Annotated in this window: 37 protein-coding genes, 1 tRNA gene and 2 pseudogenes (2 of these 40 cut by a window edge); 20 read left to right on the forward strand and 20 right to left on the reverse strand. The window is 43.6% G+C overall.

Features of this window, described 5'->3' with window-relative positions:
- Positions 1–34 carry the beginning of a hypothetical protein gene (locus EXN75_RS04695; RefSeq protein WP_134842950.1) on the reverse strand. It extends 794 nt beyond the left edge of the window, so 34 of the gene's 828 nt are visible here — the first part of the coding sequence; it begins with the start codon at positions 32–34; its stop codon lies beyond the left edge, outside the window.
- Between the two features lie 225 nt (positions 35–259).
- On the opposite strand from EXN75_RS04695, the pseudogene EXN75_RS04700 reads away from it, so the two are divergent.
- A pseudogene (locus EXN75_RS04700) lies at positions 260–757 on the forward strand (IS1380 family transposase); the annotation flags it as partial.
- A gap of 53 nt (positions 758–810) precedes the next feature.
- Here the strand turns inward: EXN75_RS04700 and EXN75_RS04705 are convergent.
- The 9 genes from EXN75_RS04705 to EXN75_RS04745 form a co-directional block, all read right to left on the reverse strand.
- A complete protein-coding gene (locus EXN75_RS04705) occupies positions 811–2,244 on the reverse strand; it encodes a tetratricopeptide repeat protein (RefSeq protein ID WP_134842951.1) in 1,434 nt (477 codons plus the stop codon).
- 99 nt (positions 2,245–2,343) lie between these two features.
- A complete protein-coding gene (locus EXN75_RS04710; protein ID WP_022110625.1) occupies positions 2,344–3,306 on the reverse strand; it encodes a PstS family phosphate ABC transporter substrate-binding protein in 963 nt (320 codons plus the stop codon).
- Between the two features lie 22 nt (positions 3,307–3,328).
- Entirely contained in the window at positions 3,329–4,177 is an 849-nt protein-coding gene (locus tag EXN75_RS04715) for an energy transducer TonB (RefSeq protein ID WP_134842952.1), read from the reverse strand.
- 31 nt (positions 4,178–4,208) lie between these two features.
- Positions 4,209–4,853 carry an ExbD/TolR family protein gene (locus EXN75_RS04720; RefSeq protein ID WP_118116620.1) on the reverse strand — a complete coding sequence of 215 codons (645 nt, stop codon included), beginning with the start codon at positions 4,851–4,853 and terminating at the stop codon, positions 4,209–4,211.
- The gene (locus EXN75_RS04725; protein ID WP_118116618.1) at positions 4,854–5,498 is read right to left on the reverse strand and encodes an ExbD/TolR family protein; all 645 of its coding nucleotides are present in this window, start codon (positions 5,496–5,498) and stop codon (positions 4,854–4,856) included.
- 30 nt (positions 5,499–5,528) lie between these two features.
- Positions 5,529–6,365 carry a MotA/TolQ/ExbB proton channel family protein gene (locus EXN75_RS04730; protein ID WP_118116616.1) on the reverse strand — a complete coding sequence of 279 codons (837 nt, stop codon included), beginning with the start codon at positions 6,363–6,365 and terminating at the stop codon, positions 5,529–5,531.
- A 298-nt stretch (positions 6,366–6,663) separates the two neighbouring features.
- Positions 6,664–7,857: a pyridoxal phosphate-dependent aminotransferase gene (locus EXN75_RS04735; RefSeq protein ID WP_022110636.1), complete on the reverse strand. Its 1,194-nt coding sequence runs from the start codon at positions 7,855–7,857 to the stop codon at positions 6,664–6,666.
- A 125-nt stretch (positions 7,858–7,982) separates the two neighbouring features.
- Positions 7,983–9,191, reverse strand: coding sequence for a bifunctional 3,4-dihydroxy-2-butanone-4-phosphate synthase/GTP cyclohydrolase II (locus EXN75_RS04740; protein WP_118116614.1), 1,209 nt, complete (start codon positions 9,189–9,191; stop codon positions 7,983–7,985).
- A gap of 9 nt (positions 9,192–9,200) precedes the next feature.
- The gene (locus EXN75_RS04745; protein ID WP_134842953.1) at positions 9,201–11,129 is read right to left on the reverse strand and encodes an LptF/LptG family permease; all 1,929 of its coding nucleotides are present in this window, start codon (positions 11,127–11,129) and stop codon (positions 9,201–9,203) included.
- Positions 11,130–11,378: 249 nt separating this feature from the next.
- On the opposite strand from EXN75_RS04745, the gene EXN75_RS04750 reads away from it, so the two are divergent.
- Together EXN75_RS04750 and EXN75_RS04755 are read left to right on the forward strand one after the other, a co-directional pair.
- Positions 11,379–11,452, forward strand: a tRNA-Met gene (locus tag EXN75_RS04750).
- 424 nt (positions 11,453–11,876) lie between these two features.
- Entirely contained in the window at positions 11,877–14,681 is a 2,805-nt protein-coding gene (locus EXN75_RS04755) for a hybrid sensor histidine kinase/response regulator transcription factor (protein WP_246031290.1), read from the forward strand.
- 5 nt (positions 14,682–14,686) lie between these two features.
- Here the strand turns inward: EXN75_RS04755 and dinB are convergent, their stop codons facing one another.
- Positions 14,687–15,805: a DNA polymerase IV gene (gene dinB, locus EXN75_RS04760; protein WP_118117156.1), complete on the reverse strand. Its 1,119-nt coding sequence runs from the start codon at positions 15,803–15,805 to the stop codon at positions 14,687–14,689.
- A gap of 265 nt (positions 15,806–16,070) precedes the next feature.
- On the opposite strand from dinB, the gene EXN75_RS04765 reads away from it, so the two are divergent.
- The 9 genes from EXN75_RS04765 (at position 16,071) to EXN75_RS04805 (ending at position 33,607) form a co-directional block, all read left to right on the forward strand.
- Complete coding sequence (locus EXN75_RS04765; protein WP_134842955.1) at positions 16,071–18,371, forward strand: TonB-dependent receptor; 2,301 nt, start codon at positions 16,071–16,073, stop codon at positions 18,369–18,371.
- A 127-nt stretch (positions 18,372–18,498) separates the two neighbouring features.
- Positions 18,499–20,397, forward strand: a complete 1,899-nt coding sequence (locus tag EXN75_RS04770; protein WP_134842956.1) for a GH32 C-terminal domain-containing protein — start codon at positions 18,499–18,501, stop codon at positions 20,395–20,397.
- Positions 20,398–20,626: 229 nt separating this feature from the next.
- The gene (locus EXN75_RS04775) at positions 20,627–22,054 is read left to right on the forward strand and encodes an AraC family transcriptional regulator (protein ID WP_167639448.1); all 1,428 of its coding nucleotides are present in this window, start codon (positions 20,627–20,629) and stop codon (positions 22,052–22,054) included.
- Positions 22,055–22,232: 178 nt separating this feature from the next.
- The gene (locus tag EXN75_RS04780) at positions 22,233–25,346 is read left to right on the forward strand and encodes a SusC/RagA family TonB-linked outer membrane protein (protein ID WP_134842958.1); all 3,114 of its coding nucleotides are present in this window, start codon (positions 22,233–22,235) and stop codon (positions 25,344–25,346) included.
- A gap of 30 nt (positions 25,347–25,376) precedes the next feature.
- Positions 25,377–27,113 (forward strand): RagB/SusD family nutrient uptake outer membrane protein, encoded by a 1,737-nt coding sequence (locus EXN75_RS04785; protein WP_134842959.1) that lies wholly within the window; start codon positions 25,377–25,379, stop codon positions 27,111–27,113.
- A gap of 174 nt (positions 27,114–27,287) precedes the next feature.
- On the forward strand, positions 27,288–29,006 hold the full coding sequence (locus EXN75_RS04790) for a DUF4980 domain-containing protein (RefSeq protein ID WP_134842960.1): 1,719 nt from the start codon (positions 27,288–27,290) through the stop codon (positions 29,004–29,006).
- A gap of 162 nt (positions 29,007–29,168) precedes the next feature.
- Complete coding sequence (locus tag EXN75_RS04795; protein ID WP_118117163.1) at positions 29,169–30,323, forward strand: MFS transporter; 1,155 nt, start codon at positions 29,169–29,171, stop codon at positions 30,321–30,323.
- 259 nt (positions 30,324–30,582) lie between these two features.
- Positions 30,583–31,473, forward strand: coding sequence for a carbohydrate kinase family protein (locus EXN75_RS04800; RefSeq protein ID WP_134842961.1), 891 nt, complete (start codon positions 30,583–30,585; stop codon positions 31,471–31,473).
- Positions 31,474–31,642: 169 nt separating this feature from the next.
- Positions 31,643–33,607 carry an HD-GYP domain-containing protein gene (locus EXN75_RS04805; RefSeq protein ID WP_134842962.1) on the forward strand — a complete coding sequence of 655 codons (1,965 nt, stop codon included), beginning with the start codon at positions 31,643–31,645 and terminating at the stop codon, positions 33,605–33,607.
- Between the two features lie 256 nt (positions 33,608–33,863).
- Here the strand turns inward: EXN75_RS04805 and EXN75_RS04810 are convergent, their stop codons facing one another.
- From EXN75_RS04810 to EXN75_RS04825, 4 genes are all read right to left on the reverse strand, one after another.
- Positions 33,864–35,522: a fumarate hydratase gene (locus EXN75_RS04810; RefSeq protein WP_134842963.1), complete on the reverse strand. Its 1,659-nt coding sequence runs from the start codon at positions 35,520–35,522 to the stop codon at positions 33,864–33,866.
- 117 nt (positions 35,523–35,639) lie between these two features.
- Positions 35,640–37,496, reverse strand: coding sequence for a DUF4954 family protein (locus tag EXN75_RS04815; RefSeq protein WP_134842964.1), 1,857 nt, complete (start codon positions 37,494–37,496; stop codon positions 35,640–35,642).
- A 51-nt stretch (positions 37,497–37,547) separates the two neighbouring features.
- Positions 37,548–38,795 (reverse strand): GTPase HflX, encoded by a 1,248-nt coding sequence (hflX, locus tag EXN75_RS04820; RefSeq protein ID WP_022110044.1) that lies wholly within the window; start codon positions 38,793–38,795, stop codon positions 37,548–37,550.
- Positions 38,796–39,231: 436 nt separating this feature from the next.
- Entirely contained in the window at positions 39,232–39,525 is a 294-nt protein-coding gene (locus tag EXN75_RS04825; RefSeq protein WP_134842965.1) for a hypothetical protein, read from the reverse strand.
- 418 nt (positions 39,526–39,943) lie between these two features.
- Between EXN75_RS04825 and EXN75_RS04830 the strand changes: the two genes are divergently transcribed.
- Positions 39,944–41,938 carry a glycoside hydrolase family 97 protein gene (locus tag EXN75_RS04830; protein ID WP_134842966.1) on the forward strand — a complete coding sequence of 665 codons (1,995 nt, stop codon included), beginning with the start codon at positions 39,944–39,946 and terminating at the stop codon, positions 41,936–41,938.
- Between the two features lie 139 nt (positions 41,939–42,077).
- Here EXN75_RS04830 and clpB read toward each other — a convergent pair whose 3' ends face one another.
- Entirely contained in the window at positions 42,078–44,594 is a 2,517-nt protein-coding gene (gene clpB, locus EXN75_RS04835; RefSeq protein ID WP_118117169.1) for an ATP-dependent chaperone ClpB, read from the reverse strand.
- 769 nt (positions 44,595–45,363) lie between these two features.
- Here clpB and EXN75_RS04840 point away from each other — a divergent pair.
- From EXN75_RS04840 to rodA, 6 genes are all read left to right on the forward strand, one after another.
- Positions 45,364–45,957, forward strand: a complete 594-nt coding sequence (locus EXN75_RS04840) for a phosphoribosylaminoimidazolecarboxamide formyltransferase/IMP cyclohydrolase (RefSeq protein ID WP_022110047.1) — start codon at positions 45,364–45,366, stop codon at positions 45,955–45,957.
- Between the two features lie 93 nt (positions 45,958–46,050).
- Complete coding sequence (locus tag EXN75_RS04845; protein ID WP_006847875.1) at positions 46,051–47,073, forward strand: rod shape-determining protein; 1,023 nt, start codon at positions 46,051–46,053, stop codon at positions 47,071–47,073.
- A gap of 249 nt (positions 47,074–47,322) precedes the next feature.
- The gene (mreC, locus tag EXN75_RS04850; RefSeq protein WP_118117171.1) at positions 47,323–48,180 is read left to right on the forward strand and encodes a rod shape-determining protein MreC; all 858 of its coding nucleotides are present in this window, start codon (positions 47,323–47,325) and stop codon (positions 48,178–48,180) included.
- Between the two features lie 79 nt (positions 48,181–48,259).
- The gene (gene mreD, locus EXN75_RS04855) at positions 48,260–48,757 is read left to right on the forward strand and encodes a rod shape-determining protein MreD (protein WP_022110049.1); all 498 of its coding nucleotides are present in this window, start codon (positions 48,260–48,262) and stop codon (positions 48,755–48,757) included.
- Between the two features lie 72 nt (positions 48,758–48,829).
- Positions 48,830–50,680 (forward strand): penicillin-binding protein 2, encoded by a 1,851-nt coding sequence (gene mrdA, locus EXN75_RS04860; RefSeq protein WP_022110050.1) that lies wholly within the window; start codon positions 48,830–48,832, stop codon positions 50,678–50,680.
- Positions 50,661–52,133 (forward strand): rod shape-determining protein RodA, encoded by a 1,473-nt coding sequence (rodA, locus tag EXN75_RS04865; protein WP_022110051.1) that lies wholly within the window; start codon positions 50,661–50,663, stop codon positions 52,131–52,133. Before mrdA ends, rodA begins: the two co-directional genes overlap by 20 nt.
- A gap of 190 nt (positions 52,134–52,323) precedes the next feature.
- Here rodA and EXN75_RS04870 read toward each other — a convergent pair whose 3' ends face one another.
- The 4 genes from EXN75_RS04870 to EXN75_RS04885 form a co-directional block, all read right to left on the reverse strand.
- Positions 52,324–52,815 (reverse strand): gliding motility lipoprotein GldH, encoded by a 492-nt coding sequence (locus EXN75_RS04870; protein WP_022110052.1) that lies wholly within the window; start codon positions 52,813–52,815, stop codon positions 52,324–52,326.
- Between the two features lie 52 nt (positions 52,816–52,867).
- Positions 52,868–54,346 (reverse strand): PSP1 domain-containing protein, encoded by a 1,479-nt coding sequence (gene ricT, locus EXN75_RS04875; protein ID WP_167639449.1) that lies wholly within the window; start codon positions 54,344–54,346, stop codon positions 52,868–52,870.
- A gap of 143 nt (positions 54,347–54,489) precedes the next feature.
- The gene (locus EXN75_RS04880; RefSeq protein ID WP_118117174.1) at positions 54,490–55,647 is read right to left on the reverse strand and encodes a DNA polymerase III subunit; all 1,158 of its coding nucleotides are present in this window, start codon (positions 55,645–55,647) and stop codon (positions 54,490–54,492) included.
- Positions 55,648–55,812: 165 nt separating this feature from the next.
- Positions 55,813–56,769, reverse strand: a complete 957-nt coding sequence (locus EXN75_RS04885; protein WP_134842968.1) for a methylenetetrahydrofolate reductase — start codon at positions 56,767–56,769, stop codon at positions 55,813–55,815.
- A 266-nt stretch (positions 56,770–57,035) separates the two neighbouring features.
- Here EXN75_RS04885 and xylE point away from each other — a divergent pair.
- Positions 57,036–57,671, forward strand: a pseudogene (xylE, locus tag EXN75_RS04890) (D-xylose transporter XylE); its annotated part runs 864 nt beyond the window's last position; the annotation flags it as partial.

Raw genomic sequence — 57,671 nt, forward strand, 5'->3', positions numbered from 1 at the left:
TAGCCAGCAATATTAAACCAATAACCTTCCTCATAATACATTCTATTTGTATACATTATCTTGTGGTACAAAAGAATTGTACCACAAGAATATACCTTATTTCAAATTTTTATTCAAATATTCCCTTAATTCCGCAACACTATTATAAATTAAACTTTTTAAGTTCTTGAGCAACAAAAAGTTGCCCAGGATTTTGCCATGTCGAAGAATTCACTTATCTTAGTGTTGCAAAAATAAACAAGCAAAACTCTGATATGGCATGGCAAAGATACAAATTAAATCTGAGAAACTCACTCCTTTCGGAGGAATATTTTCAATCATGGAACAATTTGACTCCACATTGTCTTCTGTAATCGACTCATCCCTCGGTCTAAGGTATAGATCGTTCGGTTATCAGTACAGTGAAATTATCCGTTCTCTCATGAGTATCTACTTCTGTGGTGGATCATGTATTGAGGATGTCACTACTCATTTGATGAACTATCTCACACTTCATCCGACTCTTCGCACTTGTAGCTCTGACACTATCCTCAGAGCGATAAAGGAGCTGACGCAAGAAAACATCTCACACACATCAGATACGGGTAAGAACTACAATTTCAATACGGTTGACACTCTCAATACTTTACTGCTCAATTGTATGTTTGCATCTGGCCAACTGAAAGAGGGCGAGATGTATGATGTTGATTTCGACCATCAGTTCATAGAGACTGAGAAGTATGATGCAAGGCCTACTTGCGTATTTGAGGGATATAAAAAAAGGATGAACTGCATCTCAGTTCATCCTTTTTTATATGTATTGTTTTATTTTTATTCAGCAGCTTTCAGACCCTTCTCCATGGCATCCTTAGCATACTTGTTGTCTGGTTCCAATTTTAAGAGTTTCTCCCAATATGGCTTAGCGAGATTAAAGTCCTGCTTGTCATAGTTGTAGATGAAGCCCATGTATTGATAAGCCTGCTTCAAGTAGCCGATTTCGTCTGCATCACACTGCTTAGCCTCAAGTTCTGTAATTACTTCCTGGTAAGCAGGAATCGCTTTGTCGTCCATCTCGTTCTGGAAAGCAGTATTACCCTCCTGTAACTTAGCAAATGCCTTCAGTGTAGGATACTTCTCTGCCAACTTAGCATACACGTCGATAGCCTTGTTGATATTCTCAACCTTCTTAGCAGCATCCTTGTTTTCTGCAGCCTTCTTAGCCTTGTTGATATAAATCTCAGCAAGCTTCATGAAGTCTGTTGGAGCAGCATCAGGATTCTTATCCATGTATTGCTGGTTGTATTCCAAAGCCTTGTCCTCATCACCCATTTCCTTGTATGCCTCAGAGATATACAATAATGGTTTTGGATCTTCAGCCTTCATCTCCAATGCCTTCTGGTACTGAGCGATAGCTTCGTTGTATTTCTTGTTACCAGCCAACGCCAAACCATAGTAGCTGATGATGCTTGAATTCTTCTTGATAGAGTCTGTATTCATAACGATGTTTGAGTGCTCAAGAGCTACATCATACTTTCTCAAATCAACAGCAGCGCGCATAGCCAAAACCTGCATAGCAGCATCCTTAGGGAATTTCTGAATACCAGCCTGGCAGAGGTTCAAACTTTCCTCTTTCTTATCGAGGACATATGCTGTGAATGCATACTCATAGTAGAGGTACTCTTCCAATGTAGATGGCTTTGCCTTAGAGAAATAGTCGTATGCCTTCTCGTAGTTACCTGCGCTGAAGAAATTGTGACCAGCTTCTGCCTCAATAGGGTAGTCTGGGTTGATTTCTCTCAGTTTGTTCAAAGCTTCTGCACTGGCAGCTGGGTCAATCTTACGATATACGTTAGAATAGCTAATGTATCCCTGAGGATTCTTAGGATCCATTGTCATACACTGGTTGTACCAGGTAGCAGCTTCACCACCGTTATCCTGCATAGCGTAGATATCACCCTTCAAGATATATGCATCACCATAGTTCTTGAATTTTGCAATGACTGCGTCAGCAACCAAGTTAGCCTTATCATAGTCCTTGTGCATAGCAAGGATATTACCCAATGCGATCAATGCCTTAGGATCTTTCTTGAACTCTTTCTGATACTCTTTAATCTCCTTTTCAAATTCTTTAGTAGCAGAGTTACCAGACTTCAATGTTGTCTCGATAGGCTTCAGCATGTCCTTGTAATTAACCTCCTGAGCCATTGCTGGAGCTGATAATCCCATTATCAGTGCTCCTGCTATTAAATATTTAATTGCTTTCATAATTCTAAACTTTAATTCTGTCCTTATTTTATGTAGTTGACGTTTACCTGTCGCTTTCGTTTATTCAATCTTATTTATTTTAACGCCTCTACACGATTTTTAGTTTTTTATGTTTACTTTCTTATAGGTGATATCTCCTCTATAAGGCAGTAATCCTGTTTTGAATACTATGAGTTGTCCACGAGGGTTGGTTATATAATTGGCGAAGCTCCATGGCAAAGCCTTATGAGGATCGACAACTATAGCATATAGTGTTCTAACGAATGGATATCTTCCATCGAGCAAGTATGCCTGATAAGGTTGCCAACTGTTGCTTGGTGTGGCTTTATCCTTTACAGAAACTCGCATTACATGAATATTCTTTTTGAATGTGGTATTTGTAGAATCTCTTCTGTCGTTTAACCAGTTAGATCCAATAACACCGATAGCATTTGGATTTTTATCAACAAAATCAATGACCTGCTTACTGGTTTGAGCAGCCATGATTTTAGCACCAAATTTTTCTCCATGGAGAACAGAGTCAACAACATAGTTGGTAGTAGCAGAACGAGTATTATCGAAAACTACTTCTATGTCTCCTCTCTTAGAACCAGGGACTACGTCACTCCATTTATTAGCCTTACCTGTCAATATGCGCTTAATATCATTTACGGTAATACAAGTATCATTATTGTTCTTGTTTACAATAAATGCCAAACCATCATAACCGATAGGGAAGACGGAAGGAATAACATTACTTTTAGATTTGAGATAAGCGATTTCACTATCTTTCAGCGCTCTTGTAGTGAACAAGAGAGTGGTTTTGAAATCCTTTATCATTTGGAGTCCTGTAACCTCATCAGAATAGAGGGGTTTAAGGTGAGCCTTAGGATATTCAAACTCAAACTGGCTTCTTTCTTCTTCGATGATAGGACTTAAACTTTCGTCAGCTACAAACTGGATTGTACCTGAAGTTGGTGTATCTGTTCTGCCATCTTTGGCTTTCTTCTGGCCACAAGAGCCGAAGAAAGCCAAAGACAACATAATAGTTAATCCTATAAAAATATAAGATGTTTTTTTCATATTCAAATTTACTGCAAATATATTACTGCAATCTAAATACAACAGGTACGGTATATTTTACACGTACAGCAGAACCGTTCTGCTTACCTGGTTTCCATCTAGGCATTGCCCTAACAACTCGCTGAGCCTCACGGTCGAGTGAAGGGTCAACAGAACGCATAACCTTCACATCTGTGATAGAACCGTCTCTTTCAACGACGAAACCAACGATAACACGACCCTGTACGCCGTTTTCCTGAGCTACAACTGGGTATTTGATGTTGCTGCTGAGGAAGGACATCAAGGCACCCTGACCACCAGGGAATGAAGGCATCTCCTCTACAACGTCGAAGACCTTGTTGGAAACTTCAGGCTTTGGTGCTGGTGGTGGAGGTGGTGCAGCGACTGCGATATCACTTCTCACAGCCTCGACGGTACGGTCTTTCACACCTTCCTCGTCCTTTGTACCGACAGCTACCTTAGCGTCGAGTTGATCCATCTGCTTAACCTGGTTTTCCTCTTTTACGAGTTCATCCTTCTTGATGACAGGTGCAGTAAACTTCTGAGTTTCACGAGCCACAGGAATCTCTTTTTTCATTTCAACCTTAGGCTGTACTTTCTCAGGCTTCTTCTTTTCCTTTTCAGCCTGCTTCTGGAGTTTAGCCAACTCCATAGCTTCCATATAAGCTTGCTGTTCTTCAGCTTGTTTCTGTTCGATAACTTTCCAAGCCAAGAATCCGCCTACGAGAGCTGCAGCAATGACCAAGATCAGAAGAGACTTGATGTTTCGACCGGAAGTACCCTTACGGAGCTGGTATGCACCATACTCCTTGTTCTTTCCGGCGAAAACCATATCGACCCATTTAGGATCGTAAAGATCAATTTTTGCCATTTCTTTCTTGTTTTAATTGTTAGTATTCATCTTACATCTTCACGCCTTTTGACTTGAGAAGTTTCTCATCGTCTGGGCTAATTTTGTCGATGACATACGTACCAATGTTCAAAATCTGCATTTCATCGAGTGCGTCAACCATATTCTTATATGATGCGTTATCAGTAGGCTTGATGACGATAGTAAGAGTCTCAATCTTGCGACCATCCAACTCACCACTCTTAATCTTGCTCAACTTCTTCTGATATACGCTATCTGGCATGGCTGGGTTCTTCTGACGCTCAGCGTTCAAAGATCTAACAGCAATCATAATCTGTTCAACTGGACGTAACCCCTCTCCGGTAGTGTGCTCGCGCAAGACCTTACGGATACCATTGCTACCCCATGTAGTCTCCTTGATCCAGTTAGGATCATTGTACTTAGGGATACCAGCACCATAATAAATCTTGTTGTCTGCAGTTACGTAAAGAGTTACGGTACCAGATTCCTTTGCTTCATTCTTCTTGTCCTCTGGTTGGTTGTCATCATTACTTGGCATAGTCAGCTCCATTGTCTGAGGTTTGCTCAATGATGTACACAGCATGAAGAACGTGATAAGAAGCATGAGCATATCCACCATTGGCGTAAAGTCAACGCGGACATTCATTTTCTTTTGTTTGCTTTCTTTCTTACTCATTTATTCGTCCCCCTGTTGTTTTAACTGTGTAATCATATAGTAATGACTCTCGTCCATATCCTGGAGTTCGTTCATCACTCTCTTAACTGTCTTGTATGGTGTAGAAGCATCTGCCTTGAGGGCAATCTTGATTTCTTCGTTTACTGTACGAGCTGCTTGTACCCACTGCTGGAACTCACTCATACCACCATTGATACTGTCGAGAGGAATACCTTTCTTCTGGAGATACTCAGGACGCTTAGAAGCGTTCAATGAGAGGTATGTCTTCAAGTCGCCCATTGGAACACCGAATGTACCCTCACTCTTGAATGTCTCTTGCATCTTTGGAGTCAATTCAACACCGAAGTTGCTTGTCATTGAGCTCAAAGTACTTCCCAGTTGATCAGTATTGTCAATACTCATAAATACTTGGCCTTCGCCGGTAGGTCTACCAGCAGCGTCCTTTTCAGGACTTACCAAGATGGTCAGAACGCCGTTCTCAGGCACCTTAATCTCAGACACAGATCCTGGAGTATTTACCTTGACAGGCTCATTCTTTACGAAAGTAGAGGTGAGCATGAAGAAGGTAAGCAACAGGGTCATAACGTCTGACATAGGCGTCATGTCGATCCAGACGTCACTCTTCTTAATTTTTACTTTACCCATAGCGATAAAATTTTAAAGGGTTAGCAAAAATTAAGCCTCGTCTGCGTGGTTAGCTTCGTATGTCTGAGCAATTGAGTAACCTACCTCGTCGAGTGCGTATGTCAACTTATCTACCTTGTTGGTGAATGTGTTGTAAGATACAACGGCACACCATGAAGTCAAGATACCGAATGCGGTGTTGATCAAAGCCTCAGAAATACCTACAGAAAGTGCTGCTGAGTCAGCGCCACCACCTTCACCCATGGCCTGGAATGACTTGATCATACCGGTTACAGTACCGAGAAGACCGGTCAAAGTACCAAGTGTTACGATTGTAGCGATAATAGGCAAGTTCATTGTCAAAGTAGGCATCTCCAACTGTGTTGCCTCCTCGTGAGCCTGCTGAATCTTAGCTACCTTCTGTGCCTTCTTCAAAGAAGCATTAGCGCCAGACTCCATTGACTTGTAAGCGTTCAAAGAAGCCATAACAACGTTTGCTACAGTACCGCGCTGCTTGTTGCAGAGCTGCTCAGCCTTAGCGAAGTCATTTGCGTTCAAAGCTGTCTTGATGTTTGCAACGAACTTAGGAAGTGCACCTGTACCAGTAGCGGTCTTAAGAGCCAACCAACGCTCGATTGTCATTGCCAATACAGTGAGCAACAAAGTGTGGATAACAGGTACGATAACACCACCTTTGTAGATTGTACCCCAAATGTCTGCTGGGTGATCCTGTACACCTGGATCCTGGAAGTGCATGTCGTTTCCGAACCATGTGAAGAACAATGTGAATGCGATGATAGCACATACCACGATGATCCAGAATGCGCCTCTTACTCCCTGAAAGCCCTCAGACTTTTTAGCTGGGGCTGCTTGTTTTGTAGTTGCCATAATTTTACTTTTTAAATTATTAGTTAATAAATTTATTTATTGTTTCTTTTTTATATGCTTTCTGTTACCTTTTGGTGTTGTTGACACTTTCAGGTTATCGTTCTTGGTCAATCTTTTGGCAAAGATAATAATTTAATACGAACTACGAACCTAATTAAGAAGTTTTAACGAGATATTTCTTATATTTGGTCAAAATATCTCGTTAATTTTTACTTTTTCCGTCTTTTATCCTTTTCTCGTCAAATTTTTACCCTTAAAGCATTCCGATATAAAAAGCCTCTTTTGGGGAGGCTCTTTTTTACTTGAGTTTGCTCAGGGCTTCTTTGATTCTGCGGATTGCTTCCTTGATGTTCTCGTCGCTTGTTGCGTAGCTCATTCTGAAGCAATCTGGATCACCGAAGGCATCACCACCTACAGTTGCTACATGTGCTTCCTCCAAGAGGTACATGGCGAAGTCTGTAGAATTGTTGATGGTCTTGTCTCCATTGCTCTTACCAAAGTAAGAGTTACATTTTGGGAAGAGATAGAAGGCTCCTTGAGGAATGTTGACTTCCAAGCCAGGAACTTCCTTGGCGAGTTTGACAATCAGGTCTCTGCGGCGCTCGAATGCCTGGCGCATTTCTTCTACTGCACTCTGGTCGAGTGTGTAGGCTGCTTCTGCTGCTTTCTGGCTAACGGAGCATGTGCCGCTTGTATATTGTCCCTGCAATTTGTTGCAGCCCTTGATAATCCACTCAGGACCTGCCAGGAAACCGATTCTCCATCCTGTCATAGCGTATGCTTTTGATACACCGTTTGCGATGATGACCTGCTCCTTGAGACCTGGTTCCTGGGCAATGCTGTGATGCTTGCCGATGTAGTTGATGTGCTCGTAGATTTCATCTGCAAGTACGAATACATCTGGATGCTTTCTGAGGACATCAGCTAATGCTGCTAACTCTTCCTTAGAATAGACGCTACCTGTTGGGTTGCTTGGTGAGCAGAGGATGAGCATCTTGGTCTTAGGAGTGATTGCTGCCTCCAATTGCTCTGGAGTCATCTTGAAGTCCTGGTCGAAACCTGCGTTGACTATGACTGGTACACCACCAGCCAACTTTGCCATCTGTGGGTAACTTACCCAATATGGTGCAGGGATAATCACTTCATCGCCTGGGTTGACAAGTGCGAGGATTACGTTGCAGATACCCTGCTTGCCACCTGTGCCTACGATTACTTCATTGACGGTATAGTCGAGTCCGTTCTCATTTTTGAGTTTGGCAACAATCGCTTTTCGCAAATCAGGATAGCCAGGAACTGGTGAATATCTGGAGAAGTTATCATCAATAGCTTTCTTTGCTGCCTCTTTGATATTCTCCGGAGTGTTGAAGTCTGGTTCTCCTACGCTCATGTTGATTACATCAATTCCTTGAGCTTTCATTTCACTACTCTTCTGTGACATCGCCAGCGTTGCTGAAGGTGCCAATCTGTTTAGACGATCAGATAATTGTGCCATAATTCAATTTATATTAATGTTTTGCCTGCAAAATTAATCATTTTATTTCTTTTAGAGAAGAAAAAGTGTCATTAATTCTATTCTTGCAATGAAATAATAACATCTTTTTTCTTTTTTCTCTCTTTTTAAAGGTGCAAGGTATGACCCATCCTGTCTCTTTTGGTCTTGAGATAGCGCTCGTTGTATTTGTTTGGTACTACTTCGATAGGTACATTTTCTACTATTTCCAGACCATAAGCTTCCAGGCCAACTCGCTTGACAGGGTTGTTGGTGAGCAAACGCATCTTGTGAACTCCCAACTGGCGTAGCATCTGTGCTCCGCATCCATAGTCGCGCTCATCTGGCTTGAAACCGAGATGTGTGTTGGCATCCACGGTGTCATAGCCTTCTTCCTGCAACTTGTATGCGGCTATCTTATTCATCAGGCCGATGCCTCTGCCTTCCTGTTGCATGTATATGACTACACCTTTTCCTTCTTTTTCTATCATCTCCATTGCTCTGTGCAACTGCTGTCCGCAGTCGCAGCGCATGCTTCCCAAGATGTCGCCTGTAGCACATGAAGAATGAACACGTACCAGGATAGGTTCCTCTTCTTTCCATTCGCCCTTGATGAGAGCCATGTGCTCCAGTCCGTTGCTCGCCTGACGGAAAGGAATCAGTCGGAAATGACCATATTCTGTAGGCATGTCAACTTCTTCACCCACTTCGATGAGTGATTCCTTCTTCAGTCGGTAGGTAATCATGTCTTTGATAGAGATGACCTTCAAACCCCATTCCTTGGCAAACTCAAGGAGTTCTGGAAGGCGAGCCATCGTTCCGTCCTCGTTCATGATTTCCATGAGAGCACCTGCAGGGTAGAGGCCTGCCATTCTACAAAGGTCGATAGCTGCCTCGGTATGACCACTGCGGCGGAGTACGCCATTGTCTTGTGCATAGAGGGGGTTGATGTGGCCCGGACGTCCGAATGTCTGAGCGGTGGAGTTTGGATCTGCCAATGCCTTGATGGTCTCAGCTCTGTCGTGTGCAGAAACACCTGTGGTGCATCCTTCCAGTTTGTCAATAGTTACAGTAAAAGGAGTGCCCAACATAGAGGTATTATCAGATACCTGGTGAGGAAGGTCCAATTCATCACATCTGCTGATGGTGATAGGAGCGCAAAGTACGCCTCTTGCGTGTTTGAGCATGAAGTTTACTTTCTCTGCATCTATCTTCTCTGCTGCAATAATGAGATCGCCTTCGTTTTCGCGGTCTTCATCATCTACAACAATTACGAATTTTCCTTCTTTGAAGTCTTTTACAGCATCTTCAATGTTGTTTAATCTTAAATCTGCCATTTTGATACTTTATTTTATAGTTACATTTTGATTATTACGTGTTTGTATATCTTTTATTCTGCCGAGGATATCGGTGTTTGTCTGAGAGATGATACGCAGGTCTCTGTACAGACGCATTCTGAATCTCCACATTCGCAGGTATAATACGATGCCGAATGGTACGATGATTGCCGCAGCGATATTCAGCCATTTTCTTTCGAATGGTCGTGTATGTGCCTTGGTGGCCAGAATCGGATATTTGTTCAAATCGTGCAGAATGAACTTGTTCTTTGTATTTGTCAGGTCTTCTATCACGTTTTCCAATTCCTCGTTGATGCGTTCTATCTCGTGGTCTGGCTGATATCTGAAGAATACATTGATGAAATTAGGCAGTCTTTTGAGGTGCTGCACCTTATTATATATATATACATCTTCTGTAATCTTTGCCAGTTTCTCTGCATCTGTCGTGTAATCTGGGTTGTTGATGATGACTTCTTTGCCGAAAATGTGGCGTTTCAGTCGGATGCCTAACAGTTTTGCAAAGAATTCCTTATAAGCATCGATATTGAACACGGCAGAATCGTTGGTGGCTTTCCAGGTGACGAAGATGGCCAATGGTATCATGACCGCTGATGCCAATCCCTTACCAAACCAGATGGCCCACATTCCGCTTCTTGCCATTCGGTATCCGGAATTATCCAAGATGAAGTAGATGATGAATATCAGCACGGATATCACAACCGGGAAACCGAGTCCTCCTTTTCGGATGATGGCACCGAGTGGTGCGCCGATGAAGAAGAATATCAGACATGATAGGGCAAGCATGAACTTGTTGATGGCCTCGATTTTGTGTAATCTGATAATCTGGTCTGCATCACCAGTCATCATGCTCTTGAAGTCCAGATCGCTCGATGCTTGTCGAATATCCGACAGTGCGCTGTTGATAACTCTGATCTTCTGGCTTTGCGGGAGTCTGTTGAATAAGGTATCTATCTCATATCCCTTTGCATCTGCCTTCTTGATGGCATTGGCAGAGTCTGCTTTGCTGACAGATGGGATTCGGTAATATCTGACAGATGCATCGGCCAGATAGCTTCTTCCTACAGAGTCATATCTGGCATTCAGCGAATCGATGGTATGATAGATCTGTTCCAGACTCTTGCCCTTGGCGTTATTGGATAGCGATGCTGCGTCTGTCATATTGAAGTCTGCATCGAAATCCAGAACAATTCTTTTGCTGATAAACGACTCTCTTCGGTATGGAACGGAAGCACTGTTTGCCATTTCGCTGCTTTGCATGTTCTCAAACCATTCGCCGCTCCAGAGAGTAAGCAGGAGGTGCTTCTTCTCGGCAGTACTCTGGAGCATGGCAGAGTCGGCAAGAATGATGGCAGCATCTTCATAGCTGTCTGTCATTCGGTAGATCATTACTCCATAGAGTTTACCTGTTTTGATATCTTTCTTCTGCACATACAGGTTGCAGTTTGGAATACCATCATAGAAAATACCTTCCGGGATTTCCAGTTCTGGACTCTTCTGCTTCATGGAGATAAGAAGCTGGGTGAGTTTCATATTGGAACTTGGACCAATATTATTTTGGAAGTAGAAGGAACCAAACATGATGATGATGGTGATGACAATCAGAGATCGGAAGGATTGCATCAGGGAAATACCCGCAGCCTTGATGGCTGTGAGCTCTGAACTTTCACCGAGATTACCAAACGTGATCAGTGAGGAGAGAAGAATGGCGAGCGGTAATGCTTGGGGAACAAGCATTAATCCCATATACCAGAAGAATTGAGCCATCACTTCCATGGTCAGTCCTTTTCCGATGAGTTCGTCAATGTATCTCCACAAGAATTGCATCATCAGCACAAACTGGCAGATGAAGAATGTTCCTATGAAGAGCAAGCCAAACTGTTTGGCGATAAATATGTCTAATTTCTTAATTCGAAGCATTTTATTTATGTCTATTGAACAAGTCGGTATATTCCGTTTATTCATTTTCAGTCTGCAAAGGTAACACAAAAAAATAGAATATCCTTCATTTTTGCAGATTTTATATATTTATTAAGGTGTAAAATAGGCTGCAAATAGGGGAAAAATAAAAAAATGCACTTTTTTCGAAAAAAAATGCAGAAAAATTTGTTCAATTCAAAATAATGTATTACCTTTGCACCCGCAATCGAGAAAACGTTTTGCTGTGATGGCGGGATAGCTCAGCTGGTTAGAGCGTCGGATTCATAATCCGGAGGTCGTGGGTTCGGGTCCCACCCCCGCTACAAAAGGAACACTAACTGAAAAGTTAGTGTTTTTTTATGCTCAAAACTTTCCCTGTTTTATCCACAAGGTTTTATAAAGTTATCCACATCTTTATTCTTATTGTTGATAACTTGTGTATATTCTTGAATATCAGTTACTTCTATTGATACTTTCATGTGTTAATATCTTTTGTGGACTAATGATACATCCTCCTAATAGTAAGATTTATTAAAAAATGAGTATTCTTGTTTGAAGTTTCGAAAAATATTCGTATTTTTGTCACGTTTTTGTGTTCCTGCTTTTATAAAATGCCTTTTGAGGGCAAGCGGGGCAATATCATTATTTTAATTTTCGATGTATATGAAGTGTTTAAATTCCAGACTTTCTCATCTTATAATATTCGTGTTATTCGGAATTGTTGGGTCTTTACTCACAGTAGGTTGTGTGAAGCATCCAAAGAAATTTGTGATCGGAGTATCCCAATGCTCTGAGGATATTTGGCGCGATAAACTCAATGATGAGTTGAAGATGGGAGAATACCTCAATGATTCTATTATTGTGAAACTTGCTTCTTCGAATGATGATAATGTGTTGCAGAACAAGCAGGTCAACCAGTTTGTAGATGAAGGTGTAGATTTGCTGATTATTTCTCCTAATCAGATGAGTGCCATTTCCAAGGCTGTTGAGCGTGCCTATGACAAGGGAATCCCTGTGATTTTGTATGACCGTATGTCCAATACTGATAAATATACTGCTTTCATAGGTTGTGACAATTATAAGATAGGTAGCTCTATGGGCAAATATATAGCTCAGCAATTGCAGGGTAAGGGACGTGTTGTTGAGATTCGCGGACTTGAAGGGTCTTCCCCTGCTTTGGAGCGTCATCGTGGTTTTATGGATGCGCTTAAATCCTATCCGGATATTCAAGTAGTAGCTTCTGCTGGTGGAGATTGGAAGGAGGAAAGCGGTATTCGTGCAATGAAGAAAATACTGAAAAAGACGCAGGATTTTGATTTCGTCTTTGCTCATAACGACCGCTTGGCCTGGGGTGCATACGTGGCTGCTAAGCAGATGGGCGTAAACCGCAATTATAAATATACCGGTGTGGATGGTATGGCAACCGAGGGTGGGGGGCTGGAACTCGTGCGTGATGGAGTGTTTGATGCATCCTATCTTTATCCTACTAAAGGCGATGAGGTTATTGCCTTAGCAATGAAGATATTAAAGCATCAACCTTACAAACGCGATAATTTCTTGAGTACTTCCATCATCACCAAGGCTAATGCAGAGCTTACTTTGATGGAAGCAAGGGATGCTGAGCGACAGGCACGGAATCTGAAAACTTTGCACAAACAAGTCGATCAGTATCTTGCTGATTATAATTCTCAGCAAGTCATGCTGATAGGATTATGTCTGTTCCTTTTTATCTGTATTGCTGGTGCAGCGCTGATATTCAGAGGTTATGTTGTTAAAGTAAAGTTGAACGAAAAACTGGCAAATACGAACGATGAACTGAAAAGGGTTAATGGCGAATTGGGACAGAAAAATGATGAGCTAAAGCGCTTGAATGATGAAGTTATGGAATTAACTAATTCTCGCTTGGTATTCTTTACCAACATCAGTCATGAACTTCGTACGCCGCTTACTTTGATAGCAGATCCGGTAGAGATGCTTTTGGAGGATAATAGTATCAAGGGGAAAGCAAGAGATTTGCTGAAGATGGTACAGCGTAATGCCTTGGCACTTCAGCAGTTAGTAGGAAGTATTCTTGATTTCCGCAAGATTCAGAATGGAAAGATGGATTTGGAACTTTATCGTTTTGACCTTGTAAAGGCGTTGACGCTTTGGACAAGTGATTTCCTGCTGGCAGCTGAACGTAAGCATATCATGCTTCATCTGGATGTAGAAGAATTTAAGAGACAGGGAAAGATAGTGGCTGATAAAGAGAAAATTGCTCGTGTAGTATTCAATCTCTTAAGCAATGCCTTGAAATATACTCCTGCTGGAGGCGATATTTTTGTATCTTTAAAAATGGTTGATCCCCATCAGGTTCAAGGTTTATCTGCCGAGACCATCAATTCTTATAAGGATTTTTTCCGTATCGATGTGCGTGATACGGGCATGGGAATTTCTCATGAAGAAGCTGAAAAGGTGTTTGAACGTTTCTTCCAGGCCAAAGGTGCTGCCAGTGGAACGGGTATCGGATTGGCCCTTGTCAAGTCGTTTGTGGAGTTACATCATGGCAAGGCTTGGGTGGAGAGCAAAACGGATCAGGGTAGCAATTTTATAGTAGTTATTCCTTGTAAACAGATAGGTGATGCACAGGTTATCCACAATGATGAGGAAATTGTGGATAACTCTGAAAGTGCTTCATTATCAGTAGGTAAAATGACGATTAATGAGTCTGATCTGCAGTATATCGACGATGGAAATAAACAAAATGGAAAACTCCAGAAGTTATTGGATGAGCAAGGAAATAAACCTTCTTTATTGGTGATTGATGATAATAATGACATTCGTCAATATATTCGCACGCTTTTGCAGGATAAGTTTTATATCTTTGAGGCTTCCGATGGTAAGGAAGGGTTGGAAATCGCCCGGAAGGAAGTTCCTGATTTGGTAATCTGTGATGTCATGATGCCTGTGATGAATGGTTTGGAATTTACAAGGCAGTTGAAAACCCAGACCATCACTTCTCATATTCCTGTCATTGTGCTCACTGCTAAAAATTTGGATGAGCATCGTGCCCAAAGTTATGAGTATGGTGCTGATTCTTACATTACCAAACCATTCCATGGCAAGGTTCTTTTGTCCCGTATAGAAAACCTTCTCAAGCAGCGAAGATTGCTGAAGAGTCATTTTGAGAATATTTTCAATCAGACTTCTCAAACAGCAGAACAGGAAGTAGCTATGAACCAGTTGGAAGATAGAGACAAGCAGTTCCTCAATCAACTTCATGCTATTATCCAGAAGAATCTTTCAGACAGTGAGTTTGGCGTAGAGGATATTGGCAAAGAAATTGGCTTGAGTCGTGTGCAGCTCTATCGTAAGGTGAAAGCAATGACGGGTTCTTCTGTAGTAGATTTGCTTCGCAAGGCTCGTCTTGCCAAGGCTAAACGACTACTTGAAAGCCGTAGTATGAGTGTTTCAGAGGTTGCCTATGAAGTCGGTTTTTCTGCACCTTCTTACTTTACGAAGTGCTTTAAGGAAGAATATGGTATGTTGCCAGGAGAAGTAGGGAATAACTAAAGTCTTTATTCCCAATCTTCAAACTCCAGTTCCAGTTCCCGGTATTCTGGTCCTTGGCTACTGTTTTCCCTGTCCTCTTTCTTTGCTTCTTCTGAAGTAGCATTGCTTACAGACAAGCCGAGAAGGCGGATAGGGCGGCTGGCGGAGTAATCTACTTGTTGGAGCAATCGCTTGGCAAGTGGGAGTATTTCTTCTTTTTCCTTCAGGATTTTCTCTTGTGAAATGCTGCGGGTAATCTGGGTGAAGTCGGAAAACTTCACCTTTAAAGTTAATGTCCTACCCTCAAACCCACTCTTGGAAATCCGCTCCTGGAGTTCAAGTACTGAATGATAGAGTTCTATGATGACTGCCGTTTTTTTATAGATATCTTCCAGAAAAGTCTGTTCGCATCCCACAGACTTCCTCACTCTGCTTGTGATAACAGGTCTGTTGTCTATCCCACGGGCAAAGTCATAGAAGATATGACCGGCTTTTCCGAACACTTCAACCAGATGTTCCTCGGATACTTTCCGTAGGTCAGCTCCGTTGAAGATACCCATGAAGTGCATCTTTTGCAAGGTTTTCTTGCCCACGCCCCAGAAATCCTCTACGGGTAGCTGGGCGATGAAATCGAGCGCTTTGTCTGGATGGATGGTGCAGATACCATCAGGTTTACGGTAATCAGAAGCCACTTTGGCGAGAAACTTGCAGTAGCTGATGCCAGCCGAGGCGGTGAGTCCGGTTGCTTCCTTGATACGGGTTTTGATTTCTTTGGCGATATCCACCGCCAGTTCTATCCCTTTCTTATTCTGTGTTACATCAAGAAAGGCTTCATCTATGGAGATGGGTTCGATGAGATTGGTATATTCCTGGAATATCTGATGTATCTGATGGGATATTTTAGCGTAATAATCATGCCGGCAGGGCACGATGATGAGATTAGGGCAGCGCTGCTTGGCTTGAGCGATGGATTGCGCCGAGTGAACGCCATACTTCCTTGCCTCATAGCTGGCTGTAGAAACCACACCACGTGGACCGTCGAAGCCAACCGCTACCGGTTTGCCCCGAAGTTCCGGATTGTCTCTTTGCTCTACAGCCGCAAAGAAAGCATCCATGTCAATATGTATGATCTTGCGTTCTTCCATCGTCTTGTTGTAATCCGACTTATCTCTATCTGATGCAAAGATACTGTTTTATTCTTTTTTGAAACAAATCTTTTAGAAAATTTTGCTTATTAGATGCTTCAGGTGCTTCTTTTGCTGATAAAAAACGTTCATTGGCTATTAATTTTGTTGCAATGAACGGAAAGTTATATCAGATGAAAGGATATTTTAAGTATGTGTTTAGACCTTTATATAATTTTGCATCAGAAATCAAAACAATAACGCTAACAATTAAAACATTAAGGTTATGAATACCTATTCTATGAGAAAGTCAGCAGCCATGGTGCTTGCGCTTTCATTACTTCATGTCTCTTCAGTTTTAGCACAAGACGACAATACCAACTCTAAGGAGGAAGGTAATCGTAATGTGATGTTGAATGCAGCCAGTGCGAATGGTCCTCGTGAGATTCAGATTGGTCTTCCTTCAGCCGATGTCAATGTTCTCGAGAATGGCTTGCCTGTTACTTATGCAACCAATCCTCATTCTGTCAACACGATTTGGCGTGGTGATGCAAGTTTGAGCCATCAGGGTTTGCTCAAGATTGCTGAAACAGCTATCACTACAGGTAATATCGGTTATGCTGTGAATTCTTTCACCCAGAAAGGACAGAAAGGTTTCAATGGTACTTTGAATTATAAGAGCAATCACTTCGGATTGCAGGAATTCTCTTTGAATATGAATGGTGATTTGGGAAGCGACTGGTACTACAGCTTTAATATGTATCAGGATTTCGACCCAGGAACCTTTAAGATTAAGTCAACTCCTTATCAGGACCGTACTCAGATTTATAAGGCGCTCCTCACCAAAAAGTATAACGGCAACCGTGGTGAATTTACTGCTATGTATAAGTATGCCAACAGCCACAACGTATATAACTATGCTACCCAGAGTGCTCCATTCATTTATGTAGGTGATGGAAGCGTGAAGGAGTATGGTGACTTCAAGCTCGGTACCACCTCTTATCTTCCTATTGATAACGAGATGACTTATCGCAATATGCGTACCGGCAAGTTGGAGCAGACTTCTCTCTATGATGCCTGTCTGAACAAGGCAAGCGAGGTTACCCTGATGAACAACTACCGCTTTGACAACGGTTTGAACTGGAAGGCAACCTTGAAGTACGATCACTCACGTGGTGCGATGGTTTACCAGTCACCAATGTCTATCATCGATTTGAAGAACGAGGCTAACAAGGGCGTATATAATTATATGTATCGCGACATCAACGGACAGACCAAGGCTTACAATGGTCAGTATGTTCAGACCCGTATGTCTTGCCTCAATTCCGGAACCATCGATGAGGCTCTCTTCACCACCGAACTCAGCAAGAAATTCAGAACTTCCACCTTCCGTCTTGGCGTGAATGAGTGGTTCTACCATATCGATTATTGCTCAAATACAACCATGTATGACCAGAGTATTCCTGCAGATGGCAGTTATGCGTTGCGTGTCTGGGATGCTAACCAGCGCAACAGCTATTTCTACGATTTCAACAAGAACGCCTCTGAGTATTACAAGGGAAGCGAAAACAAACTGGCTCTCTACTTCACCCACGATTGGGACGTGACCAATAAGTTGAACCTCTACTATGGTGCACGTTTGGAGTGGCAGAAGCTGAAGGGTGAAAACGCTGCAGTGAAGAATGCGCAGGGTGATTTTGTAGGTCGTTTTGCTGATTACCATCTCGGTGCTACGGCTGCTGACGGAACCAAGATTGCTCCTGCAGACTTGAGTTACAGTTGGTTGAACTACGATTTCTCTGTAGCAGCAACTTATAAGTTGACCGATAACTTCGGCTTCACTGGTGATTTCACTTACATCGTGCAGCATCCTAAGTTCGAGGCTTTTGCTCCAGCAACATTGCCAAATACGGACAAGATCTCAGTACCATTGGGTCGTGCTGGTATCTACTACAATAACTCTTGGTTGAGTTTGACTTCGTTGTTCTCTTACATTTCCAAGACCAACAACAATTCAACTCTGAACTTGCAGCATGGCAGTGAGATTAAGGCAGCTCCTTTGGCTTACGATATCCAGACATGGGGATGGACAACCGACGCTGTGGCTCATCCATTCAAGGGATTTGATTTCCACTTCCTCTTCACATATCAGAAGCCTACCTACAAGAAGTATGAAACCAGCATCACCTTCAACGATGGCTATGTTGGCAAAATCAACGCCACAGGCAATATCGTAGCAGAGATTCCTCAGATTCTCATTGAGTTGGATCCAAGCTACATGATTACCAAGGATATCAAGCTTTGGACAAGTTTCCGCTACTTCAGTAAGACTTATGCCAACATCAACGAGGCATATTACTTCAATGGTCACTGGGAGACCTTTGGTGGTGTAAACTGGCAGGCTACCAAGCGCTTGGCTCTCGGTTGCACGGTGGTCAACTTCTTGAATCAGACTGGTGCCAAGGGTAGTATCGCAGGTGCCGAGCTGATTACCAAGGATGAGGCTAAGGGAATCAAGAATCAGATTATGACGGGAAGTTATCTCCGTCCATTCACGGTTGAATTCACAGCTTCGCTTAAATTCTAAGCGTTTTAATTCCAATACATATAATCGACAGCTCCTATATATAATAAGGTATAGGGCTGTCGATAATAACGAAAACAATTCTACATATTAATAGATATAAACAATAACAATTAACAATAGTTTTACAATGAAAACAAACAATATGATGAAGGCTGCCTGCCTCATGTTGATGGCATCAGCTACCACTTCTGCTTTTGCACAGAAGATGAATATCGAACAAAAGGGTGATACTACTATCATCAAGGTGGAGAATCCTACCAAGTATCTTCTTCTCCCTATCCAGGAAGAGAAGGATGAGGCCCAGGTTTTGCTCGATACAGGTTCTAAAGATGATACTTGGATGGACGTTCGCCTGGCTCAGAATGGTTCTGATTACTATGTGCCTTTCGCTTTGGGAAAGGGTAAGACTGCTACAGTCAAGATTCTTGGTCTGAAGAAGGATGCTTTGGCACTCAACTTGCTCAAGCTCAGTGATACATTCGACACCACCAATACCGATTACTATCGTCCTTCTTATCACTTCACTCCGCTCTATGGTTGGATGAACGACCCTAACGGTATGGTATATAAGGATGGAGAGTATCATCTCTATTTCCAGTATAACCCATACGGAAGCAAGTGGGGCAATATGCACTGGGGACATGCCGTAAGCAAGGACCTGGTTCATTGGGAGCATCTCGACCCAGCCATCGCCCGCGACCCTGTAGGTCATATCTTCTCTGGTAGTTCGGTTGTGGATAAGAAGAATACGGCAGGTTTTGGCAAGAATGCCATCATCGCTATCTATACCAACAACAGTGTGAACCACGATGAAGTACAGTGCATCGCCTACAGTAACGACAATGGTCGCACCTTTACCAAGTACGAGGGCAATCCTGTGTTGACTCCATTCGATGGTTTGAAGGACTTCCGCGACCCTAAGGTGTTCTGGTATGAGAAGGGAAAGTGCTGGTATATGATTGTTTCTGCCGATAAGGAGACCCGTTTCTATAAGTCAAAGAACTTGAAAAAGTGGACTTACGTGAGTGCCTTCGGTAAGGGCATGGGTCAGCAGCCATGTCAGTATGAGTGCCCAGACTTCTTCCAGTTGCCTGTAAATGGTGATAAGAAGAAGATGAAGTGGGTGATGACCATGAATATCAATCCAGGTTGCTGGTTTGGTGGCAGTGCTACCGAGTATTTCGTAGGTGATTTCGATGGCAAGAAGTTCACTTGTCCTGATGCCACCGAAGTAAAGTGGCTCGATTGGGGTAAGGATCACTATGCTACTGTTACCTTCTCAAACACAGGCGACCGAGTATTGGGTATCACCTGGATGAGCAACTGGCAGTATGCCAACCTTACTCCGTTCAAGCAGAATCGTGGTGCCAACGGATTGCCACGTGAGTTGAAACTCTACGAAAAGAACGGCAAGTATTATATTTCAGAAGATGTAGCTCCAGAGGTTTATGCATTGCGTAAGGACACCAAGAATGTGGCAGATGCTTCTGTTGCCGATGCTAAGGATTTGAAGGGTGTTGCAGCCAATATGAATGGTGCTTTCGAAATCGAGGCTGATGTAACTCCTAATGCCAACGGCATTGCTGGTATTGAGATTTCAAACAACAAGCGTGAGCGCACTATGATTTATTTCGATATGAAGCAGGGAAAGGTTGTGATGGATAGAACCGAGAGTGGCCTGACCGATTTCGGCAAGCAGGCGGTTCCTCACGATATCGAGTTGGCTTGGGACAAGCAGCTGGCAGCAGAAGGCAAACAGCCTGCCCGCATCACCAACTCCATCAATTACAAGAACGATTTCGCTCTGGCTACTTGGGCACCATTGAGTCTTTGTGAGGATGGCAAGAAGACCTATCATGTTGATATCTTCGTAGATAAGTCATCTGTTGAGCTCTTCGTAGATGGCGGTCGCATCGCCATGACCAACCTCGTGTTCCCTGTAGCTCCATACGAGAATGTGAAGCTTTATACCCAGGGTGGCAAGGCTGAGTTCAAGAACCTGAAGGTTCATAAACTTGGTTTGTAAAATATAAATATGATATAATAAATAGTTGATATTAGTGCTAATAGTATTGAGTCACAACTTGGATATGTTCGGGTTGTGGCTCTTTTTTCTGATAAAACGATGGTCGTTTCAAAAAGAATTAGTATTTTTGCGCTCATAATAAATACAACTATTGATGAAAAGACTTTATAAAAACTTAACTATACTATTTTGTCTGATTCTTCTTCTATGTTCTTGCACCCAGAAGAAGGTGGTGATAGGTGTGTCGCAATGTTGTAGCGGACTTTGGCGCGAGAAGGTGAATAATGAGATGCGACTGGCGCAGTATCAATATGATCATGTGGATTTGCTGTTTGCTACTGCAGAGAATGACGGGCAACGTCAGGCTCGCCAGATAGACAGTATGATAGCCAGGAAGGTAGATTTGATCGTTGTTGCCCCTGATAACGTGAATGATGTAACACCTGCCATCGAGCGAGCTTATCGTGCGCATATCCCGGTTATCCTCTTCGACAGAAAGGTAAAGACACCACATTATACAGCTTCCATCGGTGGCGATAATGTAGAAGCGGGTAGGGAAGTAGCCCGCTTTCTTGCCAGTAAACTGGATGGAAAAGGTACCGTTGTTGAGATTACGGGCTTGAAGGATGCTTCCCCTGTCATTGAGCGCCATCGTGGTTTCCACGAGGTGATGAAGAATTATCCGGGAATCAAGGTGGTTACCCTAGAAAGCAACTGGAAGATGGAGCGTGCCCAGGAGTTAATGAAGCAATATCTGGATAAGGGCGGACATGCGGATGGCGTGTTCGGACATAGCGACTTGGGTGCCATAGGAGCCTTTCTGGAAGCAGAGAGACGAGGCATTGATAAGCAGATGCTGATAGTAGGCATTGATGGATTGCCTGGTATCTGGGAAGGAGTGGATAGAGTGAAGAGGGGGCATTTTGCTGCTTCTTATGTCTATCCTACCCAGGGCGAAAAGATTATGGAATTGGCGATGAATATCCTTCAGGGTAAACCCTATAAGAAGGATAATGTAATGAAATCATTCCTTGCTACCTCTGAAAACTGCGATGCCATCGCTCTGCAATATCAGGATCTGGAAGCCAAGATGAAGAATCTGGATCAGATTTCTGACAGTCTTGATTCTTATTCAAAGGTTTCCCGTATCCAGAAATGGATGCTTTTGATCGCCTTTATTGTAGTTCTGATTCTGTTCTTTGTCATCTACTATATATATAAGGTATATAGAAAGAAACTGCAGAAACAGAAAGCCGTGGCTCGTGGCTTCATCGAGAATAAGGAGGGCTGGGCTACTGAATTGAATCACCTGGATGAGAGTGATCGTTACTTCATGGATCGTTTCAAGAAGAAGATTCTTGAGAATATGGGCAATGCTGATATGAAGATGGATGATTTGGGAGCCCAGATGCAGTTGAGCAAGGTGCAGCTCTATCGCAAGGTGAAGGCTATGACAGGAAAAACGCCTGCCGAGCTCCTGAAAGAGATGAGACTGCAAAGAGCCTATACCCTCTTGCAGCAAACAGACAAGACAATCTCTGAAGTTTCGGCAGAAGTAGGCTTTGCAGTTCCTGGCTATTTTTCATCATGCTTCAAGAAGCAGTTTGGTGTTCTTCCTACCGATTTTAGAAATGAACAGGCATCTAATAAGGAATAGTTTTCTAACTCCTTTAAAATAAGTACTTTAAAATCTTGACGAAAGATTCGAAAATCGTTTCATGTAACACAATTACTGTTACAGGAACGATTTTTTCTATTTATATCTCTGCCCTTTGCCTAATTTTGCAGCAGAAATCAAACAATAACAATTTTGAAACTTAAAACGTTAAATAAACATGAACAATCTTTCAAAATTACTGATGAGCTCTGCGCTCTGTACTGTTTGTACTATTGCAAGTGCACAGCAGGTTAATGTAAATGGTATCGTCAGAGATGCCACAGGTGAAACCGTCATTGGTGCATCTGTCATGGTGAAAGGAACAAAGACTGGTACTGTTACCGACTTTGATGGTAACTTCCATGTCGAATGTACTCCTGGTTCCACACTTATTATATCTTATATTGGATATAAGACGCAAGAAGTAAAGGCTTCAGATAATATGGAGGTAACACTTCAGGAAGATGCCAACGACTTGCAGGAAGTAGTTGTAACAGGTTATACCACTCAGCGAAAGGCCGATTTGACCGGTTCCGTGGCTGTTGTTTCAACCAAAAATCTAAAGACAAATTCAGAGACTGACCCGATGCGTGCTTTGCAGGGTCGTGTTCCTGGTATGACTGTTACTACCGATGGTTCTCCTATTGGTTCTGGAACCGTGCGTATTCGTGGTATCGGTTCTTTCAACTCTTCTCAGGACCCTCTTTATATCATAGACGGTGTGCCTACCACTATGGCATTGAATACCCTCAATACAAATGATATAGAGAGTATGCAGGTTTTGAAGGATGCCGCTTCGGCTTCTATCTATGGTTCACGTGCATCGAATGGTGTCATCATCATCACCACCAAGAAAGGTAAGAAGGGTAGCAAGATTGCTGTTGACTTCTCTGCCAACCTGACTGCACAGTTCTATTCTAACCAGTCGAAGATGAAGCTGATGAACTCCAGCCAGTATGCTACTGCGATGGCTCAGGCAGCCCTGAACGATGGACTCGATCCTGTGGCTTATGCTGCCAACTACGGCATCGACTTGAATGCAGCCTCTGGAACTCCAATCACCGTTTGGAATCCTGCTACCAACCAGTATCAGAACTATACTATCAATGGTCGATATGATGGCTACATCAATGCCAAGAAGACCATGCGATTCTCAGATACCGACTGGCTTGATGAAATCTCTCGCACAGGTTTCTCTCAGAACTACGACCTCTCTGTATCTCATGCCAATGACAAGCATAGCGCTATGTTCTCCTTGGGATACAAGAACAATGAGGGAGTCTTGAAATATACCGACTTCGAGAATATCTCAGCTCGTTTGAACACCTCTTGGAATTTAAACAAGATAGTAACCGTAGGTGAAAATGTAACATTGACTTATACCTCTCAGGTTGATTGCCATCCGATGGAGAATGCCTTGAAGATGCCTTCCATCGTTCCTGTTTACGAAGAAGATGGCAAGACCTTTGCAGGTCCTGTGGGTAGTATGGCCGACCGTCAAAACCCTTGTCGTGAGCAATATCAGAACCGCAACAACCACCTCGACTACTGGCGTATCTTCGGTAATGCTTTCGTAGAATTGAAGCCTGTCAAGGGATTGACCCTGCGCTCTAACTTCGGTTTGGATTTCAAGACATCGTTTATCAATGCGATGACGAATACTTATCATTCCGATATTGTCAACAATGACATCGCCAAGACAACGCTCTCGAATAACAATGAGACTAACTGGACATGGTCTAACACAGCCCAGTACGTTACCCAGATAGGCAAGCACAACATTGATGTACTCGGTGGTATGGAATTTTCCAAGCAGTCGGTTATCGATTTCTCTGCCTATTCAGAAGGCTATGCGCTGGAAGATAAAGATTATATGTGGCCAAATGCTGCAACAGGAACGATGCGTAACTCGGGTGCGAAGGTAGGGTATCGCCTGGCTTCTTTCTTTGGAAAGGTGAACTACAACTGGGATGATCTCCTCTTGGCTTCCTTCACTATCCGTCATGATGGTTCATCCCGATTTGGTAAGGCTCATCGCTGGGGTACTTTCCCTGCTGCATCACTCGGCTTCAGATTCTCTAATCTCCTGAAGAAGGATTGGTTGGATGATGCAAAGTTGCGACTCTCTTGGGGTCAGACGGGTAACCAGGCTATCGACAACAATGCACAGTTTGGTCTTTATGTAGTGGATTACGGATTAGACCGTGTAACCTCTACTGCATACGATCTCTTCCTGCAAGGTTCTGGTACCTTCCCTTCTGGTTATCGTGCCACACAGTTGGCTAACCCTAACTTGAAATGGGAGGCTGCTACCCAGTATAACGTAGGTTTGGATTACACCCTGTTTGGCAATACCCTCTATGGTACAGTGGATGCCTATATTAAGAATGTAAAGGATATGTTGATTAATCCTGCTTATCTGGGTGCAACAGGTGAAGGTGGAAATTCATGGCAGAATGGTCCTTCGCTCCGCAACTGGGGTATGGAGTTCACCGTGGGCTATCGCAAGACCTTGGGTAATGGACTTGGCATCGACGTGAACGGTAATCTGGATTTCTTCCGCAATAAGGTTACTTATTTGCCAGCATCAACAACAGGTGCTTATGCTCACACATCTAAGGAAAACCTGGTGCAGAGTGGCAAGTCATATGGTTCTATCGTAGGTTATGTAGCCGATGGTATTTTCCAGAATCAGGAAGAAGTAGATAAGTCTGGACAGCCAAACGCACGTGTCGGTGGATTGAAATACAAGGACTTAGATGGTAAAAATGGAATTACTTCAGATGACCAGACTTGGATTTTCGACCCTGTGCCAGCCTTCTCTTATGGTTTGAATATTGCTCTCAACTACAAGGGCTTTGATTTCAGTATGTTCTGGCAGGGTGTCTATGACCAGGATGTGTATAACAACCAAAAGTTCCAGACCGACTTCTGGGCTATTACTGATAGTGGTTCTAACAAGGGAACCCGTTTGCTTGATGCTTGGAATACCAACAATACCGGTTCTTCTATCCCACGTCTGAGCACCATGAATACTGCTGATGAGGGTCGTGCTTCCACTTACTTCGTTGAGAATGGTTCTTACATGAAGTTGCGCACCTTGCAGGTGGGTTACACTATCCCAAGCAGCATCCTCTCTAAGTTGAAAATGACCAGTGCCCGTGTCTATCTCTCAGGTCAGAATCTTTTGACCATCAAGAGCAATAGCCTGACCTGTTCAGACCCAGAGAATCCAAACTGGAACTATCCACTTTCAACATCCGTATCATTCGGACTTCAAGTAGGTTTCTAAAATGTTTCATATTTTAAAGAGAATTCCAAGATGAAAAAGTTATATACAATGGTGCTTGCAGCAGCACTGATAGGAACATTCACCAGTTGTGATGATTTCCTGGATTACACCCCAACAGCTGTGGTTGATGAAGACAAGGCTTTCAGCGAGCCAGACAAGATGGTAAACAGTGCCTATGCGATGTTGGGCGACTGTTGGTATTCTTACCCATTCAACCTTTGGCCATATGGTGACCTTTCTTCAGACGATTGCTTGAAGGGTGGCGGTGGCACCGGTGATACCGGTTATCACGATGTGGAAATCTGGAGTACCTTAACCTCTACTAAGGGCGAACTCGACGAGTTATGGTATCGTCTCTATTGTGCCGTTTCCCGTTGCAACCGTGCCTTGGTTTCTTTGCAACAGAATGGTGAGCGCACACTGGGTGCTGAGGTCACCAAGCAGCGTGAGGCTGAGGTTCGCTTTCTCCGTGCTCATTTCTATTTCAAGTTACTTACCATGTATCGTCAGATTCCTTGGATAGACGAGAAGGTTTATGAGGATAAAACAACAGAGAGCACATCAAACACTCAGTTTACTTACGAGGAATTGTGGCAGAAGGTGATAGCCGACTTCCAGGCAGCATACGATGTACTTCCTGCTAAGCAGAAGGATGGCGGTCGTGTCAACAAGATTGCAGCCGCAGGTTATCTGGCTAAGTGTTACCTTACCATTGCCTGGGGTGATGGCTATGAGGCAACCGATGGTATTGACCATATTAATAAGGAGTATATGCAGAAGGTTATCGACTATACTGATGTGGTGAAGAATTCAGACTATGGTTACATGGCAGACTTCGGCGACATCTTCCTGCCAGACTATAAGAACAACAAGGAGTCAGTTTTTGCAGTCCAGACTTCCGACTATAGCGAGGATCATACTACCTTCGGACGTGCCAACTGGTCTAATATGCTGAATGGCTGTTGGGGTATTTGGTCTTGCGGATGGGATTTCCACAAACCTTCACAGAACCTGGTGAATGCCTTCAAGACCAAGAACGGACTTCCTGAGTTTGATGACTACAACAAGACTTGTGATTATCCTGTAAACGGTGAGCCTAATAGTCAGAAATGGGATCCACGTTTGTTCCATACAGTAGGAATGCCTACCTTCCCATATAAATATGAGTCAGAATACAAGATGACTACGGCCAACTCTCGTACACCAAACGTTTACGGTTACTATACCTCTCTGAAGGAAGTACCACAGCGTTCAAAGGGTGAAACTTACAATGGCTCTTGGCAGGCGTTTGCCATGAACGACTATGTGCTCCGTTATAGCGACATCATGTTGATGCGTGCTGAGGCTTTGATAGAGTTGGGCCGTCTGCCTGAGGCTCGTGCCATCATCAACGATATCCGTCAGAGAGCCAAGAATTCTGTGGATAAGCATATTGAATATGCTAAGGATCAATGTGATATAGCCCTCTATCCGGAGTCTTATTTCCAGGATAAGGAGACGGCAAGAAAGTGCCTTCGCTGGGAGCGTCGTCTTGAAATGGCTATGGAGAACGGCCGCTTCTTCGACTTGCGCCGCTGGGGCATTGCTTCTGAGACACTGAACAAGTATTTCGAATCTGAGAAGAAAGATCAGTATGGAGAGCAAACATACGCACAATACTTGAAGGATGCCAAGTTCACGCCGGGCAAGAACGAGTTCTATCCAGTTCCATATAACCAGCTGTATTACATTCCTGGTCTTTATAAGCAGAACAAGGGATACGAGTAATTGCTCATCAGCAATTTTAAATAATTAGATGTTATTTTTTTAACAACTGAGTCCACTTTAAAAAGTCATTTTTGGTTATTTATTCTACAAAATGCCATTTGATTATCTGATGATTACATTTGAAGAAATTATCAAAAATGTCTTTTTTAAGTGGACTCAAATAATAATTTGACAATGAAGAAGATTTTTATTTCAGCGCTTGTCGCTCTTTGCGGTTTCACCGCCAGTTATGCCCAGGAGGCTTCCTTCTTGAGTAATAATCACTGTCTCTATCGCATCAGCCAGGAGAGTCAGAACCAGAAGTGTCTCTTGCTCCCTGTGCAGGAAAATGCAGAGATAGCCAATATTAAGGTGATTGCCAACAACAAGCAGGTGAAAGCCCTCAATGTGAAGTTGGCTAAAGACCACGTAGATTATTTCGTACCTCTCTATATGGATGAGTTTGCCGGCTTGAAAGGCCTGGCTCTCGATATCCATGTCAATGGCGATTATAGTAAGGAAGGACTGAATGCCCTCACTTGCTGGAAGGAGATGAAATTCTCTGATGCTTTCGATATGAAGAATCGCGAGCAGTATCGTCCGGATTATCACCATACTCCAGCATATGGTTGGATGAACGACCCTAACGGTATGTTCTATAAGGATGGTGTATGGAATCTCTATTTCCAGTATAATCCTTATGGATCACAGTGGGAGAATATGACCTGGGGACATTCTACTTCCACCGACTTGGTTCACTGGAAGTTCCAGGGTACTCCAATCCAGCCTGATGCTGTAGGTACTATCTTCAGTGGTTCTGCCGTGGTTGACAAGAACAATACCTCGGGTTTCGGAAAGGATGCTGTCGTTGCTCTTTATACTTCTGCTGCTGAAAACCAGACCCAGAGCATGGCTTACAGTACAGATAACGGCAAGACCTTTACCAAGTATGCCGGCAACCCTATTCTTACCAGCAATGTGCCTGACTTCCGTGATCCACACATGTTCTGGAACGAGGACATCAAGAAGTGGAATATGATTCTGGCTGCCGGTCAGCACATGGAAATCTATACTTCTGATAATTTGAAGGACTGGAAACTTGAAAGTTCTTTCGGTGAGAAGTATGGCAATCATGGCGGTGTTTGGGAATGCCCAGACTTGATGAAGTTGAAGGTTCGTGGCACCGATAAGGAGAAGTGGATGCTCATCTGCAACATCAATCCTGGTGGTCCATTCGGCGGTTCTGCTACCCAGTATTTCATCGGCGATTTCGACGGACACAAGTTTACTTGCGAGAGCAAGCCGGAGGTAACCAAGTGGATGGATTACGGAAAGGATCATTATGCTACAGTTACTTTTGATAACGCACCAGAAGGTCGCCGTGTGGCTATCGCCTGGATGAGCAACTGGCAGTATGCTAACCAGGTTCCTACCCAGCAGTACCGTTCAGGCAACTCTATTCCTCGCGACTTAGGTCTCTTCGAGTATAAGGGTGAAACTTATTGCAGCGTGATTCCATCTCCAGAGATGACAGCGGCAAGAAGCAAGAAGGCTGGCAAGAAACTCTCAGAATCCTGCGAGATGGTAGTGAACCTGAAGGGAAATGCTACTATCACTTTGAGCAACGACAAGGGTGAGAAGGTAGTGATGAGCTACGATGCCAAGGCAGAGACTTTCTCAATGGATAGAACCAAGAGCGGTAAGATGGATTTCAGCAAGGACTTTGCTGCAACAACCAAGGCTCCAACCTACGGCAAGATCAGCCAGCTGCGCATCTTCATCGACAAGAGCAGCATCGAGGCACTGGATGCTGACGGCAAGATGGCAATGACCAATCTCGTGTTCCCAAGCAAGTCTTACAACAAGGTTACTGTAAAGGGAAAGGGTAAGTATCAGATTTACGACATCAAGTAACCTCATCTGCTAAGAACTGAATCTATAAGATAATTGTTTCTAAGAGTGTTACTGATGTAACAATGCAACATAAATGGTAGCCGATGAACGATATTTTATGATATATAGTATCGTTTTTCGCTACCTTTGCAGCAGAAAATAAGAAACACAACGCTAACAATTATGAATAAATCTTCAAAATTATCAATCATCCCGGTGATGCTATGTTTCTTCGCCATGGGATTCGTAGATCTGGTAGGCATAGCCTCCAACTATGTAAAAGAAGACCTGAATCTCAATGATTCGACAGCTAATCTGTTCCCATCTTTGGTTTTCTTTTGGTTTCTCATATTTTCGGTTCCTACTGGAATCCTGATGAATAAGATAGGTAGAAAGAAGACTGTACTCCTGTCTTTGCTCGTTACCGTCATTTCTCTTCTCTTGCCTATCTTCGGTGAGAGTTTCGGAGTGATGCTCGTTTCATTCTCTTTGTTGGGTATAGGAAATGCCTTGATGCAGACATCCTTGAATCCTCTGGTATCAGTGGTGACATCTGGTCAGAATCTGGCTTCCACTTTGACCTTTGGTCAGTTTGTCAAGGCTATCGCTTCCTTCCTGGCACCTTATATTGCCATGTGGGGCGCAGTTGCAAGCATTCCAACCTTCGGCTTAGGTTGGCGAATTCTCTTCCCTATCTATATGATTATAGGAATCGCAGCTACTTTCTTCTTGGCAGGTACTCCTATTGAAGAAGAGAAAGATAGTGGTAGTGCATCAGGTTTTAGCGATTGCTTCAAGTTGCTCGGCAAACCTATCGTGTTGTTATCTTTCATCGGTATTATGTGCCATGTGGGTATCGACGTGGGTACCAATACAACTGCTCCAAAAATTCTGATGGAGCGACTGGGATGGAGCCTGAACGATGCAGCTTTCGCCACTTCACTTTATTTCATCTTCCGTACCATTGGCTGTTTCACAGGTACAGCTTTCCTTCGTATGATGAAGACCCGTACTTTCTTTATCATCAGTGTTGTAATGATGGCTTTGAGTATGGTATTTATGTTTATTGGTGATAATAAGACAATGCTTTATATTGCCATTGCCTTGGTAGGATATGGTAACTCTAATGTGTTCTCTATGATTTTCTCTCAGGCACTGCTTGCTTTGCCGGAGAAGAAGAATGAGGTGAGTGGATTGATGATTATGGGACTCTTTGGCGGTACCATCTTCCCATTGTTCATGGGCTTTGCCAGCGATTCCTTCGGTCAGGTTGGTGCTGTGGCTGTCATGGCTGTGGGAGTTGTTTATCTCTTCAGTTATATCCGTAGGCTGGCATAAATGTTCTTCCATCCCTATAGAAAGTTTCGTTCAGCGTCGTTGAACGTGCGTTCAAAGACGTTGAACCGACATTCAAAGACGTTGAACGTGTATTCAACGACGTTGAACACAACTTTCTTCTAAGGAGAAAAACTTCTTTTCTTAGTTAGAGATACAATACTGATTCATTGTAAATACAAATCAGATAAATACAATAATTATTATTCACTATCGTTTTTAGCATATATAGAATTTATACTATATATAATAAGGTGTAATTATGGAAACAAAGAATTTAGATAAAAAATATTGTGTAGGTTTGGGTGAGATTCTTTTTGATGTTCTCCCTTCTGGTTCTCAACTTGGTGGCGCTCCTGCCAATTTCGCTTACCACGCAGGTCAGCATGGTCTGCATTCTGTGGCTGTGAGTGCTGTGGGTAAGGATGTCTTGGGCGATACAGCTCTTCGCATTCTTGATGAGAAAAAGTTGAAATATGTGATACCTGAGGTTGATTATCCTACAGGAACTGTTCAGGTGCAGCTCGATAAAGAAGGTGTTCCTACTTACGATATCAAGCAGGGTGTGGCTTGGGATAATATCCCATTTACTGATGACATCAAGGAGATTGCTGCCAATGCAGGTGCTGTTTGCTGGGGTTCCTTAGCTCAGCGCAGCGAGGTAAGCCGCAAAACAATCTATAAGTTCCTTGATTATACTCCAAACGATTGTCTGAAGATTTTCGACATCAATCTCCGTCAGAATTTCTATACTCCAGAAGTGATTACCGAGAGCTTGAAACGCTGCAATGTATTGAAGATTAACGACGAGGAGTTGATTACTATCGGTCGTCTTTTCGGTTATCCAGGTTTGGATATTGAGAACAAGTGCTGGTTGATTCTCGGCAAGTACAATCTCGATATGCTTGTGTTGACCTGCGGTGTAAATGGCAGTTATGTCTTTGCTCCAGGTGTGAAGTCATTCCAGGAGACTCCAAAGGTAGAGGTGGCAGATACTGTAGGTGCCGGTGATAGTTTTACAGGTACTTTCTGTGCCAGCATTCTGAAAGGCAAGAGTATTACTGAGGCTCATGAACTTGCCGTCAAGGTAAGTGCTTACGTTTGTACTCAGAATGGAGCGATGCCAATTATTCCAGAGGAATACACCAAGTAATAGGCGATTAGTTTTGTTTCATCAATTATAGTTGATATTTAGTTAATGTAAAAAGCTGCAATTCATTTTATTATGAATTGTGGCTTTTTTTTGAAATATTCTTTGCAATATTTGTTTTAATTGAAAAAAGATTGTATCTTTGCCACATTAAAATCATATTGTATAAGTTTTGAGAGCATTTTTTTATAATATATTGAACGATGGTGGCAAGAGAGTATCTGGTCATCTCTCATTCCAACTGCTTTTCCTTTTCTTTATCCTGTTTGTTTCTTCATTCTATACCAGTGTGCAAGGAATCACTCCAGGCAAACTGATTTCTCATAAGCAAAGTATTCCAGATGAAATGCAGGAGGCCAATGCCTTGGCCGGAAGTCCATCCACTGTTCCTCTTGAAGAATCGGCTGATAATTCTGCTGAAGAACTGGATGATGACCTCGACACAATAGACTTTAAACTTTGTTTTGATATTCTTGCGCAAAACCGCCTGACATATAACCATTATAATGACAGTATATTTCTGATCAAAGAGCACGATAAATGGGTTAATTATTTCCGTCGTCGTGCCACCAAGAATCATCAGATCTTTGCTGCCAATCAGGAAATCATGCGAGGAATCAAGGAATTTCTTACCAAGCATGGGGATTCCATTCCAGAAGAAATCTATCTTGATTTTTGTCATTCCATAGAGCAAAGGTATGTTCGCAAAAAACTATACGATCCTTTTCTGTTGGTCAGGATGAGTCGCATTCTTGAAAAAGGTGGTGCTTATCTGCCTGATAGCGTAAAATATACGAACGTATTCAATCTCTGGCGTCTCTATGGTTATGAGCAGATGTGGAACTTGGGAGGAGATGTCAAATATCTGAGAAAGGCTTATCAGGCAGGCAAAGCGATTCTGTCTGAAGATGCCAAGCGCTATCCCCATTATGACTTCGCTTTGGCTGGTGCCTTGGAGTATATGTCTAATACCATCTGGCTTGCCTTTGGGTTGGAAACAATCCAGGATTTCGAGGAACATTATAGGAGACTGGATGATTTCCTGAAAAGGGAAGACTTGGATGAGATCGTCGTTCCGGAACAGAAGAGAGACTTGCTGGAATTGCAGCAAGTAAAAGATGAGGCTTTTCTGTGCAATATTTACTATTATACTCCTACTATTATAGACTGCTATGTTCGTGATTCTTTGACACGGGCGGTGATTGACAGAAATCTCCAAAAAGCAGAGTTGAGTAATTTGTCATTTATCCGTACTGTATTTTTGCAGATGAAGGCAAGGCAGATATCTTCTCGGGAAGCGTGGTTAAGATGCAAGAATCATTATCATGAGAAGTGGCTCAAATATAGAGATTCCCCAATGAATGACAGAATAATCCGTGATTACCTGAGGCCTCTATATATTTTTCTGATTATTAATGATGAAGCCGATGTTCCTGTTTCGCAGAAGAAAAAGACGATATGGAAAATGTCCCAAGATATGGTGACGGCTTTTGGAAAACGGAAAGATTTTCAGGGAAATACGGATTTCGTTCGTGAGTTGTTCCGTTTATCGACACATAGGCGGTTGGTGAAATATCTCAGTTATAAGCAAATGATCCGGTTTATGAGTGGTTTGAATGTTTCTACTCAGGTAACTACCTTTGCTCATTCTATGCACGTGGCTAAAATAGCTAAGGTGTTGCTGAATGGGGTGTTGAAACATAAGCCAGAACTCCTTCAAGGAGTGTTCGGATATAAGACTACTACGGAAGTGCTGAAACATAAAAGAACTCTGCGTTCCTTTATATACGAAGCAGGAATGATTCATGATATTGGAAAGAATGCCATCGTGTCGGTAGTCAACAATGAGTATCTGCCATTGACAGATGATGAATTTTCCATTATCCGATTGCATCCTCGTCTGGGAGATATATTTCTGAATGCTGTTCCTGGTTGGGAGAATTTTCATGATACGACGGTGGGACATCACAAATGGTATAATGGTAAGGGCGGATATCCTGCTGATTTTGATAATACGAAATCACCGATTCGTTTCCTGATAGATATAGTGACGCTCAGCGATTGTCTGCAGGCTGCTACAGAGCGCGTGGGGCGTAATTATCGTATTAGTAAGACATTCGAGGTCGTCATGTCGTAGTTGAGGGCAGGAGCGGGAACAAAGTATAATCCTGATCTTGTTGCTTTGATAGATGCATATCCTAAGTTGGCAAAGAAACTGCATCATCTGGTGGAGAATGGATGGATAGAAATTTATTACCATATCTATTCACGCTTTTTTGATGGTTCTCGATAATCCTCATTAATTGTCATATTATTCTCTGAAAATAAAAATCCCTCTTGGATTTCTCTAAATCATGAGAAAGTCAAGAGGGATTTATTGGATTTATATGTTTTTACTTCTGGCACTCCTTGCAAGGTGTCCAAGGCTTCAACTGCTTGAAGAAGTCATTGCCTTTGTCATCTACGAGGATGAATGCAGGGAAGTCTTCTACGGTAATCTTCCAGATAGCCTCCATACCGAGCTCAGGGTACTCTACGCACTCGATGCTCTTGATAGAACTCTGGGAGAGAACTGCAGCTACGCCGCCGATTGTACCGAGATAGAAACCTCCGTGCTTCTTGCAAGCCTCTGTTACGATGTCGCCACGGTTACCCTTGGCAATCATTACCAAACTTGCACCATGATCCTGGAACTCATCTACGTATGGATCCATACGGTTGGCTGTGGTAGGACCCATTGAGCCACATGGATAGCCCTCTGGGGTCTTGGCTGGACCAGCATAGAGGATAGGGTGGTTCTTGAAGTACTCAGGCATCTCCTCGCCAGCATCCAAGCGAGCCTTGAGCTTAGCATGAGCAATGTCGCGAGCCACAATGATAGTACCCTTCAAGTTGACACGTGTACTTACAGGATATTTGCTCAACTCAGCACGAACTGCGTCGATACCCTTGTCGAGGTCTATCTCGATACCCTTGGTACCCTCACCTGGGTTGCGGAGCTCTTCAGGAATCAACTCTGTTGGGTTCTCATCCATCTTCTCCAACCAGATACCGTCCTTGTTGATCTTAGCCTTGATGTTGCGGTCGGCAGAGCAGCTTACGCCCATACCGATAGGACAGCTGGCACCATGACGTGGGAGGCGAACTACGCGGATGTCGTGAGCGAGATACTTACCGCCAAACTGTGCACCCAAGCCAATCTTGTGTGCCTCTTCAAGGAGTTTGTTTTCCAAGTCAATATCACGGAAAGCACGACCTGTCTCATCGCCTGTAGTAGGCAACTCATCGTAGTATTTGATAGAAGCCAACTTCACGGTAAGGAGGTTCTTCTCGGCAGAAGTACCACCGATTACGAATGCGATGTGGTAAGGAGGACATGCAGCAGTACCCAGACTCTTCATCTTCTCTACGAGGAATGGGAGCAATGTACCCTCATTCTGGATAGTAGCCTTGGTCATAGGGTAGAAGTAAGTCTTGTTGGCAGAGCCACCACCCTTAGCTACCATCACGAAACGGTACTCATCACCTTCTGTTGCCTCGATGTCAATCTGGGCAGGGAGGTTGCAACGGGTGTTCACCTCATCATACATATTGAGAGGAGCATTCTGTGAATAGCGAAGGTTGTCCTGTGTGTATGTGTTATAGACACCAAGACTCAAAGCCTCTTCGTCCTCAAAGTCAGTCCATACGCGCTGACCTTTCTCGCCATGAATGATGGCTGTACCTGTATCCTGGCAGAATGGGAGAATGCCCTTTACGGCAGTCTCTGCGTTACGGAGGAACTGGAGAGCTACGTACTTGTCGTTCTCAGAAGCCTCTGGGTCGGTCAAAATCTTAGCTACCTGAGCATTGTGCTCACGACGGAGCATGAACTCTACGTCGTGGAAACCCTGCTGTGCCAGCAAAGTCAAAGCTTCTTTAGAAACCTTGAGGATTGTCTTACCCTCAAACTCTGCTGTGCTTACGCCTTCTTTAGAGATAAGGCGGTACTCTGTCTTGTCCTCTCCAAGCTGAAACATTGGAGCGTACTTAAAATCTGGAGCTTTTGCCATAATGTTTTTTTGTTATAATTTAAAACTGTTGAAATATTCTTTTTTACTGTAGAAACATTCAAATTTAATAGCTGAAACTATCTGACAGACACGTTGAGTAATCCATCATCAGTCTCTTTAATTCTCGTAATCTATTTCCTGGTCAAGACTATCCACGAAATTGCGGAATACTTCTTCTTCCACATCTCCCATGGCAAATTCTTTCTCTGCATCCTTCTTGATTTCGGCAATCCATGAACGGCGGGCTTTGATGTAGTCCTCGTGAATGCGGTTGGCATCTTCGAGCGTAATCTCGTTAATGCCGTAGTAATCGCAGATCATCTTGTAAGTCCATGTCCACTGGTACTCGCGGTAGTTGGCATCGATATTTTCGAATCGCTCGATGAGTTCCTGGATGGTCTCGATGTTTCCATCTTTCAGGTCGTTGATGATTCTCTCTTCCTCTGATACTGGAAGGAGGAGGCCCGACAGGTCGTCCCAGTCGCCCAAACCAATCTGTGTGCTTGGTGGGGTGATGCTCGGGTCGCGCTTGAGAACTCTCTTCAGTACGGCACCCATGTAGATGCGAAGAGCAATGTCGTAATACTTGATGCCCTTGTGAAGCGAGGTGGCTGGTATGATGTACTCATGATAGAGGTATTGTGAAACATTATCGCCCGTTACCTCGCGCAGATTTTCGAGGATTTTCTTGCCTTTGAGAACTTCTCCCACAGAGAATGGGGAAAGCCAGTCGAAATTGACGATACTCTTGCGGTTTTCTGGAGCACGGAGATCTCGCTTTGGCCATTTCTTGATGTCTCGATACAGACCTACGGTTGTGATGTTTCTGCCTGGTATGAGGAACATCTTGTCGCCATCGGCTATCAGATAGGCGAATGGCAGATTGCGGGTATCGGGATGGTGCATCAGTTTGCCGAAACATACAGAGTAGGTTCCTAACGTGGCAGGCATCAGCAGGTAAGCGCCGCTGGCTGTCTTCGAACCGCGTTCCAGAATTCCCCAGTGCATAGGTCCCATCTTGTAGGCATGGTTGGAGAAATTGGTGGCCGAACCTGCATTATAGAACGAGAACATACCTCCGATGAGGAGACTGCTCTTGTGGTGAGAGGCTGTGAATGGACCACAGAAGGCGGCACATGCCTCGCCATTACTCATATAGCTGTTGGCGAAGAATACGGAAGCTGAGGCCGTGAAGCCATTGCTCAACTGGCAAGTCTCACCGATGAAGCAGTCTTGTATCTTCACACTGTTGATAACGCTCGAACCTTCAGCGATGATACTGTTTTCTGCTATTACGCCAGTACCGATGTACACATTACCATGGATGGAGCCCAACAGGGTGCAGTCGCTGAGTCGGGAAGCACCGTTTACCTCGCAGAAGTCATTGATCACGCAGTTGGTTATCTCCTTGGTGTTGATAATCTTCACGTTGTTCCCTATCTGTCCGCGTTCTGGCATCTTGGTGTCTATATCGCTCTTGATGAGCAGGCGTATCTTCTCCTTCAGTTCCTTGTCGGAGAAATGTTTCACCATGAATGCAGCCAACTGACTGTTCAGGTCGCTGAAAAGAATGACATTTCCTTCGCCCACCTCATTGAGTACACTTACCAGGTTTCCTTCGCCATAGGTAGCTCCCTCTGTGGTCTCCATGGTTGAAATATTGGAAATGTAGCAATCATCACCGATGGTGTAGTTGTTGATGAAATTGCCCACGTTTTCAATGAGGCAATCATCTCCGATGGTTACATTTCTCAGGGTGGCATTGTTGATGCCGGAATGCTTCACAAAGCCTTGGCTTACTTCTACATTCTTGTCGAATCCGCCGATGTTTACTTCACCATAGAGCATCACGCGATGCATAAAGTTGGGCTTGAAGTTCTCCGATACATTCACGGAGGTCCAGTCTTCTGCCCAACAGTCATTACTCTTGAGCACCTCGATTTCTTCTGAGGTTAGAGGTCTGTAGTCATTCATTGTTGATACGTTTTTGTGGAGTTATCTTTTCGGGAAAACTCCAGGTATTATTTATTCGTAATCCTGGTACAGGAAGTCATTGTATGGATACTTCTGTACGTGGAGCTCTCTTACTTTCTTATAGAGTACCTCGCGGAACTCATCGATGTTGTCTTTGTTCTTTGCCGAGATGAAAAGGCAGTCATCGTGGAGTTTCGCCATCCATGTCTTCTTCAGGTCTTCCAGTGGAATGTTTTCCTTCTCCATAGGTGTCAGGTCATCTTCCTCTTTCTCTACCCAGGTATAGTTGTCTATCTTGTTGAAGATAATCATTGATGGCTTGTCTGAACATCCCAATTCCTCCAGCGTCTTCTCTACCACCTGTATCTGTTCTTCGAAATCAGGGTGCGAAATATCTACTACGTGCAACAGCAGGTCGGCCTCGCGAGTCTCATCCAGTGTACTCTTGAAGGAATCTACCAGGTCGGTAGGTAACTTGCGGATGAATCCAACGGTGTCGGCGAGGAGGAACGGAAGATTTTCTACCACAACCTTGCGCACGGTAGTGTCGAGTGTGGCGAAGAGTTTGTTTTCTGCGAAGACTTCACTCTTGGAGAGGAGGTTCATGATGGTACTCTTTCCCACGTTGGTGTAACCTACGAGTGCTACACGGATGAGACGTCCGCGGTTTTTTCTCTGGGTTGTCTTCTGCTTGTCGATTTCTGCCAGTCGTTCTTTCAGCAGGCTCATTCTGCCGAGGATGATACGGCGGTCCATCTCCAGCTGGGTTTCACCCGGACCACGCAAACCAACAGAACCCTTACCGCCGCCAGAACCGGAACCACCTCCCTGGCGCTCAAGGTGAGTCCAAAGGCGTTGCAGTCGTGGAAGCATATAGCGATATTGTGCCAATTCTACCTGAGTCTTTGCCGCTGCGGTCTGTGCACGCATGGCAAAGATGTCGAGGATGAGTGAGGTACGGTCGAGAATCTTCACTTGCAACTCTTGTTCGATGTTGCGTATCTGCTTGGCAGAAAGTTCATCATCAAAGATGACCATACCGATTTCTCTATCTTCTTCTTCCTCTTCCTTGATGTATTGTTTGATTTCCTCCAACTTACCTTTTCCCACGTATGTGGTCTGGTTAGGTGAAATCACCTTCTGTGTGAATCTCTTCACGGTGACCGCACCAGCAGTATCGGCGAGGAATTCCAACTCGTCGAGGTATTCTTTTGTCTTGGCTTCGTCCTGTGTCTTGGTTACCAGACCTACGAGCACTGCGGTTTCTGCCTTGACTTCTGAAATTACAAATTCTTTCATTTATGTTCTACTGTAGAATATATTTTATTTGGTTTCACTCTCGTGCGCAAGATATAAGCATCGTCCTCGTGCGCACGCGTATTATATATAATGTGCAAAGGTAACAAAAAAATATCTACTTGAATAAAGATAGAGGAATTATTTATAGTTTTTTATTGTAATTGTCATTTGTTGTTTCTTCATGGAAGCGTTAGTCGATTCTTCAGAATGTCGTTTGTCGTTTCTTCATGGAGTCGTTAGTTGCTCCTTCATGGAGTCGTTAGTTGTTCCTTCAGAAAGAATGAATCCAAGCCTTTTGAAGGAATTGGAATTATCGAAATACCGCAATTGCACAGCTTGTATTTGATACACATTTCGCACAAATACCGCAAAATGGCGTCGAAAATTCGCAAACGTTTGCGTGGTTTTTTGAATAAAAAAGTAGATTTTTTTTGATTTACATCAATAATTTTATTAATTTTGCACACGTAAAACAAAACTGATTTTCAAAAATAAAATCATAACTACATAAAGTGCAAAACTGCTGAAACATTTTAAAAACTTTGAAATAGTCCCGGCGTGATGTCGGGGCTTTTTTCGTTTTAAGCCCTGGTAGTTGTAGCTTTTTGCTGCGTTTTCCTGGTTTCCTCTCATCGTTTTCTATGCTTACACTATCGTATTCTTTTAATCGCCAGCGTGTTTCCTCTTTAGTTTTCCTTTGGTCCGCTGTATTTCTCCTTACTTCTTTCACTATGGTTTTTCCTTTCGCTGTAATTTGCAGTATTACTTTTGTAGATTTGGATTAATATTTAAATAGGTAATGACAGAGGGTGTAGGAGTCTTTTGATTTGTTGTAAGTACACAAATATGTTTAAAATGCGCGTCTAATCGTGGTGAAATTAGTAGAAAATAGCCGTTTGTGACAAATATGAACGTTTTTTGAATGAAAAATGCACCTTGTTCTCCTTTTTAATGCTTATCTTTGCAAGCGAATGTAGGAATAACACTTTATTAGCTGGTGCTGAGGAAAGTTACATGTTATATGTAATGCGTCGTCATAATTATATATGATGCTTTGTCATTCGAAAATGCGTTATGAAGATCATGTGTTTCTTATTCAATAATAATTAAAAATGAAAATGTATCAACCTAAATAGTAGAATAACAAAATGCAAAAAAGTATTCTAAGTAGTATTTTGTTGCTTGGCGCTGTTTGTGCGCAAGCCAACAATTACACAGTGACTTCGCCAAATGGCAAGTTGGTAATGAATGTGAAGTGTGAGGGAGGCAAGGCTTCCTACACGGTGGATTTGAATGGAAAGCAGATGTTGGCAGCTTCGGCTCTCGGTCTGGTAGCGAATTATGGAGATTTCTCTCAGGGACTTACCATGGGAGTTCTGAAGGGCGCACCTAAGCATCTGACCTATGTTATGGACCATACGAAGAAATCTCATGTAGAGAAAGATGTGTATGAGGCTACTATCGGATTCCTCAATGCAAAGAAGGATTCCATGACGCTTCACCTTCATGTTTCTGACAATGATGTGGCTTACAAGTATGAGATGATCCGTCCAAAGAAAGACAATCCTAAGTCGGTGATTATATATAAAGAGGTGAGCGGTTTCAATTTTCCAGAGAAGACTACTACTTTCCTCTGCCCTCAGATTACGCCGATGACAGGATGGGAGCGTACCAAACCTTCTTATGAGGAGGAGTACACACCTAATGCCCAGATGAACGTGAAATCTCAGTTTGGTGTGGGCTATACTTTCCCTTGTCTTTTCAAGGTCGGTGAAGATGGATGGGTACTGGTGAGCGAAACGGGTGTTTCCAGCGCTTATCCTGGCAGCCGTCTCTCTGATTATGAACCTGGTAAGGGTTATACGGTTGCCTTCCCTCAGAAGGGTGAGAATAATGGCGTGGGTTCTGAGTTTGCTGGCATTCCTTTGCCAGGTGAGACTCCTTGGCGTACCATCACCGTAGGTGCATCGCTGGCTCCTATCGTGGAAACCACCATTCCTTTTGATGTGGTAGAACCTCTCTATGAGGCTTCTCAGAATTATAAGCCTTCCCGCTATACTTGGAGCTGGCTGATCTGGCAGGATAACTCTGTCAATTATGATGATCAGGTGAAGATGATTGATGTGGCTGCTGCTCAGGGTTATGAAGCCATCTTGGTGGATGCCTGGTGGGACAAGCAGATAGGCAGAAAGCGCATTGAAGAGTTGAGTAAGTATGCCAAGAGCAAGAAGGTAAGCCTGATGCTCTGGTACAATTCCAACGGTTTCGAGAATGATGCTCCACAGACTCCTCGTCAGATTATGAACAATTCCATCGCCCGCAAGAAGGAGATGGCATGGATGAAGAAAATCGGAGTAGTGGGCATCAAGGTGGACTTCTTCGGTGGCGACAAGCAGGAGACTATGAAGCTCTATGAGGATATTCTCAGCGATGCCAACGATTATGGCTTGGAGGTAATCTTCCATGGTTGCACCATGCCTCGCGGTTGGGAACGTATGTATCCTAACTATGTTTCCAGTGAGGCTGCCTTGGCTTCAGAGAATGTTTACTTTACTGATTATCATGCAAAGAAGGAAGCTTTCGAAATGACAATGCATCCTTTCTCCCGTAATGCTGTAGGTAGTTTCGACTGGGGTGGTGTGATGATGAACAAGTATTTCTCCAAGGACAATAAGAGTCGTCATCAGCGCTATACAAGCGATATTTTCGAGATGGCTACTGCGATTACCAATCAGAGCAGCGTAAACTGTGTCTGTCTCTATCCTAACAATCTGCAGGATGTGCCTCAGTGGGAGTTGGATTGGCTGAAGGCTGTGCCTACGGCTTGGGACGACGTGAAGTTTATTGCTGGTTATCCTACCCAGTATGCAGTAGTGGCTCGTAAAGCTTCTGCTGCCAATACAGGTACAGCTGCAGCCAGTGCAGGCAGATGGTTTGTTGGTGGTCTGAATGCAACAGATAAACCACTTGCTCTGACCCTGAATTTGCCGATGTTTGCAGGCAAGACCGTGACTTATCTCACCGACCAGCCTAAGAAAAAGGGCGAGAAGTTCTTCACTTCTGTCAAGAAGACTTTGAAGGTAGGTAAGGATGGTAAGGTTAAGGTGGTAATCCAACCTAATGGCGGAATCATCATCGAATAACTTACTGTTTGATGAAACCAAATGGTTTGCTTTAAAGCATAAAAAAAGGTTCCTTCGAAGGATGTTACTCCCCGAAGAAACCTTTTTCTTGTTTTCTTTCTATCTTTAACCTATTGAATTACTTTTCTTCAATTTTGTATTACTTGTTCTCGAATACCAATCCACCTTCCTTGGTGTAATCGATGGTGATTGGCTTCTCACGACTTACTTCTTCGGAAAGAATCTTCTTACTCAAGTCGTTCAATACGTAATCCTGAATAGCACGCTTTACAGGGCGGGCACCAAACTCTGGATCGTAGCCTACCTCAGCAAGATAACTGATGGCGGCAGGAGTCCAGCAGAGTTCAAAGCCTTGAGGCTCCAACATCTTCTTGACTCTATTCATCTGGAGTTCAACCACTTTGGCTATCTGCTCCTGGGTGAGAGGCTTGAAGGTGATGATATCGTCGATACGGTTCAGGAACTCAGGACGGAAGGTCTTCTTCAACATCTCACGGCTTGCATTGGAAGTCATGATGATGATGGTGTTCTTGAAGTTTACCACACGACCCTTATTGTCGGTCAGACGGCCATCGTCCAATACCTGAAGCAAGGTGTTGAAGACGTCAGGGTGAGCCTTCTCTATCTCATCGAAGAGAACTACACTGTATGGTTTGCGGCGAACAGCCTCGGTCAACTGACCACCCTCATCGTATCCTACATACCCCGGAGGCGCTCCAATCAAACGGGTGACACTGAACTTTTCCTGATACTCACTCATATCAATTCGGGTCATCATCGACTCATCATTGAACAGGTATTCGGCAAGCGCCTTGGCCAACTCGGTTTTACCGACACCGGTAGTTCCGAGGAAGATAAAGCTGGCGATAGGACGCTTAGGATCCTGCAATCCAGCACGAGAACGGCGTACAGCATCACTTACAGCGGTGATAGCCTCGTCCTGTCCGATGACTCTCTTGTGGAGTTCTTCCTCCAGATGGAGTAGTTTCTCACGCTCGCTTTGCATCATACGGCTTACTGGAATTCCCGTCCAGCGGCTTACTACCTCAGCAATATCGTCGGCAGTCACCTCTTCGCGGATCATCGCCTCACCGCCCTGAGTACTCTTCAGTTGCTCCTGAATCTTCTTGATGTCGTCTTCGAGAGCTACCAGCTTAGAGTATCTGATTTCAGCTACGCGCTCGTAATTGCCTTCACGCTCCATGCGTTCAGCCTCAAACTTGAGATTCTCCATCTCCTGCTTGTCTTGCTGAATCTTGTTGACGAGTGCTTTCTCGCCTTCCCATTTAGCACGGAAGTCGTGTTCCTTATCCTTCAACTCTGCAATCTCCTTGTCGAGTTGCTGAATCTTAGGCTGGTCGTTTTCACGCTTGATAGCCTCACGTTCAATCTCCAACTGCTTCAAGTGACGGGTGATTTCATCCAGCTCTTCTGGTACTGAGTCACGCTCCATACGGAGTTTAGCTGCGGCTTCATCCATCAGGTCGATGGCCTTGTCCGGAAGAAATCTGTCGGAAATATATCTTTCAGACAACTTGACGGCTGCAATGCAGGCATCATCCTGAATACGTACCTTATGATGGTTCTCATAACGTTCCTTAATACCACGGAGGATGCTGATGGCATCTACCTCGTCAGGTTCGTTGACCATGACGGTCTGGAATCGACGCTCCAGTGCCTTATCCTTCTCGAAATACTTCTGATACTCGTTGAGGGTAGTGGCACCGATGGCTCTCAGTTCGCCACGTGCCAAGGCCGGTTTCAGAATGTTGGCAGCATCCATGGCGCCCTCACCACCGCCAGCACCTACCAGGGTATGTATTTCATCGATGAAGAGGATAATCTGTCCGTTGGCATTGGTTACCTCCTTGATGACGCTCTTGAGTCGTTCCTCAAATTCACCCTTGTATTTGGCACCGGCAACCAGTGCACCCATATCAAGCGAATAGAGCTGCTTATTCTTCAGGTTCTCAGGCACATCGCCACGTACGATACGCTCTGCAAGTCCCTCTACGATAGCGGTTTTACCAGTACCTGGTTCACCGATAAGGATAGGGTTGTTCTTGGTTCTACGAGAGAGAATCTGAAGTACCCGGCGAATCTCTTCATCACGACCAATTACAGGGTCGAGCTTGCCGCTTCTGGCCTGTTCAACCAGATTCTTGGCGTATTTTTCGAGACTCTGATAGTTCTCGTCAGCACTTTGACTCTTAACGTTCTGTCCTTGTCTGAGGGCCTGAATAGCAGCAGTCAAATCCTTCTCGTTGGCACCAGCATCCTTCAAGATGCGTGCTGCAGTAGAATTACCTTTGAGGATGGCAAGGAGGATTGGTTCCACGCTGACGAATTCGTCGCCCATCTTCTTGGCGATGTCCTCAGCATTGATAAGAATCTGATTGGTGTCGCCCGAGAGATATGGCTGCCCGGCACCCTGCACACGAGGCAGATGCTGCATCTCCTGTTGTAAGAGCATGGCAATCTGATTGCCGTTCATGCCTAACTTCTGGAAGATATAGTTGGTTACATCAGGTGCTTTCTCGATGATACCACTGAGAAGATGCACCGGTTCGATGGTCTGCTGACCATTACGCTGCGCGATGTTCACAGCGGCTTGCACCGCTTCTTGCGCCTTGATTGTAAATTTGTCGAATGTCATATTTATTCTCCTTTCTTATTTATAGGGATTATTATTTTCTTTTAGTGAATTCTGATTTTATGAATTATTATTCAGCTTTCTCTTGCCAAAGGAGCGAATAGTGTGCCGATATATGATTTTCTGACATTTTGACACAAATGAGGCGGTTTTTGGTGGGTTCTGAGGTATTTTGCGTGTCAAACTGTCGGTTTAAGAAACGGAGTTTGAGTCTTTTAAAAGATAATAAATTCTGGTTTTTATTGATGGCAAACTTTGGCCTTAATAGACGACTGGCTTTGGTCTTAATAGACGCTTCATTCTACCTGTCATAGAAAATAGGCTTTTTGCTTTTTGGAAAGGAAGGGTGAATGACCGGTCATGGTCATTATCGGTCATTTTTATTTTCGGGATTCATTAAAAGCTTGTACTTTTTTAGTGATAAATAGTTAATTATACTTTCTCTTTCATTTTGACCGAAAATGACCATGACCGGAATTGTAATATTAGCATCCGTTGATGAGAGAAAGTATATGTAAAGTAAAGTGTAACTTCTTGAATTGCAAAGGATTATCGGATAGAAATGGTATGAATGAGAAACTACGGATGGCATCAGCTTGTGCTCGTAATGTTAACCAAAACTGGTAATATTATTAGCAATCAGACTTGATTTATCGCAAATATACCTAAAATATTCCTATAACTCGCCTTGAAATTTGGTGGTTTCGATTATTTTTTGTAATTTTGCAGCGTTTTATAATTAGAAAGAAGTCGAATTCAAAATAGATAATTAATGGCTGAAACAAAGAAAATCAAGACAGCGTTGGTGTCTGTCTTCCACAAAGATGGCTTGGATGAGTTGCTCGCCAAGTTGAACGAAGAGGGTGTTAAATTCTTGAGCACTGGTGGTACTCAGAAATTTATCGAATCTTTGGGTTATGAATGTCAGAAAGTAGAGGATGTTACCACATATCCATCAATCCTTGGTGGTCGTGTGAAAACTCTTCACCCAAAAATATTTGGAGGAATCTTGGCTCGCCGCGACAATGAGGGTGACCAGGAGCAAATGAAGGAATTTGAAATTCCAAGCATCGACCTCGTTATCGTAGATTTGTATCCATTCGAGCAGACTGTAGCAAGTGGTGCCAGCGATGCTGATATTATCGAGAAGATTGATATCGGTGGTATTTCTTTGATCCGTGCAGGTGCAAAGAACTTCAAGGATGTAGTCATCGTTCCAAGCAAGGCTGAGTACAACGTACTTCTTGATATTCTCAAGCAGAAGGGTGCAGAGACTGATATCGAAGACCGCAAGATGTTCGCAGAGCGTGCCTTTGGTGTAAGTTCTCACTATGATACTGCAATCCACGCTTGGTTTGCTAAGTAAAAAAGGTTCTCTTCTTGTTCTCATCTTGTGAGGCGAGAAGATGGCTGCAAAAGATAGATTTTAAGCTTAAAATAATAGATTTTACATTAGAAAATGGGATTTTTTTCATTTATTCAGGAAATCGCAATGGACTTAGGTACCGCCAATACCATCATTATCAGTGATGATAAGATTGTAGTGGACGAACCTTCTGTTGTGGCACTTGACCGTCGTACCGACAAGATGATTGCGGTGGGAGAGAAGGCTAAGATGATGTACGAGAAGACTCATGACAACATCCGTACAATCCGTCCTTTGCGCGATGGCGTTATTGCCGACTTTACCGCTTGCGAGCAGATGATGCGTGGACTCATCAAGATGGTTCACACGGGTAGTCGTCTGTTCTCCCCATCACTCCGTATGGTTATCGGAGTTCCTTCTGGTTCTACTGAGGTGGAACTTCGTGCAGTGCGCGATTCTGCAGAACATGCAGATGGCCGTGATGTTTACTTGATTTTTGAGCCAATGGCTGCAGCTATCGGTATCGGTATCGATGTAGAGGCACCTGAAGGCAATATGATAGTTGATATAGGTGGTGGTTCTACCGAGATTGCAGTGATTTCTCTGGGTGGTATTGTTTCCAACAATTCTATCCGTACTGCAGGTGATGATCTTACTGCTGATATCCAGGAATATATGAGCCGCCAGCACAATGTGAAGGTTTCTGAGCGTATGGCTGAGCGTATCAAGATTCATGTAGGTTCTGCCTTGACAGATCTTGGTGATGAGGCTCCTGAGGATTTCATCGTTCATGGTCCTAACCGTATTACAGCTCTTCCAATGGAGGTTCCTGTATGTTATCAGGAAATTGCTCACTGTTTGGATAAAACTGTAGCGAAGATTGAGAATGCTGTGCTTTCTGCACTCGAAAATACTCCTCCTGAGCTTTATGCTGATATCGTAAAGAATGGTATCTGGCTCTCTGGTGGTGGCGCTTTGCTCCGTGGTCTCGACAAGCGACTCCAGGATAAGATCAATATCCCATTCCACATCGCAGAAGACCCATTGCACAGTGTAGCTAAGGGTGCTGGTATTGCATTGAAAAATGTAGATCGTTTCTCTTTCTTGATGCGATAAATAGTTTCATCAAAGAGAGATAATAATATATTAAGGTGAAAAGATAGATAAAGAGATGGAATCCTCCTCGCTCGAGGAGGAGATCATCTCTTTTTAAGTCATAATGGTTTAATACATTGAGCGGATTAAGGCGTAAAATGAATTAAACCAGGATGGGTTGACTCATCATGGGTGAGTTGTATGATAGCTTTTCTCCTGCATGTTGATATTCTACATGTTTTTTCATTTACATGTTAATTTACTAAAAGTATGCACAACCTTTTAGAGTTTTTGGCAAAATATAACCATTGGTTTGTCTTTGTGATTCTTGAGGTGGTGAGTTTCGTGCTCCTGTTTCAGTACAACAGTTACCAGGGTAGCGTATGGTTCTCATCGGCTAATGCCGTGACGGGCAAACTCTACGAATGGGATTCCAATGTGGAAACCTTTTTCTCACTCACCAAGGTAAATCAGGAACTGACCCAACGCAATGCTTACCTGGAACAGCAGGTGCAGCAGCTCTCCGAGAAATTGACTGATGCTACCAAGGACAGTACCTTTGCGCAGCGCAGCCAGATGAGTCTGTTGCAGTCTTATCATCTGATTCCTGCCAAGGTGGTTGCCAATAGCATAGATAAGCCGGGCAACCTGATGACTATCGACAAGGGTAGGGCTGATGGTGTGCGCAAGGATATGGGTGTGGTTTGCGGTACGGGTGTGGTTGGCATCGTGTATCTGGTAGCAGAACATTATAGCGTGCTGATTCCTGTACTCAATATAAAGTCTAACATCAGTTGCACCATCAAAAACAGAGGTTATTTTGGTTATCTTCGTTGGAAAGGTGGTCCTTCTGAATATGCTTATATGGAGGATGTTCCTCGTCATGCTCATTTCAAGTTGGGCGATTATGTAGTGACGAGTGGCTACTCTGCTGTCTTCCCTCCAGGTGTGTTGGTAGGAAAGGTGCTGCACGTATTCAATTCCGCGGATGGTCTTTCGTATCGGGTTCAGTTGAAACTCTCTACTGATTTTGCCAAGCTGCGTGACGTCTGTGTCATCGATGATGCGCCTATGCGTGAGCGTCTCGAACTGATGAGAGCGGCTCAGGATTCCATCAAACCGGATTAAAATAGCCTGTATTCCTGATGCATGGAATGAGGCAAAATGGAAATGGTTATTCAAATATTTAAATTTCTAATTTTAACTAATGAGTATAGAACAAGTAAGACGATTTGTGCTGTTTGTAGTACTCTTGTTGGTACAAGGACTGGTGCTCAATCATATTCATCTCTTCGATTGTGCCACACCATTGATCTACATCATCCTGGTGCTGCATTTTCGCAGAAACCAGTCCAGATGGTCGGCTCTTCTCTGGAGTTTTTCCCTCGGACTCTGTGTTGATGTTTTTGCCAATACCCCAGGTGTGGCAGCTGCTTCTATGACACTCATGGGACTGGTTCAGCCTTATCTCTTCGAACTTTTCATACCGAGAGACAGTGCTGACGATCTGGAACCAACCATCCGCAGCATTGGTGTTTCTTCCTTTTTCTGGTATGTTTTCATCATGATTCTGCTCTATTGCTTGGTATTCTTCACATTGGAGACCTTCAATTTCTTCAATTGGATCCAGTGGCTCAAGTGTATTGGGGGCAGTACCCTGCTCACTTACTTGCTGGTTATGGCATTGGAAAGTATTAAAAAATAGAAGGACTTCAGGGGTTCACTGTGCAAATCTTGAATCTCCTGAATTTCAGGACAATCAATAAGGATAGGAAATATGATAGATTATAATCTCGAAAAGCGTAGATTTGTGATAGGTGGTGTGGCCATAGTAATAGTGGTCACCTATCTGATTCGTCTCTTTACGCTCCAGATTATGAGCGACGACTATAAGAAAAATGCCGATAGTAATGCCTTCCTCAAGCAGATAGAATATCCTTCGAGAGGTGCCATCTACGACCGCAATGGCAAGCTAATGGTTTACAACCAGCCTTCCTATGACATCATGGTAGTGATGAACGAAGAGAAGAATCGTCTCGATACGATGGATTTCTGTAATGCCTTAGGTATTACCAAGGAATTTTTCATCAAGCGTATGGAAGATATCAAGGACAGAAGTAAGAATCCTGGATATTCCAGATATACGCAACAGCTCTTCATGACTCAGTTGAGCGATAAGGATTTTAGCGTGTTCCAGGAAAAGATGTTCCGTTTTCCTGGCTTCTATGTGCAGAAACGAAGCATCCGAGAATATACTTATCCTTATGCAGCCCATGTGCTGGGTGATGTGGGAGAGGTTTCGGAAAGCGATATAGAGGATGATAGCTATTATCAGCCAGGTGACTACATCGGTAAACTCGGTCTGGAAAAGCATTATGAAAAAGAATTGCGCGGACAGAAGGGTGTGAAAATCATGCTTCGTGATGCCCGAGGTAGAATACAAGGCAGTTATCAGAACGGAAAGTTCGACCAGAAACCTATCGCAGGTAAGGATCTGACGCTCGGTATTGATGTAAAATTACAGGCATTGGGTGAGCGACTCATGCAGGGTAAAATCGGTAGTATCGTAGCTATTGATCCGCGCACTGGAGAGGTGCTGGCTATGGTTTCTTCTCCTACTTACGACCCTCGTCGTCTGGTGGGCAAACAGCGTGGAAAGATGCATAAGTGGCTGTCTCACAATCCGTGGAAACCACTCCTCAACCGTAGTATCATGGGTCAGTATCCTCCGGGTTCTACCTTCAAGACTACGCAGGCGCTTACTTTCCTTTCTGAAGGAATTATCACGCCAGGTACGGCTTTCCCTTGCCATAGAGGTTTCTCTTACAGGGGGCTTCACGTAGGTTGTCACGGCCATCCATCGCCTATCGCTCTGGTGGATGCTATCAGTACTTCTTGTAACGGTTATTTCTGTTGGGGACTTTACTATATGATGGGTAATAAGCGTAAGTACCATTCCGTACAGACCGCTATGGACACCTGGCGCGACTATATGAAGAGTATGGGATTCGGATATAAGTTGGGCATTGACTTGCCTGGTGAAAAGCGAGGTCTTATTCCTAATGCTGCCTATTATGACAAGGCTTATAAAGGCTCATGGAACGGATTGACCATTATCAGTATCTCCATCGGACAGGGTGAGGTCAACCTGACCCCTCTGCAAATAGCCAACCTGGGTGCAACGATAGCCAACCGTGGTTATTACTACGTGCCTCATGTAGTACGTAAGGTAAAGGGCGAACCGCTCGATACACTTTATACCCGACGCCATCAGACGATGGCTACTCGAAGGGCTTATGATTACGTAGTGGCAGGTATGAGAAGTTCTGCTTTGAGAGGAACCTGTAAGATGCTTGCCCGATACGACTTTGAACCTTGTGGTAAGACGGGTACTGCGCAGAACCGTGGTCATGACCACTCTGTATTCATGGGTTTCGCACCAATGAACAATCCAAAGATTGCCATTGCCGTATATGTAGAGAATGGTGGATGGGGTGCCGATTATGGTGTGCCTATCGGCGGATTGATGATGGAACAATATTTGAAAGGTAAATTGTCGCCAGCTTCAGAAAGTCAGGCGACGGCAATGCAAAATAGAAGAATCGCTTATGGCTCAAGTAGCAGATAATAGACAACCAAGTGTGCTTCGTTCCATCGATTGGTGGACGATAGGTATTTATCTTGCACTGCTTTCATTCGGATGGATCAGTGTCTGTGGTGCCAGCTACACTTATGGTGACAATGATATTTTCAGTCTGGGTACTCGTTCGGGCATGCAGATTATCTGGATAGGTACTTCGATCGCATTAGGCTTTGTACTCCTGATGCTCGATGACAGGTTTTACGATACCTTCTCGTATGTGATTTATGCTGTCTTGATATTGTTGCTTTTTGCCACGATATTCAATCCGCATAGCATCAAGGGTTCGCATTCCTGGCTTGTGTTAGGTCCGCTCCGACTCCAGCCCGCCGAGTTTGGTAAGTTTGCCACGGCACTCGCCGTAGCTAAGTTTATGTCGAGTTATGGTTTTAATATCCACAACATCAAGCATTTCATGGCTGCTGTGGGTATTATCCTGCTCCCAATGGTGTGCATTGTAGGACAGAGAGAGACGGGTTCAGCATTGGTCTATTCAGCCTTTTTCCTCATGCTCTATCGCGAGGGAATGCCTGGAAGCATCCTCTTTACGGCTGTGGCCATGGTGGTCTATTTCGTAGTAGGCATCAAGTATGAGAATGTGATGATGTGGGACTCCTATACTTCCATCGGTAAGTTTGTGGTGCTTTTGTTGGTGCAGATATTTACGGCAGGTATGGTCAGTTCCTATACGGGTAATAAGAAACATTGTTATACGATTCTTGCATACACTGTCGGCATTACGCTCATCTTCCTGCTCTTCTCCACCTATGTGATTCCTTTCGACATCGTTTGGGTTCAACTCGGTTTGTGTGCAGCCATGATTGGCTATATCGTTTATCAGGCATTGGCAACCCGATTGCGCAGTTATTATTTCATAGCTGCCTTCGCCTTGGGTTCTATAGCTTTCTTCTACTCAGCCGATTATGTGCTCAATAATGTGATGGAACCTCACCAGCGTGTACGTATCAATGTACTTTTAGGCTTGGATGAAGACTTGGCTGGTGCAGGTTACAATGTTCATCAGAGTGAGATAGCTATCGGATCTGGTGGCTTGCAAGGTAAGGGATTCCTGAACGGAACGCAGACCAAGCTGAAGTTCGTGCCAGAGCAGGATACTGACTTTATCTTCTGTACTGTAGGAGAGGAGGAAGGATTCCTCGGCTCGGCCTGTGTGCTTCTGCTTTTCCTGGCATTGATATTAAGGTTGATTCATCTGGCAGAGCGACAACCCTTCAAGTTTGGGCGAGTCTATGGTTATTGTGTTCTGAGTGTGTTCCTCTTTCATCTGTTTATCAATGTGGGCATGGTGCTGGGTCTCACTCCTGTCATTGGTATTCCTTTGCCATTCTTCAGTTATGGCGGTAGTTCGCTTTGGGGTTTCACCATCCTGCTTTTCATTTTCCTAAGGATTGATGCAGGACGAAATCTGATAAGAAACTAAAATATGTAGAGATTAAACTGGAAAGAAAGCAGAGATAAGCTTGGAAAGAAGCAGAGATTAAACTTGGTAAGAATGCGAAGTATTAGATAAAATCTGTGTAATCTGCGAAATCTTCGTGAAAAAATTGTAAAAGAGAAGTCCCCCTTGAAGTTCCTCTGTGATGTTGAGAACTTTCAAGGGGGATTTCTCTTTAATGTTTCACGACTTTTAATCCAATATCACTGATGCCTGGCAGAATCTCTCGTTTCATGTCATGGCGGATGGTGACGTGGATAGAGTCGTTTTTGTTCAACTGATAAACGTTGATGGGGAAGTTATATTGATAATAACTGATTCCTTGTCCTGTCGTAGCTCCGTTTTTGTCGATGAGCTTGCATTGTATGGTATCTATCTTCACCGTTTTTTCTTTCCTGTTGTGGCTGTCGGGGTAGATGCTCTGTTCTACGATGAGGGTCAGTCCCATAAAAGGATAAGCACCTGTGATGCGAAGTCCTAAATGTTCCTGATAGTACCCCGATGCTGCCAATGGTGGAATATCAAACGACAAGGTGTCGTTTTTTTCCCATCCGGCAATAGGAGTATGAGAATACGAATCGTAAACCATTGAATCCTTGCAGGATGAGAAAAAGTTTAAAGCAGTGAATGTACCTATTATTAATAAGGTATAGAATAGTTTCTTCATTATCTTATATTACCTTTCTTACCTTTTTTATATTATCATTCCTTACTTTATGTTATTCTTGATTGCCACTTGGGTTGTTGTTTCTGTCTCCCTGAGGTCTTTCCCCCTGCTGGCGATTGTCTCCCTGAGGTCTTTCCCCCTGCTGGCGATTGACTCTCTGAGGTCTTTCTCCCTGCTGGCGATTGTCTCTCTGAGGTCTTTCTCCCTGCTGGCGATTATTTCTCTGAGGTCTTTCTCCCTGCTGGCGATTATTTCTCTGAGGTCTCTCTCCCTGCTGGCGATTATTTCTCTGAGGTCTCTGACCGCGGTTTCGATTATCATTGCGTCGATTCTCTCTATTTCCGTCACGTTCCTCAGGTGCAGATGCTGTATTTGGAATATCGGCATTTTGCTGCTGTGGCGCATTTTGCTGCTGAGCATTTTCGCCATTAACGGCTTTGTTGCGATTCTTATTATTCTTTTTCTTTCGCTTTGCCTTGTCAAAACGGCTTAGGTCTGCTTCTGCAAGCAAGTCTGCAGATTTTGGTTTCTCTTTCACCTTACCATCTTCCAATAAACTCAAAGGCTTTTCGCCCTGACGGTTCATTGCTATGATTTCTTGAGCTCGTTCTGCTGTAATCGTTTCGAGGTTGGAAGCCATATTCTTATCTGAAGAATAGGTGATAAGACCTGCAAGAATATCTGTCTTAAACTGGTAGAAATCTCCGTCAGCTGTTTGCAGAATAATATCCTTGGCAGGAATTTTCTTGCCTGCTTCCACATAGTTATCTACCTCATAGTTGAGACAGCATTTGAGTTTTGCACACATGCCAGCCAATTTCTGAGGGTTGAGAGAAATGTCCTGGAAGCGGGCTGCGTTTGTACTTACACTCACAAAGTTTTTCATCCAAGTGGCACAACAGAGTTCGCGTCCGCAAGGTCCTGTACCACCGATGCGTCCTGCTTCCTGTCTTGCTCCGATTTGTTTCATTTCGATGCGCACATGGAAAGTATCTGCCAAAACCTTGATGAGTTGTCGGAAATCGACACGCTCGTCGGCAATATAATAGAAGATAGCTTTGTTGCCGTCTCCCTGATATTCCACATCGCCAATCTTCATCTTCAGTCCAAGATCTTTCGCAATCTGTCGGCTCTGAATCATGGTGCCGTGCTCACGGCTCTTGGCTTCCTTGCACTTCTCGATATCTACAGGTTTGGCAATTCGATAGATGCGCTTGATGTCATCTGCAGATTTGAGATTGGCTTTCTTGATTTGCAATTTCACCAATCTTCCTGTAAGAGTAACCACACCAATGTCATGGCCAGGACTTGCCTCCACCGCCACGACATCCCCTTTTTTCAGGTCGAGGTTGTTGACGTTGTGATAATATGCCTTTCGGGTGTTCTTAAACTGCACTTCCACAAGGTCTGTGCTTTCGGCATTGCCAGGCACATCGGCAAGCCAGTCGTATGTGTTCAGTTGTCGGTCTTGGCGTCCTACTGCCTTGCAGCAGAGACCTCGGTCGCAACCATTCCACATTCTGAATTTCATATCCTTGTAATCCACAATAATCTGATTTTAATAGTGTATATTTTATGATGTATATGTTGTATTGTACAAATTCTCTATGTACAATGAATATTTCTTATCTGATAATCGTCTTTACTGACTCTTGATTCCGCATTCTTCAATCGTTATTTTCTGATGAGCAATACGATGATTTTGAGAGCCAGATCGAAAAAGACTATTTTGGCATTGGCATTTTGCCCAATATCCCTTTTGCATTCATCGAAGAGGTTGAATATATCGATGATATTAGCCTCGTTGATGAAACGGGCGAAATTCTTGGCGAAATTCTCTTCCTCTTGCGTCATGTAAATCAGTTCTTCCTGCCGGAAATTGTACATGAAACTTTCTCTGAGCATGTGCGTGAAATAATCAAGCATACGTTTCTGTTTTTCTCGTCCGAAAGTTGCTACTACTTCGCTCCATTTCTTGAGGTCGTGGATATTGCGCATGTAGGCAAGTCGCATGAGCATGATAAACATGTCCAGATGCTGCCTGTTCTCATTGCCGGCATTGAGTTCTTCGATAGCCGCATTCCAGTTGCCATGTGCGATGCGTGCGATGCGATGGGCATTCTCTTGCTCTAATCCTCTTCTGCTGATGAGTGCTTCTTCCATCTCTTCATCAGAAATCTTCTTGAAATCGATTCTTTGAGTACGGCTTCTGATGGTTTCGAGGAGCAATTCCGGTTCTTCACTCACCATGATGAAGTAGGTCTTGGCAGGCGGTTCTTCCAGAAGTTTCAATATCTTGTTGGCACTCGTAATATTCATGCGCTCAGGAAGCCAGATGAGGCTTACCTTATTGCCTCCGAGTACCGACTTGAAATTGAGTTTGCGGGAGATTTCGTCAGTCTCTTCTACAGTAATGATAGCCTGCTTGTTGAAGTCAGCATCATTTTTCCCCATTTTCCTCATCCATTGGTCGATCTGGAAGTAAGGACCTTCGGCAAGCAATTCTCGCCATTGGGTAATGAAGTCGTCGCTGATAGGCTTGTGTTCACTTCCCATATCAGATGTTTTGATGGTAGGGAAGGTGAAATGGAGGTCAGGATGTTCCCATTTCTTGAGCATGGCACTGGTACGGCGTTCAGCGTCTGTAGGAGTAGAAGCATTCTCTTCCATTTTTTCTCCCATCAGATAGCTGGCGAAAGCCAAAGCTACAGCCATCTTGCCGCAGCCTTTAGGACCGCAGAACATGATGGCATGAGGAATACGTTCTTCCTCTGCCATCTGCATCAGTCGTGCCCATACTTCTTTCTGACCTATTACTTCGCTAAACTTCATATTATAGTATTTTTTGTAGGAGTAAACTCCGTTTCCTTATTTTATATCTTTTCTATTTAAAACGTTTAAACCGACTTCTTTTTTTACCAATTCCTTTTATATAAAGGATTTTATTATTTAGTTCATGTTTCTAAAACGTCTTTAGCGTTTTTTGAAATCTCTCGCTTAAAACAGAGTCTTTGCGATTTGTTTAACACTCTCCACAGCGGAGACGGTGAAGAAATGAACATTGTTGTAACCGTGCTCGAAGAGGTCTTTCACTTGAGCAGTTGTCCATTCAATACCAAGTTCTTTTGCGTCATCATCAGTCTTACACTTCAAGACTTCCTGTGCCAGTTCCTCTGGAATGTCGCAATGGAAAGTCTTAGGTACAACGGTAAGTTGTGACAGTTTTGCGAAAGGCTTGATGGCAGGAATGATAGGTATGGTGATACCCATTTTTCTTGCCTTTTCCACGAAATCATAGAATTTCTGATTGTCGTAGAAGAGTTGGGTTACAGCATAGGCTGCGCCCAATTGTTGTTTCTCCAGAAGGTGCTGCATGTCCATCTCCAGATTTGGAGCTTCCTCATGCTTCTCTGGATAGCAAGCTACGCCACAGCAGAATTTTTCTCCCGGGTGTTTGATAGGAGTACCATCCATGAAGAAGCCATCATTGAATTGGTTGACTTGCTTCAAGAGGTCTGTAGCATGCATGTGACCATTTGCGGTCGGTGTAAACTGGCGGTCATCCTTCGCCTTGTCTCCACGCAGTACGAGGAGATTTGAAATGCCTAAGAACTGGAGGTCGAGCAGTTCATACTCGATATCTTCCTTGCTGGCTCCACTACAAATGACATGAGGAATAACCGGAATGTCGTATTTGTTTTGGATGGCACCTGCAATCGCAACTGTACCTGGGCGGCGACGCACACGCTGGCGGGTAAGCAAGCCGTTGTCCAACTCCTTATAGACGAACTCGCTGTGGTGCGTGGTGATATTTATAAATCGAGGGTTAAATTCCTTCAGCGCATCGATGGTGCGGAAGAGTGCTGCCGTACCATTTCCCTTCAATGGAGGAAGAACCTCAAATGAAAAACCTTTCTCTTGGGCCCCGTTATTCAGAAATTCTGTTATGTTCATCTTCTTTATTTCTTTTTGTAATGTAGGGTGTAATTTGAATGTTGAATAGACTCTGAGGACCTTACTTTTGCGGATGACAAAGCGTATAGCCCTATTTGTTTGCAAAAATACAAAAAAATAGGCTGAAAGACGAAAAAATAAGGAGCAAAACGAAAAAATAAAGAGCAAAAATGAAAAAATATGGGGAAAAACGAAAGATGAACGTAATATTTTATAAGAATTGTGTAATATTTGTGGAAAAATAGCGTAATAAGTATAGTTTTACAAACTATTCTAAAACAGATACAATTAAACCTAAAAAAAATATGGAACAGAATCAAAATGGCTCTAAAGCCTATCTTATCTCAATTGTGATGGTCGCTGTATTGGGTGGCTTGCTCTTCGGTTATGATACCGCTGTAATTTCGGGTGCCGAAAAAGGTTTGCAAGCATTCTTCAAGGGCGCAAGTGATTTCGAATACACGGATTTCATGCACGGATTTACATCCTCAAGTGCATTGATTGGTTGTATCATCGGTAGTGCTCTTTCTGGTCTCTTCGCCAGTAAGTTGGGACGTAAGCGCTCGCTTATTTTTGCGGGTGTCTGCTTCTTCCTGTCTGCATGGGGATCAATGGAACCGGAGAGCTACATCCTGCCACAGGGAAAGCCAGACTGGACTTTGCTTGTTGTTTTCAACATCTATCGTGTCTTGGGTGGCATTGGTGTTGGTATGGCTTCGGCTATTTGTCCTATGTATATTGGAGAAATCGCACCAAGTAATATACGTGGCATGCTGGTAAGTTGGAATCAATTTGCTATCATCTTCGGTCAGTTGGTGGTCTATTTTGTCAATTTCATCATTATGGGAGATCATGCTAATCCGATTTATGATGCTGCGGGTGCTATTGCCAACTGGGCTGAT

Origin of the sequence: Segatella hominis (assembly GCF_004535825.1) — a bacterium.
Classification (GTDB): Bacteria; Bacteroidota; Bacteroidia; order Bacteroidales; family Bacteroidaceae; genus Prevotella; species Prevotella hominis.

What these genes read in the sequence shown, in the direction of transcription:
- dinB (WP_118117156.1), bottom strand. Translation starts at nt 15,805, where the DNA reads ATGGAAGAACGCAAGATCATACATATTGACATGGATGCTTTCTTTGCG.
- mreD (WP_022110049.1), top strand. Translation starts at nt 48,260, where the DNA reads ATGAGTATAGAACAAGTAAGACGATTTGTGCTGTTTGTAGTACTCTTG.
- EXN75_RS04795 (WP_118117163.1), top strand. Translation starts at nt 29,169, where the DNA reads ATGAATAAATCTTCAAAATTATCAATCATCCCGGTGATGCTATGTTTC.
- EXN75_RS04790 (WP_134842960.1), top strand. Translation starts at nt 27,288, where the DNA reads ATGAAGAAGATTTTTATTTCAGCGCTTGTCGCTCTTTGCGGTTTCACC.
- EXN75_RS04780 (WP_134842958.1), top strand. Translation starts at nt 22,233, where the DNA reads ATGAACAATCTTTCAAAATTACTGATGAGCTCTGCGCTCTGTACTGTT.
- EXN75_RS04810 (WP_134842963.1), bottom strand. Translation starts at nt 35,522, where the DNA reads ATGGCAAAAGCTCCAGATTTTAAGTACGCTCCAATGTTTCAGCTTGGA.
- EXN75_RS04725 (WP_118116618.1), bottom strand. Translation starts at nt 5,498, where the DNA reads ATGGGTAAAGTAAAAATTAAGAAGAGTGACGTCTGGATCGACATGACG.
- EXN75_RS04845 (WP_006847875.1), top strand. Translation starts at nt 46,051, where the DNA reads ATGGGATTTTTTTCATTTATTCAGGAAATCGCAATGGACTTAGGTACC.
- EXN75_RS04720 (WP_118116620.1), bottom strand. Translation starts at nt 4,853, where the DNA reads ATGAGTAAGAAAGAAAGCAAACAAAAGAAAATGAATGTCCGCGTTGAC.
- EXN75_RS04830 (WP_134842966.1), top strand. Translation starts at nt 39,944, where the DNA reads ATGCAAAAAAGTATTCTAAGTAGTATTTTGTTGCTTGGCGCTGTTTGT.
- EXN75_RS04870 (WP_022110052.1), bottom strand. Translation starts at nt 52,815, where the DNA reads ATGAAGAAACTATTCTATACCTTATTAATAATAGGTACATTCACTGCT.
- EXN75_RS04765 (WP_134842955.1), top strand. Translation starts at nt 16,071, where the DNA reads ATGAATACCTATTCTATGAGAAAGTCAGCAGCCATGGTGCTTGCGCTT.
- clpB (WP_118117169.1), bottom strand. Translation starts at nt 44,594, where the DNA reads ATGACATTCGACAAATTTACAATCAAGGCGCAAGAAGCGGTGCAAGCC.
- EXN75_RS04800 (WP_134842961.1), top strand. Translation starts at nt 30,583, where the DNA reads ATGGAAACAAAGAATTTAGATAAAAAATATTGTGTAGGTTTGGGTGAG.
- EXN75_RS04710 (WP_022110625.1), bottom strand. Translation starts at nt 3,306, where the DNA reads ATGAAAAAAACATCTTATATTTTTATAGGATTAACTATTATGTTGTCT.
- EXN75_RS04815 (WP_134842964.1), bottom strand. Translation starts at nt 37,496, where the DNA reads ATGAATGACTACAGACCTCTAACCTCAGAAGAAATCGAGGTGCTCAAG.
- ricT (WP_167639449.1), bottom strand. Translation starts at nt 54,346, where the DNA reads ATGAAATTCAGAATGTGGAATGGTTGCGACCGAGGTCTCTGCTGCAAG.
- EXN75_RS04735 (WP_022110636.1), bottom strand. Translation starts at nt 7,857, where the DNA reads ATGGCACAATTATCTGATCGTCTAAACAGATTGGCACCTTCAGCAACG.
- EXN75_RS04715 (WP_134842952.1), bottom strand. Translation starts at nt 4,177, where the DNA reads ATGGCAAAAATTGATCTTTACGATCCTAAATGGGTCGATATGGTTTTC.
- EXN75_RS04840 (WP_022110047.1), top strand. Translation starts at nt 45,364, where the DNA reads ATGGCTGAAACAAAGAAAATCAAGACAGCGTTGGTGTCTGTCTTCCAC.
- EXN75_RS04885 (WP_134842968.1), bottom strand. Translation starts at nt 56,769, where the DNA reads ATGAACATAACAGAATTTCTGAATAACGGGGCCCAAGAGAAAGGTTTT.
- EXN75_RS04745 (WP_134842953.1), bottom strand. Translation starts at nt 11,129, where the DNA reads ATGCTTCGAATTAAGAAATTAGACATATTTATCGCCAAACAGTTTGGC.
- hflX (WP_022110044.1), bottom strand. Translation starts at nt 38,795, where the DNA reads ATGAAAGAATTTGTAATTTCAGAAGTCAAGGCAGAAACCGCAGTGCTC.
- EXN75_RS04730 (WP_118116616.1), bottom strand. Translation starts at nt 6,365, where the DNA reads ATGGCAACTACAAAACAAGCAGCCCCAGCTAAAAAGTCTGAGGGCTTT.
- EXN75_RS04740 (WP_118116614.1), bottom strand. Translation starts at nt 9,191, where the DNA reads ATGGCAGATTTAAGATTAAACAACATTGAAGATGCTGTAAAAGACTTC.
- mreC (WP_118117171.1), top strand. Translation starts at nt 47,323, where the DNA reads ATGCACAACCTTTTAGAGTTTTTGGCAAAATATAACCATTGGTTTGTC.
- rodA (WP_022110051.1), top strand. Translation starts at nt 50,661, where the DNA reads ATGGCTCAAGTAGCAGATAATAGACAACCAAGTGTGCTTCGTTCCATC.
- EXN75_RS04770 (WP_134842956.1), top strand. Translation starts at nt 18,499, where the DNA reads ATGAAAACAAACAATATGATGAAGGCTGCCTGCCTCATGTTGATGGCA.
- EXN75_RS04785 (WP_134842959.1), top strand. Translation starts at nt 25,377, where the DNA reads ATGAAAAAGTTATATACAATGGTGCTTGCAGCAGCACTGATAGGAACA.
- EXN75_RS04705 (WP_134842951.1), bottom strand. Translation starts at nt 2,244, where the DNA reads ATGAAAGCAATTAAATATTTAATAGCAGGAGCACTGATAATGGGATTA.
- EXN75_RS04880 (WP_118117174.1), bottom strand. Translation starts at nt 55,647, where the DNA reads ATGAAGTTTAGCGAAGTAATAGGTCAGAAAGAAGTATGGGCACGACTG.
- mrdA (WP_022110050.1), top strand. Translation starts at nt 48,830, where the DNA reads ATGATAGATTATAATCTCGAAAAGCGTAGATTTGTGATAGGTGGTGTG.